General features: G+C 55.9%; 34 protein-coding genes, 2 tRNA genes and 3 rRNA genes (2 of these 39 cut by a window edge). 11 read left to right on the top strand and 28 right to left on the bottom strand.

Going from position 1 to position 57,671, the window contains the following annotated elements:
- The 4 genes from NQ842_RS02120 to NQ842_RS02105 all read right to left on the bottom strand — a co-directional run.
- Positions 1-477: the 5' portion of a type I secretion system permease/ATPase gene (locus NQ842_RS02120; protein ID WP_257256457.1), read on the bottom strand. The gene continues 1,782 nt to the left of window position 1, outside the view; 477 of the gene's 2,259 nt are visible here — the first part of the coding sequence; its start codon is at positions 475-477; the stop codon falls past the left edge of the window.
- A 215-nt stretch (positions 478-692) separates the two neighbouring features.
- On the bottom strand, positions 693-1,598 hold the full coding sequence (locus NQ842_RS02115; protein WP_257256456.1) for an OmpA family protein: 906 nt from the start codon (positions 1,596-1,598) through the stop codon (positions 693-695).
- 44 nt (positions 1,599-1,642) lie between these two features.
- Complete coding sequence (locus tag NQ842_RS02110) at positions 1,643-7,366, bottom strand: Ig-like domain-containing protein (RefSeq protein ID WP_257256455.1); 5,724 nt, start codon at positions 7,364-7,366, stop codon at positions 1,643-1,645.
- Positions 7,367-7,452: 86 nt separating this feature from the next.
- Positions 7,453-12,360: an Ig-like domain-containing protein gene (locus NQ842_RS02105; protein ID WP_257256454.1), complete on the bottom strand. Its 4,908-nt coding sequence runs from the start codon at positions 12,358-12,360 to the stop codon at positions 7,453-7,455.
- 210 nt (positions 12,361-12,570) lie between these two features.
- Between NQ842_RS02105 and NQ842_RS02100 the strand changes: the two genes are divergently transcribed.
- Both NQ842_RS02100 and NQ842_RS02095 read left to right on the top strand, forming a co-directional pair.
- On the top strand, positions 12,571-13,281 hold the full coding sequence (locus NQ842_RS02100) for a response regulator transcription factor (RefSeq protein ID WP_239003327.1): 711 nt from the start codon (positions 12,571-12,573) through the stop codon (positions 13,279-13,281).
- A gap of 185 nt (positions 13,282-13,466) precedes the next feature.
- Entirely contained in the window at positions 13,467-15,116 is a 1,650-nt protein-coding gene (locus NQ842_RS02095) for an alpha,alpha-trehalase (protein ID WP_014833658.1), read from the top strand.
- A gap of 493 nt (positions 15,117-15,609) precedes the next feature.
- Here the strand turns inward: NQ842_RS02095 and NQ842_RS02090 are convergent, their stop codons facing one another.
- Positions 15,610-17,199: an STY4199 family HEPN domain-containing protein gene (locus NQ842_RS02090; protein ID WP_014833659.1), complete on the bottom strand. Its 1,590-nt coding sequence runs from the start codon at positions 17,197-17,199 to the stop codon at positions 15,610-15,612.
- Between the two features lie 148 nt (positions 17,200-17,347).
- Between NQ842_RS02090 and NQ842_RS02085 the strand changes: the two genes are divergently transcribed.
- Together NQ842_RS02085 and NQ842_RS02080 are read left to right on the top strand one after the other, a co-directional pair.
- The gene (locus NQ842_RS02085) at positions 17,348-17,887 is read left to right on the top strand and encodes a GNAT family N-acetyltransferase (protein ID WP_046889672.1); all 540 of its coding nucleotides are present in this window, start codon (positions 17,348-17,350) and stop codon (positions 17,885-17,887) included.
- Positions 17,888-17,958: 71 nt separating this feature from the next.
- A complete protein-coding gene (locus tag NQ842_RS02080) occupies positions 17,959-18,285 on the top strand; it encodes a lysozyme (protein ID WP_125366478.1) in 327 nt (108 codons plus the stop codon).
- Here the strand turns inward: NQ842_RS02080 and NQ842_RS02075 are convergent.
- A complete protein-coding gene (locus NQ842_RS02075) occupies positions 18,264-18,866 on the bottom strand; it encodes a response regulator transcription factor (protein WP_046889674.1) in 603 nt (200 codons plus the stop codon). The two genes, NQ842_RS02080 and NQ842_RS02075, sit on opposite strands and share 22 nt — an antisense overlap.
- 173 nt (positions 18,867-19,039) lie before the next feature.
- Positions 19,040-19,798 carry an SDR family NAD(P)-dependent oxidoreductase gene (locus tag NQ842_RS02070; protein WP_257256453.1) on the bottom strand — a complete coding sequence of 253 codons (759 nt, stop codon included), beginning with the start codon at positions 19,796-19,798 and terminating at the stop codon, positions 19,040-19,042.
- 119 nt (positions 19,799-19,917) lie between these two features.
- Here NQ842_RS02070 and NQ842_RS02065 point away from each other — a divergent pair, with 119 nt between their 5' ends.
- The 3 genes from NQ842_RS02065 (at position 19,918) to NQ842_RS02055 (ending at position 23,479) form a co-directional block, all read left to right on the top strand.
- A complete protein-coding gene (locus NQ842_RS02065) occupies positions 19,918-20,817 on the top strand; it encodes a LysR family transcriptional regulator (protein WP_014833664.1) in 900 nt (299 codons plus the stop codon).
- Between the two features lie 50 nt (positions 20,818-20,867).
- Complete coding sequence (gene yhjD, locus NQ842_RS02060; RefSeq protein ID WP_014833665.1) at positions 20,868-21,893, top strand: inner membrane protein YhjD; 1,026 nt, start codon at positions 20,868-20,870, stop codon at positions 21,891-21,893.
- A 263-nt stretch (positions 21,894-22,156) separates the two neighbouring features.
- Entirely contained in the window at positions 22,157-23,479 is a 1,323-nt protein-coding gene (locus NQ842_RS02055; protein WP_014833666.1) for an MFS transporter, read from the top strand.
- Positions 23,480-23,539: 60 nt separating this feature from the next.
- Here the strand turns inward: NQ842_RS02055 and NQ842_RS02050 are convergent, their stop codons facing one another.
- Both NQ842_RS02050 and pdeH read right to left on the bottom strand, forming a co-directional pair.
- On the bottom strand, positions 23,540-25,582 hold the full coding sequence (locus NQ842_RS02050) for an AsmA family protein (protein ID WP_257256452.1): 2,043 nt from the start codon (positions 25,580-25,582) through the stop codon (positions 23,540-23,542).
- Between the two features lie 66 nt (positions 25,583-25,648).
- Positions 25,649-26,422: a cyclic-guanylate-specific phosphodiesterase gene (pdeH, locus tag NQ842_RS02045; RefSeq protein WP_014833668.1), complete on the bottom strand. Its 774-nt coding sequence runs from the start codon at positions 26,420-26,422 to the stop codon at positions 25,649-25,651.
- A gap of 229 nt (positions 26,423-26,651) precedes the next feature.
- Between pdeH and NQ842_RS02040 the strand changes: the two genes are divergently transcribed.
- Entirely contained in the window at positions 26,652-27,581 is a 930-nt protein-coding gene (locus tag NQ842_RS02040; protein ID WP_014833669.1) for a sugar kinase, read from the top strand.
- Between the two features lie 63 nt (positions 27,582-27,644).
- Here the strand turns inward: NQ842_RS02040 and NQ842_RS02035 are convergent, their stop codons facing one another.
- The 9 genes from NQ842_RS02035 to bcsR all read right to left on the bottom strand — a co-directional run bounded on the left by NQ842_RS02035 (position 27,645) and on the right by bcsR (position 43,509).
- A complete protein-coding gene (locus NQ842_RS02035) occupies positions 27,645-29,138 on the bottom strand; it encodes a pitrilysin family protein (protein WP_014833670.1) in 1,494 nt (497 codons plus the stop codon).
- A 226-nt stretch (positions 29,139-29,364) separates the two neighbouring features.
- A complete protein-coding gene (locus tag NQ842_RS02030) occupies positions 29,365-30,651 on the bottom strand; it encodes a dicarboxylate/amino acid:cation symporter (protein WP_013099213.1) in 1,287 nt (428 codons plus the stop codon).
- A 159-nt stretch (positions 30,652-30,810) separates the two neighbouring features.
- Positions 30,811-32,817 carry a biofilm formation regulator HmsP gene (hmsP, locus tag NQ842_RS02025; protein WP_014833671.1) on the bottom strand — a complete coding sequence of 669 codons (2,007 nt, stop codon included), beginning with the start codon at positions 32,815-32,817 and terminating at the stop codon, positions 30,811-30,813.
- Between the two features lie 119 nt (positions 32,818-32,936).
- On the bottom strand, positions 32,937-36,419 hold the full coding sequence (bcsC, locus tag NQ842_RS02020; RefSeq protein WP_257256451.1) for a cellulose synthase complex outer membrane protein BcsC: 3,483 nt from the start codon (positions 36,417-36,419) through the stop codon (positions 32,937-32,939).
- Positions 36,401-37,504 carry a cellulose synthase complex periplasmic endoglucanase BcsZ gene (bcsZ, locus tag NQ842_RS02015; RefSeq protein WP_257256898.1) on the bottom strand — a complete coding sequence of 368 codons (1,104 nt, stop codon included), beginning with the start codon at positions 37,502-37,504 and terminating at the stop codon, positions 36,401-36,403. The genes bcsC and bcsZ overlap by 19 nt, the downstream gene beginning before the upstream one ends.
- A 6-nt stretch (positions 37,505-37,510) precedes the next feature.
- On the bottom strand, positions 37,511-39,934 hold the full coding sequence (gene bcsB / locus NQ842_RS02010; RefSeq protein WP_257256450.1) for a cellulose biosynthesis cyclic di-GMP-binding regulatory protein BcsB: 2,424 nt from the start codon (positions 39,932-39,934) through the stop codon (positions 37,511-37,513).
- Between the two features lie 10 nt (positions 39,935-39,944).
- Positions 39,945-42,560, bottom strand: a complete 2,616-nt coding sequence (gene bcsA / locus NQ842_RS02005) for a UDP-forming cellulose synthase catalytic subunit (RefSeq protein WP_257256449.1) — start codon at positions 42,558-42,560, stop codon at positions 39,945-39,947.
- Positions 42,557-43,309 carry a cellulose biosynthesis protein BcsQ gene (gene bcsQ, locus NQ842_RS02000; RefSeq protein WP_014833676.1) on the bottom strand — a complete coding sequence of 251 codons (753 nt, stop codon included), beginning with the start codon at positions 43,307-43,309 and terminating at the stop codon, positions 42,557-42,559. The genes bcsA and bcsQ overlap by 4 nt, the downstream gene beginning before the upstream one ends.
- A gap of 11 nt (positions 43,310-43,320) precedes the next feature.
- Entirely contained in the window at positions 43,321-43,509 is a 189-nt protein-coding gene (gene bcsR / locus NQ842_RS01995; protein ID WP_013099220.1) for a cellulose biosynthesis protein BcsR, read from the bottom strand.
- A gap of 173 nt (positions 43,510-43,682) precedes the next feature.
- Between bcsR and bcsE the strand changes: the two genes are divergently transcribed.
- Genes bcsE through bcsG form a run of 3 tightly spaced genes read left to right on the top strand, consistent with a single transcriptional unit; the run spans position 43,683 to position 47,108 of the window.
- On the top strand, positions 43,683-45,245 hold the full coding sequence (bcsE, locus tag NQ842_RS01990; protein ID WP_014833677.1) for a cellulose biosynthesis c-di-GMP-binding protein BcsE: 1,563 nt from the start codon (positions 43,683-43,685) through the stop codon (positions 45,243-45,245).
- Positions 45,239-45,436, top strand: a complete 198-nt coding sequence (gene bcsF / locus NQ842_RS01985; protein ID WP_046889679.1) for a cellulose biosynthesis protein BcsF — start codon at positions 45,239-45,241, stop codon at positions 45,434-45,436. Before bcsE ends, bcsF begins: the two co-directional genes overlap by 7 nt.
- Positions 45,429-47,108, top strand: a complete 1,680-nt coding sequence (gene bcsG / locus NQ842_RS01980) for a cellulose biosynthesis protein BcsG (RefSeq protein ID WP_257256448.1) — start codon at positions 45,429-45,431, stop codon at positions 47,106-47,108. The genes bcsF and bcsG overlap by 8 nt, the downstream gene beginning before the upstream one ends.
- 35 nt (positions 47,109-47,143) lie before the next feature.
- On the opposite strand, the gene NQ842_RS01975 is transcribed toward bcsG, so the two are convergent.
- From NQ842_RS01975 to trkH, 10 genes are all read right to left on the bottom strand, one after another.
- Positions 47,144-48,133, bottom strand: a complete 990-nt coding sequence (locus tag NQ842_RS01975; RefSeq protein WP_373371745.1) for a glycosyl hydrolase family 8 — start codon at positions 48,131-48,133, stop codon at positions 47,144-47,146.
- A 16-nt stretch (positions 48,134-48,149) separates the two neighbouring features.
- Positions 48,150-49,112, bottom strand: coding sequence for a bifunctional biotin--[acetyl-CoA-carboxylase] ligase/biotin operon repressor BirA (gene birA, locus NQ842_RS01970; protein ID WP_014833681.1), 963 nt, complete (start codon positions 49,110-49,112; stop codon positions 48,150-48,152).
- Complete coding sequence (murB, locus tag NQ842_RS01965) at positions 49,109-50,137, bottom strand: UDP-N-acetylmuramate dehydrogenase (protein ID WP_050860722.1); 1,029 nt, start codon at positions 50,135-50,137, stop codon at positions 49,109-49,111. Before murB ends, birA begins: the two co-directional genes overlap by 4 nt.
- Before the next feature lie 126 nt (positions 50,138-50,263).
- Positions 50,264-50,379, bottom strand: a 5S ribosomal RNA gene (gene rrf, locus NQ842_RS01960).
- A gap of 70 nt (positions 50,380-50,449) precedes the next feature.
- Positions 50,450-53,353, bottom strand: a 23S ribosomal RNA gene (locus tag NQ842_RS01955).
- A gap of 171 nt (positions 53,354-53,524) precedes the next feature.
- Positions 53,525-53,600: transfer RNA gene (locus NQ842_RS01950), tRNA-Ala, on the bottom strand.
- Between the two features lie 36 nt (positions 53,601-53,636).
- Positions 53,637-53,713: transfer RNA gene (locus NQ842_RS01945), tRNA-Ile, on the bottom strand.
- A gap of 69 nt (positions 53,714-53,782) precedes the next feature.
- A 16S ribosomal RNA gene (locus tag NQ842_RS01940) occupies positions 53,783-55,322 on the bottom strand.
- Together the 16S, 23S and 5S rRNA genes with 2 tRNA genes alongside form the textbook arrangement of a ribosomal RNA operon.
- A 355-nt stretch (positions 55,323-55,677) precedes the next feature.
- Entirely contained in the window at positions 55,678-56,223 is a 546-nt protein-coding gene (gene hemG / locus NQ842_RS01935) for a menaquinone-dependent protoporphyrinogen IX dehydrogenase (RefSeq protein ID WP_014833683.1), read from the bottom strand.
- A gap of 10 nt (positions 56,224-56,233) precedes the next feature.
- A protein-coding gene (trkH, locus tag NQ842_RS01930; protein WP_013099227.1) for a Trk system potassium transporter TrkH crosses the window boundary here: on the bottom strand, positions 56,234-57,671 show its 3' portion. 14 nt of this gene lie beyond the right edge of the window; 1,438 of the gene's 1,452 nt are visible here — the last part of the coding sequence; its start codon lies off the right edge, out of view — the gene reads right to left on this strand; the stop codon is at positions 56,234-56,236.

The following is a 57,671-nucleotide window of genomic DNA, read 5'->3' as shown; positions in this document are numbered from 1 at the left end:
GACCCGGCTGTCAATGCGCGCTGTTGGTTTCGCCGCAATGGCATAACCGACATACAGTTCGCTCAGCGCCTCATGGTTCAGCTCAACCGGCTCGTCGCCCACTTCCGGCATGATCAGGGAGTAAAACAGATCCCATTTATCGTCGGCATTTTTACGACGCTCGCGCGCAAGCAGCACCATGCCGCCCGCACCTTTGCGCAGCAGAATCATGGGGAAAACCTGCTCGGGAAGTTCAGCGCTGTTACGCTTGATGAGCCCCCCGGTGATACCGGCGTTTTTGAGCGCATCAAGCGCTAAAGAGGGTGTGAGCGTTTGTTCAACAGGCAGACCAGCCAGCAAGACATCGTCGCTCTTACCCAGACCATAATGATCGGACAGCCAGGCAATGCTTCTGAGCAGAGTGTCGTCATTAAGTCGGGTATCACGGGCGATAGTGTGCAGCTGTTCCTCCTGGGTTTTGGCCATTGAGGATTCCATATTTCGCGTGTTCCTGGTTGTTAAAAGACAGTTAAATCAAAAAGATAAAATGACTTTTTGAGATGAATTAGGAATATTCTGTCACGCGGAATGGTCTTGCCTTAATGAGACCTGTCTCAATGGAACTGGTTATTTTTTGTCACGAAACAGGTTTTAGAGAGGAAACAGGGGGAAAAGATGGTGCCCTCCCGTTACGGGAAGGCAGGGTTTAGCGATTATTTCTGCGCAGGAGCAGTCACGTTCTGATCGCCGCTTACGCGTACCACAACACGGCGGTTAGGCGACAGACAGGAGATCAACGCGCTCTTGTTCGAGGCGTCACAGTCATTGACTACAGGCTCATTGCTGCCCACGCTGGTCGCCGTCATCAGGCGTGCCGGAAGGCCGTTCTCAGCCAGCATGGTGCGGACAGTCTGCGCACGCTTCAGGCCAAGCGCATAGTTGCTACGATCGCTGCCGATGGCGTCCGTGTGGCCGATAACCTGAATCTGCTTCAGTTCAACGTTTTCACGTTTGATCGTCGCCACCAGATCTTTTACGGCCTGGCGACCCTGAGCGGAAACGCCCTTCTCATTTCCCTTACCAAAGCGGAACATCACATCGCCCGACAGGGTGTAGTCTTTGTACTGTGGCGCAAGGTTCTTACAGGCCTCTACGCTTGAGGCACGGGACAGCACGTGTGTCTGCTCACGCAGACCAGCGAGATCCTTTTCCGCCTGCTCGCGCGTACGGGCTTCCGGCACCGCATTCATGGTTGAGCTGACGCGCACGAAATAGGTCTGGCCGCCGCTCATCTCGACGTTGTAGCCCTGCTCTTTGCCGCGATACTGCGGTGCATCATTCTGGTACGCGCCCAGATTATGCTTGCCCGGCGCCAGACAGAAAACGGTATAGCCGCCCGGCAGCAGTGCGTCGTGGAATTCGTTATCGACATAAATATGCGCCGCACCACCTGCGGTGTTGCTGGCATCACGGTAGTAAACCACCTGCGTCTGCGTCTGGCTGACGGGGGCAACAGGCTGATACGTCTTACCAAAATTCTCCGCCGCCAGCGCCGGGTGGATAACAAATGCGGAGGTAGTAAACAGCGCCGCGAATAAAGAAGTCTTGAAAAAAGTCATAAATCCTCCACAGGCCCCCTCCCGGGGGCCTGGAAAAGTTTAAGTTAGTGATTATTCACGTTGACGGTGACGCCGTTCTGCACCAGCAGTTCCACGTCCAGATTTTCCACCTGGTAAACCTGATATTCCACGCCGGAAACTTTAACGTTGCCTGCATTGGTCCAGTTACCCGGATCGCTGTTGTCTGGCAGCAGATCGCTCAGGTTCACAACATCACCTTTGTTACCCTGAACCATCATCTGTTTATTGCCATCGGCGATAAACAGATCTTTCTCAGCGTGAGTCAGCACGTCGTTCACGTTGATATTCAGCACATCTGCTTTGCCGTTGTTCATATCAATCGTTGAAACCTGCTGATCTTTGCCAACCAGCTCGCTCAGATCGATGCTGTCTTTCGCGTCGCCCGCTAACGTCAGCGTATGATTGACGGCATCGTGCTCAACGCCTTTTTGCTCTGTCGATGCCTCCTGCTTAGACGCGTTATCGTCTTCGTTCTGAGCCACAACAGGCGCTTTTGCCGGTTTGTTTTCCTCGCTGTTCACACGCTGTTCCTCATGAACAGGCGGGGTGTTTTCCTCAACGCTGAAGGAACGCATACTGCGGGTGCCCAGCAGCCTGCCATCAACCGTAATTGGCACCGCGTTGTACGTGTGAATACTGGTATTGGAGGTATCCACTACGTTAAACACGGCGGCAAATCCAGGCCCGTTACCAGGGGCTGACAATCCGGTAGCACGCCACTGTGCCAGCGTTAAGGTCACGGTCCAGGTACCATCATCCAGAACGCGACCGGTTGTACCTGCCAGCGTCGAATTCGGCCCGCCTCTCAGACTGACAGTGTGACCCGGAATACCCCCTACACCTTTAACGGTAATGACCTCTCCGACGACATCGAAGTAACCCCCACCGCTGACACTGGTGATCAGGAAGTTCTCTGGCGACCAGGTTTCCACGGTCACATAACGCTGGGCTCCTAACGCACTGCTGTTGCCTGCGGTGTCAATCTGCTTGGCACGGAAATACCAGGTGCCATCAGGCAGTGCCGTCGGGATTTCAAGACTCCAGGTACCGTCTGCTTTGGCCGTGGTGGTGTAGATAATGTTCTTACCACCTGTCCAGCCTGCGCTGGTAGTTGGACCTGCCAGCCAGATTTCGATCTTCGCCCCTGCTTCCGCACCGTTACCGGTGATGGTCGGACGGTTGTCGTTGGTCTTCTCTGCGTCAGCCAGGTTACCTACCTTGCCGCCCGCGACGTTATCGACGACTGCCGTAATAACAGGTGCAGCCGCGACCGTATCAACCACAACATAGTGCTGGTTACCCAGGCCACTCTTGTTACCCGCCTGGTCGGTCTGATTGGCACGGAAGTACCAGGTGCCATCCTGCAGAGCCTTCGGAATTTCCAGGCTCCAGGTACCATCAGCTTTGGCCGTGGTGGTGTAAACGAGGTTTGTACCGCTCGTCCATCCCTGGCTACCCAGGGCCAGCACGATTTCGATCTTCGCGCCCGGTTCTGCACCATTACCGGCAATAGTCGGACGGTTGTCGTTGGTACGCTCTCCGTCAACCAGGTTACCGACTTTTCCGCCCGTCACGTTATCAGAGATAACCGTTACGTTCGGTGCGGCCACCACGGTATCCACGGTAATCGCGAAGTTGGTCGAGTTCACCGAACGGTTCCCGGCTTTATCAACAGAGTAAGCCTGGAAGTCATACGTCTTGTTGTAGTTGGTCGTGATCGGGAAAGACCATTGTCCATTCGCGCCAGCCGTGACCGAACCATACACCCCACCACTTGCCGGGTTGATGATATACACCACGCTGCCCGCTTCTGCCGTGCCGCGTAAATCCAGTGTTCTGTCGTTAGTTACGCCACCGTTACCCACCAGACCGTTATACGTCCCCCCCTGAACGTCATCCCAGGAACCCGTGATCACCGGCGCGGCATTGACCGTATCCACCGTAATCGCAAAGTTCGAGGAATTCACGGAGCGGTTTCCGGCTTTGTCTATAGAGTAAGCCTGGAAGTCATATGTCTTGTTGTAATTGGTAGTCAGCGGGAAAGACCACTGTCCATTCACACCAGCCGTGACCGAACCATACACCCCACCACTTGCCGGGTTGATGATATACACCACACTGCCCGCTTCTGCCGTGCCGCGTAAATCCAGCGTTCTGTCGTTGGTTACGCCACCGTTACCCACCAGACCGTTATACGCACCACCCTGAACATCATCCCAGGAACCCGTGATCACCGGCGCGTTATTGACCGTATCCACATTCAGTGAGTAGGTCGCCGATTTGCCGGAAACGTTGCCTAAATCATCTTTGGCAATGGTGTAGAACATATGCGGACGACCCGCAGCCGTATTCCCGACCGAATGCGACCAGCTCCAGTTACCGTTTGCATCGGCTTTCACTGTATCCAGCACGCCGTCGTTATAGGCGTTGTAGATATAGATGATGCTGTTTGCTTCCGCGGTACCGCGCAGTTCCATACTGGCGTCATTGCTCAGCCCACCGTTCGGTACCAGTCCATTGTAGATACCGCCTTCCACGTTATCGTACGCGCCCAGAATAACCGGCGTGGCCGCTTGCGTGTCGACTTCCAGACCGTAATGGTTGGATTCACCCGACACGTTACCCGCCTTGTCCTGTGCCTTCACATAGAAGTCGTACTTCGCATCCGACAGCACCGGCGAGGTCCACGTCCAGTTACCGTTTGCATCGGCATACACGGAAGCAATCGGCTCTTTGCTGTCCGGGCCATAGATTTTCACCAGGCTGTTTTTCTCAGCGGTACCACGCAGTTCTGGCGTGGTGTCACGTGAACGACCGCCGTCAGCGATCAGGGTGCCTGCATCGTCATACATACCCGTAATAGCCGGCGCGTTTGGCGCTTCGGTATCAATGGTCAGGCTCCACGCAGCCGTTGGTGCGCTCTTCACGCCGGTCGGGCTCTGGAATACCGCTGTCAGAGACAGCTCAGTGCCGTTGTTCTGCTGTGGCAGCGTGTAGTTCCAGGTATTTGCTGGCCCTACGGTGACGGAGTCAAGCAGTCGGGTACCGTCGTAGATAAACACCACATCACCTGCCACACCTTTACCGTACAGGGTTGGGGTGGTGTCATCGGTCACGGCCGGGTTCGCCAGATCGCCCTGAATCAGACCCACGTCATCCGCGACGCGATCCAGAGAACCTGTCGGCACTCGCGTATCCAGCGTCAGTTCGAACGGCGCGGTTTGCGCACTCTCACCTGCGCCTGCGTCTTCGCTGGCGGTGATCTTATAGGTCGCATCCGCCGTCAGCGCCGGGCTGATGGTGTACTGCCATGCACCGGTTACGGCGTCAGCGCGCACGCTGTCGATGTATTTGCCATCAACGTACACTTTCACCAGGGCACCCGCCGTCGCACGGCCCACCACGGTTGGGGTCGTGTCGTCAGTGTGGCTACCGCTGCCCAGATTGCCAACGAAGTCGCCCTGATCGTCCACAACGTGGCTGATGGAAACACCGTTACGGCTGGTATCCACGATAAAGTGGATCGGCGCAGACTCAGGACCCACGTTACCGGCTTTGTCTTCGATAGAGACTTTCCAGGTATAGTCGCCATCCGCCAGCGCTGGTGCCGGGGTGTAGCTCCAGTTACCTTTCTCGTCTACCGGTACGCGCACGGTAGTACCGTTACCCAGATCGATAATCGCGGTACCGTTCGCCTCACCCTTACCACGGTAGGTTGGGGTGTTATCGTCGGTGGTGCCGTCATTGGCGATGAGACCCGGCGTGCCGAAGTCGTCCCACAGCTCAATGTCCGTAGGTGCCAGCGGATCAACGGAATCGACAATAATCACCCACTCGCCGGTTTCCGGACTGCGGTTACCGGTTCTGTCTTCGGCCACGGCACGGAAGCGGTGCTCGCCCTGCGGCAGATCAGAATCAAAGTCAATGGTCCAGCGGCCAGCTGTTACCACGGCACTGCCGATCGGATCCGGGTTAGTACCATCGTACAGATAGACCGTGGTGCCATCCTGTGCGGTACCGGTAATGGTCGGGCGTGCGTCGTTCGTGATGCCGCCGTTTTGTACCGTACCCACGTGCGCGTCAACGTCGTCGATCACGTCAGTAATGGCCGGAGCCGTCGGAATACCGCCCGCCAGCAGGTCAAACGAGAACGCGTCAGACGGCTCGGAACGCAGCCCCGCTTTGTCCTGCGCCACAACGGTGACATCGTAATGGCCGTTGGCCATGCCCAGTGCTGGCGTCCAGGTCCAGATCCCGGTTGAGGCGTCAGCGGTCACAGAGTCAACGGTTTTCCCGTTCACAATGATAAACACCAGGCTGCCCTTCTCGGCCGTACCGGTAAAGTCCGGGGTGCTGTCGTCCGTAATACCACCGTTAGCGATATTGCCGGTCTGCTGACCTGCGTCATCATAAACGGTATCGATCGTCGGTTTTGCCGGCGGCTGCGTGTCGACGATAAAGTCGATCGGATCGGACGGCTCGCTGGCGTTGCCCGCAGGATCGGTGATCACCACGACCGCTTCATGTTCGCCTTCCGGCAGCGGTTTCTCCGGGGTCACTTCCCATTTACCGTCGTCACCGACAATCGCGGTCCCCACGACTTCGTCGTCAACAATCAGTTCAACGGTATCGCCAGGCACGGCGCCTTCGCCGCTGAATACCGGCTGCGTGTCATCCGTGGTGTCACCGTTGTGAATAGGGCCGACATCCGGACCCTGGTCGTCCTCGACGTCGCCAATAATCGGTTTGTTTGGTGCTTCAGTATCGATCACCAGCTTCCACGGTGCGGTCGGTGCGCTTTCCACCCCGGTCGGGCCACGGAAGACCACGCTGACGTCCAGCGCAGTGCCGTTCGTCTGCTCAGGCAGGGTGTATTCCCAACTGTTGTCAGCACCTACGGTGGTGGAACCAATAATGTCGCTGCCGTTGCGGATGAACACGATATCCCCCGGACGGCCGGTACCGTGCAGGGTTGGGGTGGTGTCATCGGTCACGCCCGGGTTCGCCACGTCGCCCTGATAACGGCCTTCGTTGTCTTCAATACGGTCGAAGGAGCCGGTCGGTACAACGGTATCAACCGTCAACAGGAACGGACGCGTCGGCGCAGGGATTTCACCCGGGCCGCTATACTCGCCCGCGGTGATTTCGTAGGTTTTACCCGATTCCAGCGCAGGGTTGATCTCAATCGCCCACTCTCCGGTTACTGGATCAGCGGTCATCGAGCCAACAGGTTTGCCATCAACGTACAGGGTCACCAGGGAGCCCGGCGTCGCCGTCCCCACGATTACCGGGTTAACGTCATCCGTGCTGCTGCCGCTTGCCAGCGGGTTGGTCATCGTACCGGTGTTATCTTCAGCGTGGCTGATGGACACCGCATTACCCACCGTATCGATGGTGAAGCTGATTGGCGGGGTAGACGGACCGCGATTGCCCTGCGCGTCTTCCAGTGCCACAGACCAGGTATAAGACCCGTCCGCCAGCGCAGGCGCAGGCGTCCAGCTCCAGATACCTTCTGAACTGACCGGTACGCGAACGCTCTGACCGCCACCGAGGTCGATCACCGCCGTCATGCCCGCCTCACCCTTACCGCTAAAGGTTGGGGTGTTATCTTCGCTCGGATCGCCGTTGTGAATTTCACGCGGGAACTGGTAGTCGTTCCACAGTAAAACGTCACTCGGCAGCGGTGGTAAGGTCGCCATTGCGGCGATATTTTCGGTATTGTTGTTCGTAGTAATGGTCTTTTTCATACAATTTTCCAAATGAATTCTGTTTATGTTCTGGTCTAAAACTTTGCGGAGGCTCCGGTGCAGGAGCCTCACTTTCCTGGCATCAATTAATGGTTCTGTAGCGTGACCGTGACTCCCATCTGAACGAGGATCTCGGTATTCAGGCTATCCATCTGATAAGACTGATACTCCACTCCCCCAACATTCACCGTCCCGCCATCGGTCCAGTTACCCGGGTCCATACCGTTCGGCAGCAGGTCGCTCAGATTCACCGTGTCACCCGCGTCGCCCTTCACCATCATTTGGTTGAAGTCGTTGTCGTGGAACAGGTTCTGCGTGGCGTTTTCCAGCACATCCCCCGCACTCAGCGTCAGGGTGTTATTGCCTGTTCCCGTAATGTCGAACACTTCCACTGACTGGACAGGGTGGGTCAGCGCGCTCAGGTCGAGGTGCTGATCTGCCCCCAGCAGCTTCAGCGTGTCGGTGCCTTCTCCACCCTGAATCACCGCACCGGTCAGGCTGGCTACGTCCGCAACCTGATACAGGTTGTCCGCTGCGTCCCCGTACCAGATATCGCCCTGGTTATCCGCCAGGAATTCACCCGGGGTGACGGTTTTCGCTGTACCGCTCACCACCAGGTTATCGATGCTGAAACCAAACCCGGTGCTAGTTGGTTGCTCCTCATGATGGATCTCCATCCGGTAAACCGGTGTATCATCCGGGCTGGTAAACGACACCGGGACGTTACGGTTAGGGAGGAAAGCGCTCACCGGCTGCGAACCAATCTCATTGCCGTTGACGTCGTAGAACGTCACCACCGTCGAGGGGCCGGCAAAGCGCGGGTTGAAAACGAAATCAATCGTTTTTGCGCCATACTGGAAGTCAACAAACATGCTGGCTGCCATTCCGGTATCTGTGGACGTGCTGTACAGATACAGGCTGTTGGTGCTGCCCGTGCCAATGACCTGTTTGTCGAACTCATAATCCGCCGTGCCGGTATCTGGTGTGTGGGAGAAACGCATCCCGTGCACCCACGCCCCCGCGTTAATGTCCGCAAACTCCGTGTCGTCTTCGAAGCTATTGGTACTGGTGAACGCGCTGGTGCGGTAGCTGGAGCTGTTACCCGCCGCGTCAACAATCGCCGCGCCCACCGGAATATCGGTGTAGCCGCCCACAGGCATGGACAGGGTCACGTTACCGTTAGCAATGTCAGCGGCCGTCAGCGTATGGGTGACGGTAACGTCGCCGCTTTTCACCAGCACGGTGTCGCCCTCGACAATCCCGCTGCCCGGCAACGTCACCGTCACGTCGTTGCCACTGCGCACCACGTCGGTCGGTGCATCCGGTGCCACCTGATCCAGCACCACTTTCTGCGAGGATTCGGTGTAGTTCCCGGCGATATCGACCACGCGCGTCAGGACAGTCCAGTCAGCACTGTGTCCCTGTCCGTCGACAAACGCCCATTTGTCGCCGTCGACCATCGCTTCAAGCCAGGTGTTCCCGCCGTCAGTGGAGACCAGTACTTTCCCGCCCGCTTCCAGAGGAGCCGAGAGATGACCGCTGACCAGGCTACCTGCCTGACCACTGTTAGTGATGAAGTCGCTGCCGCTGACACCGGAGTCCTGGGTCATCGCATCCACCACCGCGCTGCTGGTTGGCGCGTCGGTATCAATGGTGATTTTCCATTCCGCGGACGGCGCGCTTCTCACGCCGGTCGGGCTCTGGAACACCGTCTTCAGGGCCAGTTCCGTGCCGTTGTTCTGTGCAGGCAGTGTAAAGTTCCAGGTGTTGCCCGGTCCTACGGTCACGGTGTCGATCAGCGTGTCACCGTCATAAATAAACACGACATCACCCGCGACGCCGGTCCCGTGCAGGGTTGGCGTGGTGTCGTCGGTCACCGCCGGGTTCGCCAGGTCGTCCTGTATCAGACCGACGTCATCCGATACGCTATCGAATGAGCCAACCGGTACGCGGGTATCCAGCGTCAGTTCAAATGGCGCCGTCTGCGCGCTATCACCGGTACCGGTATTTTCACTGGCGGTGATCTGGTACGTCTTGTCAGTGGTCAGCGCCGGGTTGAAGGTGTATTTCCACACACCGGTCGCCGGGTCAGCGATCACGCTGTCGACAAAGTTGCCGTCCAGATACACTTTCACTTCGGCACCAGGCGTCGCGCGGCCCACAACGGTGGGTGTCGTGTCATCGGTATGGCTGCCGCTGGCCAGATTGCTCTTCAGTTCGCCTTCATCGTCTTCCACGTGGCTGATAGACACACCGTTGTGGCTGGTGTCCACGGTGAAGTGGATCGGCGCAGACTCTGGTCCAACGTTACCCGCTTTATCTTCAATCGCGACTTTCCAGGTGTAGTCACCGTCCGCCAGAGCCGGTGCCGGGGTGTAGCTCCAGTTACCGCTGCCATCTACCGGCACGCGCACGGTAGTGCCATTACCCAGATCGATGATCGCGGTACCGTTCGCGTCACCCTTACCACGGTAGGTTGGGGTGTTATCGTCGGTGGTACCGTTATCCGCAATAATGCCCGGCGTGCCGAAGTCGTCCCACAGTTCAATGTCCGTAGGTGCCAGCGGTTTAACGGAGTCCACAATAATCACCCACTCCCCGGTTTCCGGGCTGCGGTTGCCCACGGCGTTTTCCGCCACCGCGCGGAAGCGGTGCTCGCCCTGCGCCAGCGCAGTATCAAACTCAATGGTCCAGGTGCCACCCGTAACCACAGCGCTACCGACAGGTGTCGGGTTAGTGCCGTCATACAGGTAAATGGTCGTCCCGTCCTGACCCGTACCGGTGATGGTCGGTTTGTCATCGTTGGTGATGCCACCCTGCTGTACGGTGCCAACATGGGCATCGACATCATCGATTACGTCCGTGATTGCCGGTGCCGGAGGAATGCCGCCTGCTACCAGATCAAACGCGAACGCGTCAGACGGTTCAGAACGCAGACCCGCTTTGTCTTCGGCAACCACTTTCACATCGTAGTGCCCGTTCGTCAGCGCCGGAGATGGCGTCCAGGTCCAGTTGCCTGTCGGGTCAGCGGTAACGGAATCCACTTCCTTACCGTTAACAATGATGTGCACTACGCTGTTTTTCTCAGCGGTACCGGTAAAGGTCGGGGTGCTGTCATCGGTGATATCACCGTTGGCCAGGTTGCCCGTTTTCAGACCCGCATCATCAAACACACTATCGATCGTCGGTTTTACCGGCGGCGTGGTGTCTACGATGAAACCGATCGGATCGGACGGATCGCTGTCGTTACCCACCGGATCGGTGATCACCACGACCGCTTCATGTTCGCCTTCCGGCAGCGGTTTCTCAGGGGTCACTTCCCACTTGCCGTCATCACCGACAATTGCGGTACCCACAACTTCGTCGTCAATAATCAGACGCACGGTGTCGCCAGGTGTACCCTTGTCGCCACTGAACACCGGCTGGGTGTCGTCGGTGGTGTCACCATTGTGAATTGGCCCTACGGACGGTCCCTGGTCGTCTTCAACGAGGCCAATGACCGGCTTGTCAGGGCCCTGCAGATCCACGATAAATTCGAAATCATCAGACGGTTCGCTGGCGTTGCCTTCCGGATCGGTAATGATCACTTTCCCGGTGTGGCTACCTTCCGGCAACGGTTTCTCAGGGGTCACTGCCCACTTGCCGTCGTCACCGACGATCGCCGTCCCCACCAGTTCATCGTCCACGATCAGTCTGACGGTATCGCCAGGCGTGCCGTTTTCACCGCGGAACGTCGGCTGCGTATCATCAGTCGCGCCGCCATTCTCGATAGGTCCCTTAACGGTACCGACATCATCTTCTACTTCGCCGATGATCGGTTTTTCTGGCGTAACGATAAATTTGAAGTCATCAGACGGTTCGCTGTCGTTTCCGGCCGGATCGGTGATGATCACCTTCCCGGTGTGGCTGCCTTCCGGCAGCGGTTTCTCAGGCGTGACTTCCCATTTACCGTCTTCACCGACGATCGCGGTACCGACCACTTCGTCGTCAACGATCAGGCGTACGGTATCGCCAGGCGTAGCACCTTCACCGCGGAAGACGGGCTGTTTATCGTCAGTCGCATCGCCGTTATGGATTGGGCCTGTTTTCGCGCCAACATCGTCTTCCACTTCGCCAATAACCGGCTTAACAGGAGCTTCCAGATCGACGGTGAAATCAAAAGAGTCGCTCGGCGCGCTGGTACGGCCATCCGGGCCTTTACCGATCAGCACAATGCTGTGGTCGCCGTGCGCCAGCGGGGTTTCCGGCGTCCAGGTCCATTTGCCATCAGCACCCACGCGAGCTTCACCCAGCTTTTTGTTATTTTCCCAGAGTTCAACAATGTCGCCCGGTCGGCCTGTACCGCTAAACGTTGGTGTCGCGTCATCGGTCACGCCGTTTTGCGGGATCGAGCCAGTTTTTGTGCCGTAGTCGTCGTGCACGTCGGTCAGCACAGGGGTAGTAACAGGCGCAACGGTGCCTTTTTTGTCGCCGCCATCGTCACGGTTATGACGAATAATGGCGCCCAGACCGACCAGCGCACCAATCCCGGCTAACGCACCCAGCGCCAGCAGAGCAGGAGAGAACGCGGTGCCCGCAACGGCCAGACCGTCGAGACCCGCAATGGCACCCGCACCCAGCGCCTGGGCGGAGGATTCGCCGTCCAGCAGGAACGCGGCTTTGTGGTCGTCGTCACCGTCGGTGGCGATATACTCGTGCCACTGACCGTCTTCGCCTTTACCCACCAGCTCACCCGGGTTATCGAAATAGTCTTCAATGATCAGCTGTGGCTGATCCTCATCAGTGCCTTCCAGCATGACGAACAGGTCTTTGCCTACGCGTTTCAGCGTAATGTTTTCTGGCGCGACGCCATTTTCCCCTTCAGCAAGGATGTATTTTGCATTCGGGATGGCCTTGATTTTGACAGCACTGCCAACCTTTTCACTGCGCAGAACGTCAGCTTTGACAATCGTATCTTTATCAACGACTGCAATATTTACTGGCTTGAGAGTCATGTTTAAATTCTCGTGTAAATAATCGATCTGTGTCTGCGCAACGCGCCAGACGCACTTCCATACGGGATACATTCCCTGGCTGACGCTATCTTCCCGGCTGGCAAGTTTTGGCTTAATAAGACCTGTCGCAAACCGGTCTTATATGTCCCGAGTGCGGATAAAAGGGGGCAGAGGCACCGTCATCTGGCGGTATTTAGACGACAGAAAATAATGGCGAAGATAAAGACAAGTCTTAGCCAACTTTTTTTAGCGCGGATGGAAAATGAGATTTTTGTCACCCAATCAGGACAATCAGGAATGTCAGATAAAAAAGTCATTCTCATGGATGCCAGTTCATTACTCCGGACAGGCATCCAGGGGTTATTAGCAGAACACGGTTATCAGACGGCGGCACAATTCCTCACGATTGAGGCAATGCACAGCGCGTTGCCGATGTTAAATGCTGACCTGATTATTATGGAACATTTGCAACAGAGCCCCGACGTTTTCGCTCAACTGGTGCAAATAAGAAAAGCCTACCCTGATATTCAGGTTCTCATTTTTTCTTCGTCCTCCAGCGACTTTCATATTCAGTTGAGCCGACGGGCCGGTGCGGCTGGTTATTTAAATAAAAACAGCTCACTGGATAAAATTATTACCACCGTCGACAAGATTCTCTCCGGGGGATATTGCTATGGCTCGGAGCTATGGCAACACCATGCCCGGTATCCCCGGGATGCATCGCTGTTATTATCGCTGTCGCATATTGATATCTGTATTTTGCGCTATATTTCCGCAGGCTACAGCAACCAGATTATCGCCTCGATGCTCAATATGAATAACAAGAAGGTCAGCGCATATAAGCAGCGCATCATGGCAAAATTTAATATGACCCGCCTGGCGGAACTGGTGGATCTGGCAAAACGGAATTATCTGTACTGAATGCCGCAAGACGCCCGGACGACGGCATGTCCGGGCCTGATGACATCATTCGTTGCAAAACGAATGCTCCGAAAAGAGTGATCTACCGCACATATTCCTCCCCATCTACCGAAGCGAGTGTCTACGCTTATAGGACGCCCGGAAAAACCTGTCTTTTGAACACACAACCGGAGGTCCTTATCACCATGTTCAACCAGAAGATACAGGCTACCGAGAACATCGCGTTCGGGATCGAAGAAGAGCTGCGCTACGAGACCGATCCCTGCGAGTTGAAACTGGATGAGATGATTGAGGCGGAGCCGGAGCCCGAAATGATCGAGGGGCTGCCCGCCTCCGACGCCCTGACGCCCGCTGACCGTTACCTTGAGCTGTTCGAACATGTGCAGTCAACAAGGCTGTTTGCGGACAGCAAAACCTTTCCCGACTGCGCACCGAAGATGGATCCGCTGGATATTCTGATCCGCTATCGCAAGGTAAGACGCCACCGGGATTTCGACCTGCGCCAGTTCGTGGAGAATCACTTCTGGCTGCCCGAGACTTATAGCACGGAGTATGTTTCCGACCCCGGCCTGACGCTCAAAGAGCACATTGACAGCCTGTGGCCGGTGCTGACGCGCGAGCCGCAGGACCATATTCCCTGGTCCTCCCTGCTGGCGCTGCCGCAGGCCTATATCGTCCCCGGCGGGCGATTCAGCGAGACCTACTACTGGGATTCCTACTTCTCGATGCTGGGGCTGGCCGAGAGTGGTCGTAACGACCTGCTGAAGTGTATGGCGGATAACTTCGCCTGGCTTATCGAGCGTTACGGCCATATCCCGAACGGCAACCGCACCTACTACCTCAGCCGCTCCCAGCCGCCGGTGTTTGCCCTGATGGTGGAGCTTTTTGAAGAGGACGGGGTGCGCGGTGCGAAGCGCTACCTTGAACACCTCAAAATGGAGCACGCCTTCTGGATGGACGGCGCGGAGTCGCTGCTGCTGAATCAGGCCTATCGCAGCGCGGTGCGTATGCCGGATGGCTCATTGCTGAACCGCTACTGGGACGACCGTGACACCCCGCGCGACGAATCGTGGATTGAGGACGTGGAGACCGCCCGCCATTCCGGTCGCCCCCCCAATGAGGTGTATCGCGATCTGCGCGCGGGGGCGGCCTCCGGCTGGGATTACTCCTCCCGCTGGCTGCGCGAACCGGGCCGACTGGCCAGCATTCGCACCACGCAGTTTATCCCCATCGACCTGAACGCCTTCCTGTTCAAGCTGGAAAGCGCTATCGCCAATATCTCGGCGTCGAAAGGGGATAAAGAGACGGCAGACCTGTTCCGCCAGAAAGCCAGCGATCGCCGGGCGGCGGTAAACCGCTACCTGTGGGATGAAGAGAATGGCTGCTACCGGGATTACGACTGGCGACGCGAAGTCATGGCGCTGTTCTCTGCGGCGAGCATCGTGCCCCTGTATGTCGGAATGGCGACCCATGAGCAGGCAGAACGCTTGTCTGATGCGGTTAAATCACGTCTGCTCACCCCAGGCGGTATCCTCGCGACCGAGTACGAAACCGGCGAGCAGTGGGATAAACCCAACGGCTGGGCGCCGCTGCAGTGGATGGCCATTCAGGGCTTCAAGCAGTACGGCAACGACTCGCTGGGCGATGAGATCGCCTGGAGCTGGCTGCACACGGTGAACCATTTTTATCAGACTCACCATAAGCTGATTGAGAAGTATCACATCGCCAGCAGTACCCCACGCGAAGGGGGCGGCGGTGAGTATCCATTGCAGGATGGCTTTGGCTGGACGAATGGCGTAGTGCGGCGGTTGATTGGGTTGTATGGGGAGCCTTGAGTGGGGTGTGGTCTGGTGCCCTCACCCCGGCCCTCTCCCAAACGGTTGAGGGATCCCCATAAAATAATTCCTGCACAGACGGCCCCCTCTCCCTTGAGGGAGAGGGCTGGGGTGAGGGGGAACATACGGCTGTGGAGGTCATTCCGTTCACTTTATGTTCCTTGCTACTCTGTAACAACATGACCCGTGAACGTGCCAGGGCGGCTCAATCGCCACCGCCCTGGCGACCCGGGCTCCCGGCGGTAAATCGCCGCTTCGCGGTGCCCTCGGCTTATTCCTTCCGGCTTATCGGGGACGGGCGGATGTAACGTCCCTGTAAGGCCGCCCTCTCGGCGCATCCATGCGCCTCGCCCCGGCCTGCAGGAAACGCCTCAGCGATTTACAGCCGGACCAGGGCATCGCTGAACGCCCTCAGTCATTCTGAGAGCAACGTTATTGCTTCTGTTTATGAATTACCGGGGAGCCCTCAACCCACATGAAGAGGGAGATACGATCAGCGGATCACCTCATAAATGGCAGACTGAATAGCCTGCCATTTTTTCGTGCTGGCATTCGGCTGTGACTCGGCGCGGCGCGTCGCCATATCCAAATCGTGCTGCTGGCGTTTTACCACGGCAGGGACGGTGCAAAAGGCTTTCAGGTACTGTTTACGTACGGCGGTCAGCGATTCGCCATTCGCCATGGCGTGGGTGAGCGTATTAATAAACCGCCGGCACGGCTTCTCTTCCACCATGTTTTGCCGGTAGCGCAACATCAGCTCCAGCACGTCGTCATGGTTGGATGACATCGCCTCTTCGGTCCATGAGAGCTTCCAGTCCATTCCGCCCTGTAAAAAGAGCTGCGCGATACGGGTGTCGTTGCGGTTGATGGCCGAGCGGAAATTATTCTCGTCCCAGGTGATGCCCATGCGCGTCAGCGTCTCCCGCGAGGAGGGCGTTTCCCGCATCTCCTGCGGCGCAGGCGTTTCGGTGGCGGCCACCGCTGTCTCTGCTGGCGAGCTGCTGGTCACCAGCCAGAATCCTCCCGCGACAATCGCGATGACCATCACGCCCACTGCGCCCCATAACACGCCGGAGATGAGCTGCTCGCGTTGTTCAGGCGTGCGCGGCGCGCGCTGGGTCGGTTTTTCAATCGTGTCACGCACTTCAAACAGATCCCCGCCGGTGACCCGATCCATTTTCTGCGCTTTCTCCCAGAAAGCATGCAGCTCGCTGGCATCCACCGCCATTAACCCGGCCGGGTTGACGCGAGTGCGCCCCTCTTCAAACGCACGCTGAACGGGACGAGTGATCTGGGTGTAGTAGTTATCCAGCAGCTGGATTTGCGCCGAGGTTAATGCTTTCTGGACGGTAAGGTTGTTGCGGATTTGGCGGATATCATCAAGGAAGGTTTGCAGCGTTTTGCGCGGTTCTACCAGCAGCGTCAGCATGGACGCATCGCTGAACAGCGACGCGTAATAGCGGCTGTACTCTTTTTTATCCACCAGCATCTGGGCCAGCTCGCTGAACATCATTCCGCTCAGCACGTCGTTGATGTCACCCAGCTTCAGCCAGCGCCGCACGCGGTCCGCGTTAAACAGGGTCTTAAGATGGTTATTCAGCCGCACCTGATCGGGCCATGCCTGCTGAATAAGCCCTTTAATCATCAGCTCAATCGCACGCACCTGCTTGTGTGCCTGCTGCTGTTGAAGCTCACTGCCGGGCGCCAGTTCGGTACTGTATGTCAGGAGAGGTTGTTGCAGACGAAGATGCTCCAGCGCGGTGACAAACCGCATCGCCGCAATGAGCTGATTTTCACTGACATCCTGCCCGCTTTCGTACTGAGGAACGCGCTGCTGCAGCAGGCGCAGTTGCAGGGTAAATTCCGACATCTCAGCATCGTTCAGGTTGAGCTTCTTCGCCACGGCGCCCCACCCGCCCAGGCCTAAACGCGCGCTGTCCAGCTGCTCCAGGAACCAGCGTGGATCTTTTCCCTCAGAAACATGTACATTCAGGAGAAGCAATATTTCCACTGAGGCCTGACGAATGACCGCCAGACAGTGTTCAAACTGTTCGCGGATATGGTGTGATGTGCTGAGCGTCATTGTTTTCCTTAAAAGACCACGAAGACATCCAAAAGGGGCCCGGAACGGCCGTTTTTCTTTTTATTTATACGAGGTTAACCATACCTGACTTTCTGTTGAAATAAAGTGACAGCACCAAAATCATTGACATTGTTTCAGGAGAATCTGAATGCCTCAGTTAACAACATCGCGTCTTACCTGCTCACCGTTACAGGAAGATGACTGGCCCTTTTTCCTGGCGCTACAGCAAGACCCGGATGTGATGCGCTTTGTCGCGCAGGATCGCACTGTGGCGGACATTCGTGACGCCTTTGATTCCCGGCTGACGCCGTGGACGCCCGGCAGCGCGCACTGGCTCTGCCTCGTGGTTCGCGATAACGCCAGCCAGACTCCGCTGGGGGTGACCGGCTACCAACACCACGAAGCGGATTGCGCCGAAGTCGGTTTCCTTTTCGCCCCCGCGGCTCAGGGGAAAGGTTACGGCTATGAATCCCTGCAGGCACTCTGTGATTATGCCTTCCACCAGGGGGGGATCCGTCGTCTCACCGCCACCGTCACGGCCGGGAATATCGCCTCCCGGCGTCTGCTGGAAAAAGCCCGCTTCCGGCTGGAGGGTGAGCTGCGTGAGAGCTATTACCTTGGCGGCCACTGGCATAATGACTGGCTGTTTGGTTTATTGCAGCGCGACTATCTGGAAAATAACGGTTGAGCAACGGCCATTTGGCGGATATGTCTCGTGGCGCATTTCCTCTACAGTGATGTCTGAAAGAGGAAAATACCATGTTAAAGCTATCTTCTGCTGCCGTTGAATTAATTAAAAAACAGCAAGGACTGTCCCTGGAAAAATATCGTGACGAGCGCGGTACAGGGGTCATTGGATATGGTCATGTCATTCAGCAATGGGAGAAATTCCAACGCCTTATTACCGTTGCTGAAGCAGAGCGCTTGTTAGATAACGATATTCAGATTTATGAGATGTTAATTCAGGAAAATATTACTCAGCCATTAACACAACACCAGCATGATGCGCTGGTGTTGTTGATGTTCAGTTTTAGTCACACACCTTGCCCGATAAATGCCATCGCTCAGGCGGTGAGCCGGGTATAGCACATCGCGGCCTGCGTGCGATTTTTTACATCCAGCCGCCGGAAGAGCAACTCCAGATGGGCCTTCACCGTTGCCGCACTGATATTGAGCGTGCGGCCAATTTCTTTATTCGACTCCCCGGCGGCGAGTAACTTCAGCACTTCACGCTGGCGCTCACTTAAGGATAACAACGCCTGGTGAGACGCCTGCTGCGTCAGCCACTCGCCGGGAAAACAGACCATCCCTCTGGAGACCGAATCCAGCACCGCGCAAAACCGCTCCGCAGACGCGTTGCGGGGAACAATTGCCATTACGTTGCACTGCAACAGCTGTTTCGCCCACCGGGGCTCTTTTTTCGCCAGTACCATCACCACACGTATCGCAGGGAAACGCGTGATAATGTCTTCCAGAAATGTGATGCCCTCGTGATGAATTAACTCTCCGTCAATCATGACGATAGCGGACGGTGATGCGGACAACTGCGCCCGTAATTCATCTGCCTGACGGGTCCCTGTCATATTTATTTCCGGCATTACCTTCCGCAGACTGTTTATCGCTCCATGAATAAATATCGACTGCCTGTCAAACATGATTACTCGCATCGTTTTTCTCCCTCTGAGAATCGCGAGGGGGGATTGTATAGAGGCGTTATTTGAGAAAAAACTCAATGAATGGAGACGTTACAAATTCACCGCCGATGTTTATATCTGCCCGTATCCGGACACACTCTGCTTAAGGATTTCCTCAAGGGGTTCCGTCCCCTCAGGAAGATGCATTACAGGAACATCCCACCAGATACTTCAATACGTTGCGCATTCATCCAGCCCAGTTTATCGCTGAGCAGCGCCGCGATGGCATCACCAATATCATCCGGCAGGCCAACCCGTCCCAGCGCCGTTTGCGACGCCAGCATCTGATTTAGCTGCGCGTCATCGCGTACATGTCCGCCGCCAAAATCGGTTTCAATTGCCCCCGGCGCGATGATATTGACGGAGATCCCGCGCGCGCCCAGCTCTTTGGCCTGATAGCGGGTCAGCACTTCCATCGCCCCCTTCATTGCCGCGTAGGTCGCGGAGCCTGGCTGGGTAAAACGGGCCAGTCCGCTGGAGACGTTGAGGATCCGTCCACCATCATTCAGCAAAGGCAGCAGGCGCTGGGTCAGGAAAAATGGCCCTTTGAAATGAACATTCATTACCTCATCGAACTGCGCTTCTGTCGTCCCGGTATAGGGGGCGTATAAACCCGTTCCGGCATTGTTCAATAAATAATCAAAGGTATCACGCTGCCAGACGGTTCTCAGGGTTTCCTGCAGCTGTTGGGCAAAACGCTCAAAACCTGTGATATCACCGACGTTGAGCTGTAATGCTGCCGCGTTAACGCCTTTTTCCTGAATTTCACGCACCACATCCAGCGCGTCCTGCTGATTGTGATGATAAGTTAGGATGATTCCTGTTCCCGCTGCTGCCAGCTTCAGAGCCGCGTTTTTACCCAGACCACGGCTGCCACCGGTCACTAATGCGATACGTTCAGTCATAAGAAACCTCATTTCGGTTATCAGGAAGATTGAGAAAGAGCTTATTAGCTGATAGAAAATCAATAAAGACAGGCTAGCGCGCTTCACTGTTTCATTATCAACAACAATGAGCGATACCGATGGATAAAATTCACGCAATGCAGCTGTTTGTTCGTGTCGCGGAACTGGAGAGTTTTTCCCGGGCAGCGGAGACGCTGACCCTGCCGAGAGGCAGCGTTTCGCGCCAGATTCAGGCGCTGGAAAACCGGCTGGGCACCCAGCTGTTGCACCGCACCACGCGCCGCGTCAGCCTCACCCAGGACGGCATGGTCTATTACGAACGGGCAAAAGATCTGCTGTCGAACCTCGATGAACTGGACGGTATGTTCCAGCACGATCCCTCCAGCATCAGCGGGCGGCTACGCGTCGATATGCCGGTGGGCGTTGCACGAAATTTAGTCATCCCAAAACTGCCTGCGTTTCTGCAGCAGTATCCGGGTATTGAGCTGGAGCTCAGCAGCAGCGATCGTCTGGTGGATGTGATCCGCGAAGGGTTTGACTGCGTGGTGCGCGTCGGCACGTTGAAGGATTCAGGGCTTATCGCCCGTCCGCTGGGCAAGCTTTCGGTGATTAACTGTGCCAGTCCGGATTATCTGACGCGGTTTGGTTATCCGGAAACGCTCGACGACCTGGCCTCACACGCGGTGATCCACTACGCCGCGATGCTGGGTTCGCGCCCGCAGGGCTTTGAGTTTTATAACGGCAGCGCGACCCAGTGGGTTAAAACGGGCGGGGTCTTGACGGTCAACAGTACAGAGACCTACCATGCCGCCTGTATCGCCGGGCTGGGTATTATTCAGGTCCCCCGCGTAGGCGTACGTGATTCTCTGCGCACGAAAAAGCTGATTGAAGTGCTGCCGCAGTACCGGGCTGAACCCATGCCGGTTTCCCTGATCTACCCCCACCGCCGTAACCTCTCCCGCCGGGTACACCTGTTTATGGAGTGGCTTACGGAAATCACAAAAGCTTACGTGGATTAGTCGCAAGCTATAATTCAATGACATCCAGCCAAACGAAAAGGAAAAAACGCGTGACGCCGGAAAATAACCCGCAACGACCCACTCAACAATTAGATTATGATCCCATCAAGAAGATGGAGACCGGGCCCGAAGAGCCCGGCACACCCGGCAAAGCCAGCAAAGCGCTGGGGACGGTCACCACGCTGGCGGAGAAAATTCAGCAGATCCCCGTGATTGCGCACCTGATACGCGCCGCGGAACGTTTCAACGACCGAATGGGGAATCAGTTTGGTGCAGCGATTACCTATTTTTCCTTTTTGTCGATGATCCCGATCCTGATGGTCTCGTTCGCGGCAGCCGGTTTTGTGCTCGCGTCTCACCCGACGCTGCTGCAGGATATTTTCAATAAGATACTGAATAACGTCAGTGACCCGACCCTCGCCACCACGCTAAAAAGCACCATCAATACTGCCGTGCAGCAGCGCACCACGGTGGGTATTGTCGGTTTGCTGATTGCGCTCTATTCCGGCGTAAACTGGATGGGTAACCTGCGCGAGGCCATTCGCGCCCAGTCGCGCGAGGTGTGGGAGCGTAAGCCTCAGGATCAGGAGAAAATCTGGGTTAAGTATTTCCGCGATTTTGTTTCGCTGATTGGTCTGCTGGTGGCGCTGGTCGTCACGCTCTCCATCACCTCGGTCGCCGGTTCCGCGCAGCAGATGATTATCTCCGCGCTCTATCTTGATTACATCGACTGGCTCAAGCCTGCGTGGCGCGGCATCGGGCTGGCGATCTCCATTTTCGCCAACTACCTGCTGTTCTTCTGGATCTTCTGGCGCTTGCCGCGTCATCGCCCGCGCAAAAAAGCGCTGATCCGCGGAACACTGCTCGCGGCGATAGGCTTTGAGGTGATTAAGATCGTGATGACTTATACCCTGCCGTCGCTGGTGAAATCCCCTTCTGGCGCCGCGTTTGGCTCGGTTCTGGGGCTGATGGCGTTCTTCTACTTCTTCGCCCGCCTGACCCTGTTCTGTGCGGCGTGGATCGCCACAGCCGAATACAAAGGCGACACGCGCATGCCGGGGAAAACACACCGTTAACCCCCCCTTTCGGGCTGAAAGTTTCAGCCCGATTCATCATTTCAGCATATATATCCAGTCCGTAACTTTTATTTAACTGAAAACCAGTTTTATCCACTAATATTTAAAATCTGTGAAGCATTTCATAGAAGTGTTTTGGCTGGGCTGAACATTATCCGCTTTTTGTTGCTTTTATCACCGGTTCGCCGTTTTGTTACAGATTGAAATGTCGCTTTTGCTGTGCGTAATATGGCCTTTCGTTCGACAAAAAATAAGAAAATATTATGCAAGCAACCGCCACAACACTCGATTCCGGGAGCGAAAACGTTCCGGTCAATTCACGCAATAAAGTCGTCGTCGCCTCGCTGATTGGCACCGCCATCGAGTTCTTCGACTTTTACATTTACGCCACCGCAGCGGTTATTGTCTTCCCGCATATCTTCTTCCCGCAGGGCGACCCGACGGCGGCCACACTGCAGTCTCTGGCAACCTTTGCTATCGCCTTCGTCGCGCGTCCGATTGGCTCGGCGCTGTTTGGTCATTTTGGCGATCGCATCGGGCGTAAAGTGACGCTGGTGGCTTCGTTGCTGACGATGGGCATTTCCACCGTCGCCATCGGCCTGCTGCCTACCTACGAGAGCATTGGCATTCTGGCACCGGTGCTGCTGGCGCTGGCACGTTTTGGCCAGGGTCTGGGTCTGGGCGGCGAATGGGGCGGCGCGGCGCTGCTGGCGACCGAGAACGCACCGGCGCGTAAGCGTGCGCTGTATGGTTCCTTCCCGCAGCTTGGCGCACCGATTGGCTTCTTCTTTGCGAACGGCACCTTCCTGCTGCTCTCCTGGCTGCTGACGGATGAACAGTTCATGAGCTGGGGCTGGCGTATTCCGTTCGTCTTCTCTGCCGTACTGGTGCTGATTGGCCTGTATGTTCGCGTTTCTCTGCACGAAACCCCGGTGTTCGCGAAAGTGGCGGCGGCGAAAAAACAGGTAAAAGTGCCGCTGGGCACGCTGCTGACCAAACATGTCCGCGTGACCGTGCTGGGCACGTTTATCATGCTGGCCACCTATACGCTGTTCTATATCATGACCGTCTACTCCATGACGTACAGCACCGCTGCCGCGCCGGTTGGGCTGGGCCTGCCGCGTAATGAAGTGCTGTGGATGCTGATGATGGCGGTGATTGGGTTTGGCGTCATGGTGCCGATTGCTGGCCTGCTGGCGGATAAATTTGGCCGTCGCTCCAGCATGATTACCATCACGACGCTTATCATTCTGTTCGCCCTGTTTGTCTTCCCGCCGCTGCTCGGTTCGGGTAGCCCGGCGCTGGTGATGGCGTATCTGCTGATTGGCCTGAGCCTGATGGGGTTAACCTTCGGTCCGATGGGCGCGCTGCTGCCAGAGCTGTTCCCGACGGAAGTGCGTTATACCGGCGCGTCGTTCTCCTATAACGTCTCGTCTATTCTGGGTGCCTCCGTTGCGCCATACATCGCCACCTGGCTGCAGGCAAATTATGGCCTGTTCTACGTGGGCGTGTATCTGGCAGCCATGGCGGCACTGACGCTGATTGCGCTGCTGCTGACGCACGAGACTAAGCATCAGGCTCTGTAATTTACTGCAGCCTGATGCCCTCACCCCGGCCCTCTCCCACAGGGAGAGGGAGAAAGGGAGCTACTTCTTCATCTGCGACAAAATGTTCCGGCACTGATTGGCTTCCCCTTCTGATGGCGAAATCAGCGCCAGCAGCGCCGCAGCTGGCGTGACCAGCGTCGCGAGCGCTGCCGCCACCGCACCGCGCGCAATCAGCGGCCCGGGTTTTACCCCCGCCTGAGGATTTTTGAAGGTGCCACGCACATAAAGTGGCGAACGCAGGGTGATGATACGGATCCCCTTGCTTTCCGGGTCGATGGTTAAATCAAGCTGCTCAGAGGCCATGCTGGCGGTCCCGGTCACGTTGATCACCGCATTTTCCGTGTCGAAGGCAAAAATCTGCGGCCGCGCCACGCCGTTGACCAGATCCAGATTCGCCGCCGCGCAGTTCACCCGCACCTCATCATCACCAAAGATCTGCCCGATGATGTAGTTCCCGACGTTCAGTCCCAGGATCTCCATCAGGTTACGGCTCACCAGCCCGTCGTTCATCAGCAGCTTGAGGTTGCCGTTACTGCTCCCGAGCAGCGCCGCCACGGAGTTCCCCACCCCGCGAATGTCCGCGTCGCCGTTCATTTCACCGAGGGTTTTCTGCATCAGCTCCACGTTGGGCATCAGCTCTTTCAGTTTGAGCCTGCGTGCCTGAATATCAGCCCGGCCCTGCATCGGCTTTTTATCGCCTTCCAGATGAATGTTCGAGGAGATGGTTCCGCCCGCCATACCAAATTTCAGCGGCTGCAGACGCAGGTCGGCATTTTTAAGCAGAATATGGGTTGAGAGATTGCTGATGGGTAGCGTGCTGCCATGCTCGATTTTACGCCCCTTGAAGCGCACATCCGCATCCATTACATCCCACTTGTCGGTTTCAAAGCGATCGTAGGGCAGCACTTTCCCTGCGGGCTGAAGGTCTTTTTTCACCTCTTTCGACTTCGTGCCTTTGCCGGAATCAACGCCGATCAGGGGGCCCAGATCGGCAAGCCTGAGCTGGCGGGACTCCACATCCCCTTCCAGTTTCGGGCGCGGTTTGCCGGTGGTGTAGGTCAGCGTACCGTGGATATCGCTGTCGCCGATACGGCCGTTGAAATCCCGATAGTCAAAGACAGACGATTTTTCCGTATCGATTTTGGCCACCAGATGCCCGTCCGTCTCAAACGGCGGCGTATCCGGCAGCAGCACGCCGGTGAGTTCATACAGTTCGCCCAGCGAATCTCCGGTAAACTTGAGCTGCAAATCAACCCCGCCCATATTCATGGGGTCGTTGACCGTACCGGTAAAGGCGACTCGCGTGTTGCCGGAGCGGAAGTCCGCCTGCACCGGGAACGGGGTGCCTGCGCTTCGCAGCGCCAGCATGCCGCCAATTTTACCGGTGCCGGTTAACGGTTGTCCGTTGTAGCGTCCGCTAGCCCGCAGGCCAAAAACGTAATCGCCCGCGCTGGCGTTATCCCCTTTCGCTTTAGTGCCGGTCACTTCGCTAAACGGCAGCGGTTTGCCCAGCGGATCGACCAGGATCTCCACATCAGCCTTGCTAACTTTATCGTCGATGGCGATCCGCCCGCGATCGAAAAGAATGTTATCGAGACGGAATGACCACGAAGAGGGCTGGGCGTTGGGATCTTTTTCGCCGCTGCTGGCGAGGTTAAACGTCCAGTTGTTGTTTTTTTCCGAGAGGCGGATCAGGCGAGCATCGGGCTGCTGAAGCTTGATCCACGGCAGATAGACCGTTTTCGTAAGCAGCGCTAACGGCGCCAGTGTGGCTTCAACCCGCGGGAGATGCACCATGGTGACGGCAGGAATATCCGGCGGGTTACCCAGAATGATGTCGTCGGCGTGAACGTGCGGCCACGGGATCCAGCTTCGCCAGCCGGTCTCCTCCTTCTGACGTTCCCACACCACGCCTAAATCACCGCGTATCGCGAAGGGGCGGTTCAGTTCGGTTGAGACTTTCTGGTTGATGGTCGGCTTAAGGCGGTTCCAGTCGAATGTCGCAATAACGATGATAGCGACCACGATCAACAACAAGAAAATCCCTGCTATCCAGGAGATTACCCTGGTTGTTTTAGTCATTTTGATCCCCTTTTCCTGATGACCTGTCCTGTAAAACTATAGTCCAGACAAAGGGAAACGGGCGGTTCAGAGGTGTGTTATCACGGTGTCGAGGGTATCCATGGGAACCGGACGCGAGAGGTAATAGCCTTGCGCGGCGGCAGCAGGTGAGTTTTGCACATCGCGCCACTCTTCCAGCGTTTCCACACCTTCCACAATGACCCCTTTGCAGTAGCGGTTCATCAGCTGCAATAACAGCGTAAACAGATTCCGCCCTTCCGGGGTCTGGCGCAGCATAATGAACAGATCGCGGGCCACTTTGATGTAGTCGTATCGCACCTCGCTGAGGGCGGAGAAGTTCGCCATGCCGGTGCCAAAGTCATCCAGCCACAGGGGGCCAAATTCACACATCGAGGCAAAAGAAGATTCCTGCGGCAGGCGGACATGCTCCACCAGTTCAAAGCGCATCCACGGCAGGGTGGCGATAAGCTCCTGCAGGTTCGCATTCTGGCGCAGCGCCAGCAGGGTTGGGCCATCCACGTTGACCGAGGCCAGAATATCGTGCTGTTCGAAAAAGGCCTGTTTCGTTGCCAGCATACGCAACTGCTCTTCCAGCACGTCCAGACGCTGGCGAACGGCAACTTCGGCGAAATAGCGGTCCGGCGCGATACGCTGTGAAGGGTTTGAGGGGTGCGTAACGACCGTCAAAATTTCAATCGCCATCAGTCGACCGTCGGTACGATAGATTGGCTGATAGGTGTACGCACGCTCACATTGCAGCCAGTAGCGATGCTCCTGCAAGTTCTCAATACTTGCCTCAGGCGTAGTGCTCAGCCGCTGGATAACCTGCTCTGACTTCATTTCAGATGTCCTGTTGTTGGGATGGCCTTTCTGGACTCGTCACTGGGTTATCGGCGCAACAATTGAGAACTTTATGTTCAATTCACCGGGAAAATGAAATTAAGATGACAGAAATTAACTGGAACCCGCGCTGGCTCAAAAAAAATAATGGAACGTCGTTTTAATATAGTTGACCGCATAATTCACACAGCGCACACTACCTTTAATTACTCTGTTCAGGTTCATGATTATGTCCAAAAAAATTGCCGTCATTGGCGAATGCATGATTGAGCTGTCACAAAAAGGCGCGGACGTTAGCCGCGGTTTTGGTGGCGATACCCTAAACACCTCCGTTTATATTGCCCGCCAGGTGCCGCCTGGGGCGCTCACCGTGAACTACGTGACCGCGCTGGGTACGGACAGTTTCAGCCAGCAAATGCTGGATGCCTGGCAGAGCGAACACATTGATACCTCGCTGATTCAGCGCATGGAAAACCGCCTGCCGGGTTTGTATTACATCGAGACCGATGACACCGGCGAGCGCACCTTCTACTACTGGCGTAACGAAGCCGCGGCCAAATACTGGCTGGAGAGCGACGGCGCAGACGCCATTTGCGAAACGCTGGCGACGTTTGATTATCTCTATCTGAGCGGGATTAGCCTGGCCATTTTAAGCCCGACCAGCCGTGAAAAGCTGCTGTCGCTGCTGCGCGAATGCCGCGCCAATGGCGGGAAGGTCATTTTTGATAACAACTACCGTCCGCGCCTGTGGGCCAGCCGGGAAGAGACGCAGCAGGTTTATCAGCAGATGCTGCAGTGCACCGATATCGCGTTCCTGACGCTCGACGACGAAGATGCCCTGTGGGGCGAGAAGCCCGTTGATGAGGTCATTGCGCGCACCCAGGCCGCTGGCGTGAGCGAAGTGGTGATTAAGCGTGGTGCGGCGTCGTGCCTGGTGGCGGTGGCAGGTGACGCGGTGATTGACGTCCCGGCGGTGAAACTGGCGAAGGACAAAGTGGTAGATACTACAGCAGCGGGGGATTCCTTCAGCGCGGGGTATCTGGCAGTGCGTCTGACGGGCGGAACGCCTGAAGCGGCAGCACAGCGCGGACACCTGACAGCCAGTACGGTGATCCAGTATCGCGGGGCGATTATTCCGCGTGAGGCGATGCCTGCTTAAACAGGGTGCGGGCTGATGCCCTCACCCTGACCCTCTCCCACCGGGAGAGGGAATTTTTTAGGATTACTGCCCCTGCGGAATATCCGTCGCGTCCTGATGCAGATCATCAGACGTTGCCGCCTGGGTTGGTTGCGGCGCGGCGGTCATGATTGAATCCCATGTCGCCTGCAGCTCCTTCATGTTGTATTCCGGCTCGCCTTTCGGCTGCAGAAGGACTAATCCCATATCCTGCGACAGCTGCTGACGTAAATCCTGATTTAACATATCGACGGTCAGCCCATTCAGGAAGTCCTGACGGAGCTTCTGGTACTGCTCCGGCGCGATGTCCACCACCTGATTCTGCAACGAGCGAATACGCTGGCTGATCAGGATGTCAGTATCGGCGCGGGCATACGTGGCAAACAGCTTCTGCAGTTCGAGTTTTTTCTGCGCCACCAGCGCGTTGAACTCATCTTCTGACAGCCCCTCTTTGCGCACTTTTGCCAGCTCTTTTGCCACCACGCCCAGATTGGCATTCAGCTTATCGCCGGGCGATTCGATATTAATGGCGCACTGCGCGCGCTGGAACAGCACACGGCAGTCAAAGCCCAGAGCAATATTCTTCACACCGTTCTTACTGAGGGTCTGCTGAACGTGCCAGAACAGCGCTTCACGCGTCAGATCGGCACGCCAGTAGCGCAACAGCGCGGCGGATTCACGGATAGGCTGCCAGGCGGTGTCCCACATCATGGAGAGTCGATCCTGACGCACGGCGTCAGTGGTGATGCTGACAGGCTCGGTACGCAGCGGAGAGAGCGTCGGGACGGGGGCTGGCGTTTCACGCTTGCCTTTCAGCTCGCCAAAGGCTTTGTTAATCTGCTCTACCACCGCGCGGCTGTCCACATTCCCGACCACGATCAACGTCATCGCGTCCGGGGTGTACCATTTCTGATAGAACGATTTTACCTGCTCAGCATCCACCGGCTGTTTCAGTGGCTCTGCCGGATCGTGTCCAAGCAGCGCTGAGCCTTTCAGGCGATAGCGCCACCAGCCCTCTTTGGTGTCTGTCGGCCAGGTCGCGACCATATCGCTGTTGCGCAACGCATAATTGACGGTTTCCGGCGTAATCGCCAGATTGCCGGTGGCATCGGAGAGATACGTAAGCGCTTCTTTAAGCAGATCGTTGCGGTTATTCGGCAGGCTCAGGTTAAACATGGTGTAGTCATACGACACAACGGCCGGCGGCAATGGACGCTTCGGGTCGATGCCCTGCTGCCAGAGCGAACGCACCTGAACAGCCTGTAAACTGCCGCTCTGGGTGAGCGCCAGTCGGGGAATAAAATGGCTAAAGCCGGTCTGCTGGGTGCTTTCAGTGAGGGAGCCGGTATTCACAGACAGACGGATTTCAATACGATCGCTGGGACGCTGCGGTGTGGCTAACACCTGCCACTGAAAACCATTCGCCAGGGTCCCTTGTTGCCAGGCCGGGTCTGGCTGGAGCGCATCTGCCTGCACATAACTGGCTGCTGCCATCATCAGCAAACCGCCGGTTAAGAGTCGAATTTTTGTGCCCTGCATGTGAACCCCTGATCAACATTCCTGGTTAAAAAGAGTGTCTCGCGACGCGCTTCACTCTAAAAGATGACGATGAAAACACGTCGATTAGACCGCGCGTTCGGCAAAACGTCACGGTGAGAAGTGCAATATACCCAAAAAAAATCTTGTCGAATTATGACAGGTACGAACAGTTATTATGCGCAGGAGCCCGCATTCCGACAAGGGAATGCGGGTATTTAGCGGAAAATCAGGAGGATAAACCCGGGTTTTTACTATCAGAAGAGCGATTATTCAGCGTATCGTCGAGCTTTTTGTGATCCAGCTCTTTAACCCATTTTGCCACCACAACCGTCGCCACGCCGTTACCCACCAGGTTGGTTAACGCACGCGCCTCAGACATAAAGCGGTCAATACCGAGAATCAACGCCAGACCCGCCACCGGCAGATGCCCTACCGCGGAAATGGTTGCCGCCAGCACGATAAAGCCACTGCCCGTTACGCCCGCCGCCCCTTTCGATGAGAGCAACAGCACCACCAGCAGGGTGATCTGATGGAAGATATCCATATGGCTGTTGGTCGCCTGCGCGATAAACACCGCCGCCATGGTCAGGTATATCGAGGTGCCGTCGAGGTTAAAGGAGTAACCCGTCGGGATCACCAGCCCCACCACTGATTTACGACAGCCCAGCTTCTCCATCTTATCGAGCATACGCGGCAGCGCCGACTCAGAGGAGGAGGTGCCCAGCACAATCAGCAGCTCTTCGCGGATATAGCGGATAAATTTGAAGATGCTGAAACCGGCCGCGCGGGCAATAGAACCCAGCACCACCACCACAAACAGAATACAGGTGATATAGAAGCAGATGATCAGCTGGCCGAGCTGTACCAGCGTGCCGACGCCGTATTTCCCGATGGTGAACGCCATTGCCCCGAAGGCACCAATCGGCGCCAGACGCATGATCATGTTGATGATGCCGAAGATGACCTGCGAGAAGCTTTCAATGACGTTAAAGATCAGCTGGCCTTTGCTGCCCAGACGATGCAGGGCAAAACCAAACATGACGGCGAACAGCAGCACCTGCAGGATGTTGCCGCTGGCAAACGCCCCGATCACGCTGCCGGGAATGACATCCAGCAGGAAGGCGACCACGCCCTGATCTTTCGCCTGCTCGGCGTAGACCGCCACCGCTTTGGCATCCAGCGTCGACGGGTCGACGTTCATACCTGCGCCAGGCTGCACCACGTTAACAATGATCAGACCGATAATCAGAGCCAGGGTACTGACCACTTCGAAATAGAGAAGCGCCACAGCACCGGTACGCCCAACCGCCTTCATGCTTTCCATGCCAGCGATACCGGTCACTACCGTACAGAAGATCACCGGGGCGATAACCATTTTAATGAGCTTAACGAACGCGTCGCCAAGCGGTTTCATCTGCGCGCCCAGTTCAGGGTAGTAGTGCCCCAGTAAAATACCGATTGCGATGGCTGTCAGGACCTGAAAGTAAAGACTTTTGAAGAGTGAGGTTTTCATAGAATGTCCTTGGGAAGAAAAACCACAGGCTTTGTAAGGTTATGGTTAACCTGCGGCTCTAAAATAACACCCGCATAACAGGACAGAAATAAACTCAGTTCAAATTTGAAACACAAATGTTAAGAACTTTGAGCTGGCTCGCACAAGCCAGCAACAAAATTACACTTTTGCGTTATTGCCAGCGCCTGAAAGGTATCGCTGTTCAAAGACATCCGACGGGACGGCGCGGGCAAACAGGAAGCCCTGGCCCTTCTCGACACCCGCGTCAGCCAGCCAGCGGCGCTGTGCTTCCGTCTCGATGCCCTCGGCAATCAGATTCAGGTTGAGGCTGCGCGCCATCTGGATAATGGCCTGCACCATGCTGCTGTCTTCCGGCAACCCTTCCACAAACGCTTTGTCGATTTTCAGAACATCCACCGGCAGCGTTTTCATGTGCTGGAGCTGACGCAGTCCGGCATAGCCCATCCCAAAATCATCCAGCGCAATGCGAATACCGGCGTTACGCAGCGGTTTCAGTATCGCGACCGCCTCATTCGGGTCGTCGATACGGCGGCTTTCCGTTACTTCCAGAATCAGCGTATCCGGCTGGATCCGGTAGCGATTGATGAGCTCCAGCATCTCCGAGACCATGGTCGGATGCATCAGCTGCAGGGCAGAGAGATTGACCGACAGCGGCAGGTTCACGCCACGCTCCTGCCAGGCGGCGAGCTGGCGGCAGGACTCCTCAAGCACCCAGTAGCCGACGGTGACCATCAGGCCGCAGGATTCGATGCGGTCGATCAACCCTTCCGGTAGCTCCCAGGAGCCATCCGGCTGTTGCACACGCAGCAACGCTTCCGCGCTTTTCACTTCACCCGTCAGCAAGTTGACCTGCGGCTGCAGCCAGAGGGCAAACTGGTGGTTATCCAGCGCGGTGAGGATGTCGCTCTCTTCCGTCAGACGCTGCTGCGCCTTTTCCATCTGTTCCGGGTCGAAGAACTGGATCTGGTTTTTCCCTTTGCGGCGGGCGGTAAAGGCCGCCGAGAAGGCGCGGCGATAAAGCTGTTCTGCGGTCAGATCGCCGTAGAACATCGCAATGCCAATACTGGCGCTGGGGCGAAGCTGGATACCCTGAATGGGCAGCCGCTCATTAATGACAGTGAGTACTTGCTGACCTAGTGTGATGGCATGCCACGGCTCTTTCACGCCGTTTGCAATCACCACCAGGTCATAACCGCTGACCTGGGTCAGCACCATGCGCGGCGCAAGAACAGATTTGACCTTTTCCACCAGCGTCAGCAGCAGCATTTCACGCTGGCTCTCCTTGAGAACGCCAGCGGTATCCTGCAGGGTCTCACAGGCGATGACCATCAACGCGGTGGTCTGCTGGCGGGCCACGGTCTGCTCCAGCATCGCCATCAGAAACGCTTTATTGGGGAGCTCCGACACCGGGAAACGGGTGGCGCTACTGTTCAGTTCATCCTGCTGACGCTGAATGCGCTGCTGGTTGAGGTTGTAGCTGCGCACCAGCATGCCGATCTCATCGTCATGATGAAGGCGCGGTAGCTCAAGCTGATGTCCCATCTGATCCTGGGGAGAAAGGGAGTTTAGCTCCCGGGCGATACGGCGCAGTGGATGAACAATCAGCCGGTTAATGCACCAGGTCAGCGCCACGCTGAGGATCAGCGTCATAAGTAAGCAAGTGGTCACTAACGTGATAAACCAGCTCATGACGAACTTATACATGCGATACGAGTCCGCCTGCAGGACAAGATAAGCCAGCGGCTGCGGATTCGCAGGGCGTTCAAGCGAGTAGATGGGGAGCGAAATTTGTACCGGCAGCTCAAACAGACGCATCACCATCATCGGGACGGGACGTTCAGGGATAAAACTCATCCGCAGCGCCTGGAACTGGTTAGGCAGCACCACGTCTGCGCGGCTGACGACGCCCGCAGGCTGAATGCGTTTTAAAATGGTTTCCGCTTCGGGAATATCGCCTTTCAGAATCGAAGCAGAGAGCGGGCCACGCACCGAGCGGGCAATACTTTCTAATTGTGTAGCCGTGTTATAGCGATTCTGCTGCACGGAATGAAACAGCAAAATTACGCAAAATAGCAGTACAAACAGCATTGTGACGGCAGAAACCATCGCCATCTGTTTGATCGTTAAGGAACGGCTGACACGCAAAATGACTCTCCACAGAACTCGAAGCGCAGGGCGCACCAGGGTGTAAACCTGGCGCGCCTGAGTATACCCGATCGCTGCACTTTTAAGAGAGACTTACAAATGGATTAAGTTAAATCCGATTACCAGTCCGCATACGGAATAAGCGGCTGCGGCGGTAAGTCCATATCGCCCTGCCAGCCTGCGGCGGAGTAGCGAACATAAAGCAGCGCATGGCTTGGGGTATAGTCTTTCGCTTCCTGAATGTCCACACCCAGCCCAACAAACCAGTTGGACGTCACCCGGCGCTCGATAATGGCCCGCGCGGTATAACCGGTGCCGGAAGAACTGCTGCCGGTTTCCATATCGCCTCTGTCGGTATAGCGGCCTGGCTCATCGACAGGGATAAGTCCCTGAATCGGATAGCGCAGCACATCGTTGGTTTTAGAGTGAGACCAGGATACAGACCCGCCCAGCTCCCAGGACCAGTTCTCCGTGCGTTTACGCCAGGTCACCGGCAGCGCGAAGGAGACATACTCCTGCGGACTGTAATATCCCCCCTGACCCAGGGTATAGCCGCTCAGATCTTTGTCGTAGTGCCAGAGCATATTGGAGACGCCGACCGTCAGGCGCTCGTTGTTTTTATTAATGAGCTTGTAGTAGTAACCGGTCATCCAGCGGACGCGCCAGTTATCTTCCACATTTTTGCCCGTCAGCGATTCCGCGTTCAGGCTTGACCAGATGCCGTTCGCCTCACCTTTGTCATAGCTTATGCTCACGCCACCACCGGTGGCGCGCACGCCGCCCCAGGTGGTGCCGGTGTTGGTATCTTTTTGCCCGGCGAAGGCCAGCAGCGAGCTGGAGATCGGACGACGATGAGCGTTAACGGTATAGCCGATAGGACCGAGATCGCTGCTGTAACTGACGCCGCCCACCACGTCGACGACGTCAAAGCCCATCGGCGTGGTGCCGATATCCCATGCCCAGGTTTTATTCTGCCAGCCTACGGCCACGCTTGCGCCATTTGACGTCTGGTTGGTGTTGCCGCGGCACGGCGTTTCGGCACAGGTACCCCATTTGGGATCGTAGGTGCCGTTGTTGGTGGCAAACGAACCGGCATCCATATTGACCAGATCGCTGCGGAAGAACATCCGTCCATCAGAGAGCGGCGCATCCACCTGCAGCATGGTGGTGTGCGCTTTCAGATCGGAGTAGCCGCCCGTGCCGCTGGAGCCCCAGTAATCGTGCTGCAGCGTGACGTTAACATCCTGCTGGCGGTATAAATCACCGGCATCGCTACGCACGCCGCGTTTCAGCCAGTCATCTTTTTCATCGTTACGCGTCAGGCGCGTAAAGCTGTCATTATCGGCTGGACGGGTGGTGGTGATACCCGAGGAGACCATCGCATCTTTATAGGTCTCCAGCGCCTGCTGAGGCTGGCCGTTTTGCGCCTGAAAACGGGCCGCATCACGCAGCACCAGCGCGTTTTCCATCGATGCAGGCTGCGATTTAGCCTGCGGTATGATGCTGTTGAACGTCTGTTCTGCGGCAGTGGAATCGCCCAACCCCGCCTGCGCCATCGCGATGCGGCGCTGCATATTGAGCGACAACGGCTGGCCGTTTTGCGCCGCAGGCAGTTTCGCCAGCTCGGCGCGTGCAGCGGCCTTGTCGCCCTGCGCGCTGTAGATTTCAGTCAGACCGAGGATCGCATCTTCGTTTTGCGGCTCACGCTGCAGCACGCCGCTGTAAGCCGTTTTCGCCGCGTTGAGATCGCCACGCTGCTGCGCCCAGTCCGCCAGGGTTAAGTCGATACGGGTGGAGGCAGGTTGCTGACGCAGAAGATTTTCCGCCTCCTGCTCTTTGCCGCTGTCGCGCAGGCGGTTGGCGGTTTCAAGCACCTGATTGCTTTGCAGACGATCGGCGAGCTCCTGAATATTGCCGTTCCACTGGCTACGCGGCAGCGTCTCCAGATGGGCCAGCGCGGCGCGATCCTGATCGTTTCCGGAAAGATAGAGCCCGTTAGCATACACCTGGTCCGGGTCGGTCGGTTTCTGGCTGGCAAGCTGACGCATCAGGGTATCCGCCTGGCTGCGCTGGCCTGCTCTGTAGAGATCGCGCGACAGGCGATAGGTGATCCACACGTCGCCTGGAGAGAGCGCCAGACGACGGCGCTGAATCCCGGCGGCCTGAGCGTATTTGCCCTGGTTCTCCAGCTGCTCAGCCTGCGCGGAGAGCTGTTCGTTGGTCAGGCTACGTTCAATATCATCGATGCTGCGACGCTGGCTGGCGGAGAGCGACTGGATAAACTGCGAGGCTTTCTCTGGCGACTGGGCACGATAAATATTGGCCAGCCCGCGAACCGCGTTGCTGTTACCGCTGTCCATACGCAACGCCTGGCGATAATAGCGCTCGGCCGCTTCGTTATCTTTACGCGCCGCTGCGGCATCACCCAGCCCCAGCACCGCATAACTGTCGCTATTGTCGATATTGCGCGCCTGCTGATAGTAGCGTTCCGCCTGCGCCGGATTATTCGCTTTCAGCGCCGCATCCCCCTGCTGGATCAGCAGCCAGTAGCGGTTCACCTTCAGCAAACTGTCCCATTTACCGCGATTATCGCTCTGCGGATCGAGGGCGATCGCCTTTTCAAACTGTGCCACCGCGCGAGCGCGGTCACCTTTCTGGGAATAAGCCTGACCCAGCGCGCCAACGGCTTCGCTGTCAGCGTGGTTTGCGCTGACCGCCTTTTGCAGCTCCGCCACCGCCTTATCACCCTGCCCGGCATTAACCGCCGCCAGGCCTTGCGCTTTGGCACGGAAGGTGGGGTCGGCGAGCTGTTTCTGCTGCGCTTCAAGCTGTGAACGCGCTGCCGCTACGTTCTCGCCGTCACTGAACACGCTCAGGTATTTTTGCAGCGCAGAGACGCTGGCGCTGCTGACCGGCTGGTCTTTGATCTGCTCATACCACATATCCGACGCCTGGCTGCGGCCATTGCTGGATTTGGCCATCTCCTGCAGCACCGCAAACCCTTCATCACGGCGTCCGGTCTGGAACAGCAGCTGGGCCAGCGTCGACTGCAGTTGCGTATTGCCAGGACTGCTGCTGTTAATCTTCTTCAGCTGATTAATGGCCGCATTGCGGCGGGCAGGATCTTTCGCCACCACATTCCAGTATTCCGTCGCCACATCGCCGCCCGGCGGGTTGCCGTCGAACAGCTTGTCATAGGCGGCAATCGCCTCCTGGGTGTGACCCGTCGTGGCGAGTAAGCGGGCCTGCTGTAACTGCTGGCGGCCATCCGGCGTGGAAAGCAGCATGGTATTGCGTGAGGACTGATACGCACTGGAACCGGGTGCGATCCCTTTCAGTCGATCCAGCTCTTTTTGCGCACCGGCATTATCGCCCTGACGAAGCAGGTAGCGGAAACGCGCGGCAATAACGTCAGGGTTGTTGGGGTCAATCAGCTCAAGACGATAGAGCGACTGACGCACCAAATCCTCACGCTGCGTCGATTCCCCCAGGCGCACCTGTTCCAGCAGCTGTTGCTGCTGCGGGGAGTTGACGGCCTGAGCCAGCGGCATCAGCGCCAGGCCAAGCGATAAACTGAGTAGATTTACTGTGAACTTGCGCATTCCTGGCCCCAATCCGGTATTAATTCACCTTTTGTGGTGAAGCGAAAACGATGCTGATCCCATCCTTGTCCAAAGAGAGTCAGTACATAACTGTAATAGGCATTGTTACCGGGAAAATGGTCAGCCACACGCTGACGCTGAACGGCCTGCGCGTCACGCTGCTGTAAAAAAGGCAGCATGGCAGCAGAGAAGCCGACCGGGCCATTGCCCGTGCGTTTCCCGCTCGCCACATCCACTTTCTCCGGCGGAACACCCTGTTTTATTGTCGTGGCGGCCATCGGCTGGAAACGTGCCAGTAGCCGGGCTTTCTGGGGATCGTTATCGCTCATCATCCCCACCCAAAGATAGACGCGGATAGCATCGTATCCTCCCACCAGCGGCGGATCCTGCTTTAACCGCCAGCCTTTGTTTTTCTGGTATTGCACCCAGTCCGGCGAAAAGCCTTTTGGCGCACTCTCCAGCAGCAAGCGCAGATTGGTTTCACGCAGGGTAGTCCACGGGGCACCAAAACGCGTGAAATAGCTCGCCAGCTGAGGCGGAAGATAGCTGGGGTTAAAACGCCAGACGTTTTCATCGGCAAAACCCACTTTACCCGGGAGCAACATCAGGCCGAGACCGGGTACTTTCACCACTTCCTCGCGGGCAATGCGTTTGAGTAGCGCCTTACCCGTGCGGGTGTAGTCGGCGTCTTTCCATAACCGGCCCGCTTCAAGCAGTGACCAGGCAATCCAGACATCGGCATCCGAGGCGGAATTGGTGTCGATGACCGCCCAGTTCTCTTTGTCTTTCTGTCCCCATAGCCAGGCGGGTAGCGTGTCGTCGAGATGCCCACCGGCAAGATTATCCCGCGTCCATGCCAGCACCTGGTCGAACGCTTTACGGTCATTCGCGGCCAGGGCAAAGAACAGCGCGTAACTTTGCCCTTCCGAGGTGGTGATTTTACGCGTGTCACTGGGGTCAATGACCCGCCCGCCCTCGCTGATGTAATCCTGTTTAAACTGCTCCCAGGCAGGCCAGGTGCAGGCGGCACGAAGAGGCGTCACCGCCAGCATCAATCCGACTACACACCAGCGAAAGGCTTTCATCACATCTTACTCATGATCCGGATTCAGGCGACGACGGCTGATGATTCGCAGCAGACGCCACAGCACCCAGGCCAGCAACACCACGCTGACGGCGGCCAGGATAGCCAGCAGAACCGGATGGTTAGAGAGCGCATACCACAGACGTTCGAACCATGGCAGATGGCCTACATAGTACACATCGCCCACGCGCAGGCTGTTGACGCCCGACTCACGGATCACCGAGACAGAACCGAACATGGAGGCACGTTTACCGCTGTCGTTCATCGCGCTGTTGAGCAGTTCATAGCCGCGCGGGCTGTCTGCCAGCAGGGCAATGACGCTACGCTGATCGTTGTACGGTGACTGGAAACCGACCACGGCCGCCATCGCGCCCTGAGACGTTACCGCCGTTTGCGCGCTGGCTTTACGATCGTTGATATCCGGCATGATGCTCGGGAACTGGGTCTGACGCAGCGGCGTGTTAACCCAGGACTGAGCAGCCTGAACCAGCAGATCGACACGCTTCTCATCTTTGAGCTTATCCGGGATGGTCCCGATCACCATGATGTCTGCATCTTTGTTCTGGATTTGCGCACCATCGTCAGTCAACGTGACGTTAATCGCCGGCAGGCCCGTTTGCGCGCCCACGGTCGCCATGGTGTCCAGCAGGGTGGTCACCTGCTCTTCGTTTGGCGCTTTTGGCATCACAACAATGGATTCAGACAGGTCCGCCATGCGGCTGAACGGGAAGCCCGCGTTGGCAAATGCCCGCAGATCCGGCATCGCGAGGAAGTGATAGTACTTCGAGAAGTCGATGGTCGACTCATCGCCAATCACGACGTGGTTCTGCACCTGCTGGAAGGTGATGCAGTTGTCCACCGAGCCGCCAGGCAGTGGGTTCATGTACTGGAAATTAAAGCGCAACTGGTTTATCGCCCCGAGCTTCAGCGCCGGGATAGAGACATCGGTCTTACCATCCAGCAGCCCCTGCAATACCGGCAGACGGAGCATCAGCCGGTTAGTGTCCTGGGTGCTGGTCAGGCTAAAGGATTGCAGGAACTGGTTGTTCAGGCTGATATCCATGCGCGAGCTGTCTTTGGTTGACGGCGCGGTGTAACGGTAGTTCAGGTTGATATCAATGCCGTTGGTCCGCAGCAGATACAGGTCCGGCGGCAGGTTCAGCGACAGGCTGATAGGCGATGGCTCAAGCCCCGTCGCCTGCAGCTGCTCTTCGTAGGTTTTCAGCTCACCGAAGGTCACTGCCCGGTCGGTACGCACCCAGTTTGGTGCGTCATACGGTTTACGTGCCAGCAGCGGCTTGACCTCATCGACCACCACGCTGCTGCCGCGGAACAGGATATTCCCCTGCGCAATCGCTTTTGCCGCCTGCACCAGGTCTTTTTCGTCACGGCCAAAGACCACCAGCAGCTTCACATACGGGTTGTCCGGGTGGCTAATCATCTCAATGGTCGGGGCTTTGACGTCCGGGTGCTCGCGCAGGAATGCAGGACGCTTCGCATTGGTGGCGAAGATGATGGCATTTCTGTCAGGGATTTTGTCGTACATGACCGGGAAGTTCTGCCCGCGCCAGCCGGAACGGGAGCCGAACCAGGAGGCCACAATGGTCGCCGCGCGTTGTTCCGTCACATCCGGAGAGGAGGCAAAGACCATCGGCAGGGTGAGCGGACGGTTATCGCGCGGATCGAAGAACGGCACCGGGAACGCTGAGAGATCGTTTTTCAGCGCCAGAGACTGGTAGGTCATCTGCAGCGATGAGTTACGCCCGATATCCATCCACAGCGTGTTGCTGGCCGGGTTTTCGCAGACGTCACGGTAGTGGCCCACAAATTCCAGACGGATACGGTTAAAGTCGGTGATAAACAGAGGGTTGATCGGCACCTGCGCCAGGGTTTTCTTGCCCAACTGCTCTTTGGTGACCGGCAGAACGTCCATCAGCTCATCATTGAGGTAGACCTTCAGCTGAGACTGCGTCGGCAACAGCGATGGCGACGGGGTATACTCGAGATTCAGCACTGCGTTAGAGACAACCTCATCGCTGCGCATGCCAAACTCGATACCGCCGTCAGGGTTAACGCCGCGCAGCACCATGCTGCCCGGAGGCGGCGCAATCTGCGCAAAGGTGAGCTTCACGTCTCGTGACGGCGCATTCTCCGCGACAACCGGCGCGTTAGCGCCCCGCACGCCCGGCATCACCTGCCCCACAACCTGCGTATCTGCCGGCAAGGTGTTGCCCGCTGTCGGCTGGTTGGGCACCAGGTTTTCTGTCTGCCCGGGCGCCGCCGTGACAACCGGTTCGGTCGCTTGCGCAACCACAGGCACCGTAGGAGCTGGCGTGGCCGCGACGTTATCAGGCGCTGCGTTAGCCATTGTTGCGGGGAGCGTACTCATCCCCATTGCCACTGCACATAACCAGGAAAGTTTTGTTTTCATCGCGTTATCATCATTGTTGAGCCATAACCGGGTCCGCCTGCTTCGCCTCATCCCGCTCAGGACGACGAGGAATGAACGACACGACCCAGGAAACCAGCGAAGTAAGTGACCGGAAAATTATTTTCACCGACGACGGGGCAAATTCTGCAAGGTGACGATAGCCACGGAACCCCAGCTTCAGAATATCCAGCAGGCTTTCCAGAGGTTTATCTTCCGGGAAGCTGTCCTGCCAGAGAGCCCACGTATCCGCGCGGGCAAACGTACACTGCACAAAATCAATATGTTGCTTCCTGGTCAGCGGCATCAGCTGCAGACCCACTTCATTGCCTGCCACACGCACAACCTGTGTCGGGAAGACATACTCCTGCTGGCCGCGCTTAAGCAGCAGGTTGACCTTCTGCCCTTCCAGCACCTTCGCCTGACCGTTGATTTTGATACCCAGACCACCGTCGGAGAAGTCGTGTACGGTACAGGAGAAGAGATGGCCATCTTCACGGGCTATCGCCGCAGGCATGCTGATTTCAACACGATGCGCACGACGTACCTGCTTGCTCTCCACCGATACTGCCACCGCACCGCCGAGAATAATCAAGTTGTAGAATACCCATGCCATACTGACGAACACCGTCAGGATCTCGTTTTCCGGACCGTAGAAGTAGCGCCAGATACCGGCAATCACGCCCACAATGTTCAGCAGCACCAGGAAGATGTACGGACGGGAGATCACCCAGTCGACATACTCTTCTTCCACCAGGCCACCCTTCGCAGTGACGTTGAATTTGCCTTTATGCGGGTTAATCAGCGCCACCATTGTCGGCGGCGCGATATACCAGGCCAGCACCGTTTCGTAGATTTCACTCCAGAACGAATGGCGATACTTCCCCTGAATCTTCGAGTTCGTCAGGCTCGCGTGGATCATGTGCGGCAGAACAAACAGCGCAATCATCAGGGCCGGTGCGTAGATGATATAGGCGTGAAGGAGCAGGAACGCCAGCGGCGCGGTCAGGAAGATCAGCCGCGGGATACCGGATAAGAAGTGGAACATGGCGTTGACGTAGCACAGACGTTGCGCCAGCTTGAGGCCTTTACCCAGCAGCGGGTTATCAAGACGGAAAATCTGTACCATCCCGCGCGCCCAGCGAATACGCTGGCCGATATGCGCCGACAGGGATTCCGTCGCCAGTCCGGCCGCCTGAGGGATACGCATATAGGCCGAGGTATAGCCGCGGCGATGCAAGCGCAGCGAGGTGTGCGCATCTTCAGTGACCGTTTCAACCGCGATGCCGCCAATTTCATTCAGCGGTTTACGGCGGATAACCGCACAGGAACCGCAGAAGAAGGTCGCATCCCACATGTCGTTGCCATCCTGCACCAGACCATAGAACAGGGTGCCTTCGTTCGGGGTTTTACGGAAACGACCAAGGTTACGTTCAAACGGATCCGGTGAGAAGAAATGGTGCGGCGTCTGCATCATCGCCAGCTCTTTCTCTTTCAGGAACCAGCCCATCGTCATCTGCAGGAACGAGCGCGTCGGCACGTGGTCGCAGTCAAAGATAGAGACAAACTCCCCTGTTGCATACTTCAGCGCGTTGTTGATGTTCCCGGCTTTGGCATGCTCGTGCGAGGTACGGGCGATATACTCAACGCCCACCTCTTCTGCGAACTGACGGAACGCGGCGCGACCGCCGTCATCCAGGATCCAGATTTTGAGCTTATCTTTGGGCCAGTCGATGCCCAGCGCGGCATAAATGGTATTTTTCACCACGCTCAGGTCTTCGTTATAGGTCGGCACAAAGAGATCGACAGTCGGCCACGTCGACGTATCTTTTGGCAGCGGAACTGGCTGGCGGTTGAGCGGCCAGATCACCTGAAAATAGCCCAGCACCAGCACGATCCAGGCGTAGGTTTCTGCAAACAGCAGCACCAGACCGCATATCAGACTAACCGGGTCGTCCCAGTTCAGCGTTGAGGTATAACGCCACCAGATATAGCGGCAGGAGACGGTCAGCGACAACACAATCAGCATCAGAGCGGAGAAACGCCCCGGTATACGCCGCACCAGCAGCGCCACGCCCCACAGCAGGATCAGGAAGGTGAACTGCGCCAGCGGGTTAAAGGGTTGCGTGATACAGACCAGCGCCAGAATGAGCGAGAAGACAACGATCACGCCCAGAATAAAACGCCGCAAGCCCGGGTGCAGATGCCCGAGCTCCTTATGGTTATCCAGATGGCTGGTCTTATCGCCCACGCGGTCAGGCAGTCTGTCCAGCCACTGATGATAGCGTTCACGTAAAAGCTGGACCCGGCTGAAACTACGCCAGTGCGGGGTCTTTTTTTCATGGCGCGCAGAGGTGACCACCAGCCAGATCGCCTGAATAATGTAACGTGCCGGATCTAAAGGCCGGGGCCGGTCAGGATTAATGTGCGGATACAATTCACTGTGTCGCGCACGAATGCGCTGCCAGCGAGGGTGCTCCAGGGGAATGAACATCCAGGCCAGAATCATCCAGAAACAGCCGAACGCGGCGCTAAACGCCGACGCGCCATGTCGGCGAAAATGCCGGTAATGGTCGCTTAAGCGCGAACTGACCGGTGGGATGAGTAACCAGCTGGAGAGTCGGCTCATACCGTACTCCTGGCAGGTTCCGCCCCATTGGCGAAGTGCAGCAGACACCAGTTTGCCAGCGTCAGGATCTCTTCTGCCGCCAGTGAATCGCTGCGGTACTCGCCGAGTGGCTGTTTGGAGGCGAGACATTCCGCCATCCCTTCATCACGATGGATCACAATCGGCAACAGGCGGCGCTGGCTTTGCAGCCAAACCTGATACAGATCGTCCTGGATCTGGCTGCCAATACGTAAATCGTTGATCAGGATATGGCTATTCTGCGGCAACCCTTGCTGATGCAAACGGATATGGCAATTTGCATCGACATTCACAATGGAGAGTACATGGTCACATTGTGCAATCAACTGTCGGGTCAGCGTGCCGGCGCCGTGTGGCAGATCCAGCAGGATCCACTGATAATGGCCTTTTTCTTTCAGACTCTGCAGCGCGAGCGTGAATTGTGAAAATAAGCGTTGATACGCTGCTTCGTTTTCACGTTCCGTCGTGGTCAGTTGACCAAACGGCAGTAAATCAAGCTGGGAAGTGTAACGCAGACCCGCATCACGCCAGTCTTTATCATCAAGCAACGCGCGGGCCCAACCCTCGGTACGGGTAAAGTCGACGTTAAATGACATACGTAGCAAATTGTCGGAGCAGGCATCAATTACCAGCACCGATTCACCTAAAAGCTGTAATGACCACGCCAGCGCCGCGGTAACGGATGTTGTACCCACTCCACCACGGACGCCCTGTAATCCGAGTATGGCCATCAATGGCTCCCTTATTGTTGTTGGGTAAATTCAGCTAATAACGGCCAACGTTTAATAGCCGCGGCCAACTGTTCCCGCTGGGAAATATCGGTGTAATCTATTTCAGGTAAAGAAAAGGCCTGCGTCAGCGCCAGAAAATCGTTTTGGAATGTGTAACCCAGGGTCGAATCGACTGGGGTTCCGGGTTCATTATTATCCATTTTTTTCCATCCCTTTGAGTATCTTCGCACGTTCAGAAGTAGCGAGGCTTCCTGCCCGGTGAAATTTCATTTACATGCTAAATCTGATGCTCTTTAATTTCAATGTTAGGTTTATTTCTACGCTTTCGCTAGTAAACTGATATACAGATAAATTAGACGAAAAGAGGGACACCGTGGACTCCATATTTTCTATTGGCATCCAGTCATTATGGGACGAATTGCGCCACATGCCAGTCGGAGGGGTCTGGTGGATTAATTCGGATCGCAATGAAGATGCTATCAGTCTGGTAAACCAGACAATTTCCGCCCAGAACAAGGATGCCCGGGTGGCGGTCATTAGCATGGGCGACGATCCCAACAAAATTATCACCCTGGAACGTGACCGCGGTCCACAGACGGTGCGATTATTTTCCATGCCCTCAGAAGCAGATAGTCTATACTTTTTGTCCCGCGACATTCAGTGCTCCATCGATCCGGATCACTATTTATTGATTCTTAAATGTTCACATAACGCCCTGCAAAATATCCCTGCTGAAAAACTGCTGCAGTGGCTGGAAAAAATCAATAAATGGGCAAGATTTCAAAATTGCACGCTATTGATAATCAATCCCGGCAGTAATAACGATAAGCTGTTCTCACTTTTAATGGGTGAATATCGATCTCTTTTCGGCCTGGCAAGTCTTCGCGACCAGGCGGGGAGCTATCTCTACGATATTGCATTCTGGTGTAATGAAAAAGGGGTGAGCGCCCGACAACAGCTTACGCTTAACCATATTGACGGTGAGTGGCACCTTGCCCAGCAAGAAGAAACCGTGGTGCAACCGCGCAGCGATGAAAAACGGATCCTGAGCCATATCGCGGTGCTGGAAGGCGCGCCCGCGCTGTCTGAAAACTGGTCGCTGTTTGACTCCAATGAAGCGCTTTTTCATGAAGCCCGCACGACGCAGGCGGCCACCCTGGTTTTCTCGCTGATGCAGAATAACCAGATTGAAACGCTGGCAAGACAAATTCATACCTTACGTCGTCAGCGCGGCAGTGCGTTAAAAATAGTGGTACGCGAAAACAATACCAGCCTGCGTGCCACCGATGAGCGTCTGCTTTTGGGCTGTGGCGCAAACATGGTGATCCCGTGGAATGCCCCACTCTCACGCTGCCTGACGCTCATCGAAAGTGTGCAGGGTCAGCAGTTCAACCGCCACGTACCGGAAGATATTTCCACGCTGCTTTCCATGACCCAGCCAATGAAACTGCGCGGTTACCAGAAATGGGATACCTTCTGTGATGCCGTTGGTAACATGATGAACAACACGCTGCTTCCTGCAGACGGGAAAGGGGTAATGGTTGCCCTGCGTCCTGTGCCGGGGATCCGCGTTGAACAGGCGCTCACTTTATGTCGTCCTAACCGTACCGGGGACATCATGACGATTGGCGACAACCGTTTGGTGCTGTTTTTGTCCTTTTGTCGGGTGAACGATCTCGATACCGCGCTGAACCATATCTTCCCCCTGCCTACCGGGGATATTTTCTCGAACCGTATGATTTGGTTCGAAGACAATCTGATCAGCGCTGAGCTGGTGCAGATGCGCACCCTTGCGCCTGAAAACTGGGTTAAACCGCTCCCTGCGGCGAGCGATTTAAAACCGATCCTCAATGCAAGGCATGACGGCCATGTCTGGCGTCGGGTTCCGGAACCCCTTCGCTTATTAACTGAGAATGGGGAGAACGCACCATCATGAATATCAGCGATATCATTCAACTGGTCGTATTCTGTGCGCTGATCTTTTTCCCGCTTGGTTACTATGCACGCCATTCACTGCGCCGTATTCGCGATACGTCCAGAGTGGTGTTTGGCAAACCTCGCTATGTCAAACCAGCCGGAACACTGACACGGGCATCACACGTCAAGGCAGACCGAAAACATGACTAATTCTACTTATACCGCTTCGTCACCTTCGCCGCTCTGGCAATACTGGCGCGGCCTTTCTGGCTGGAACTTCTACTTTCTGGTGAAGTTTGGTCTGCTGTGGGCTGGCTATCTCAACTTCCATCCCCTGTTCAACCTGGTGTTTATGGCCTTCCTGTTGATGCCGCTGCCGAACATCAGGCTGCATCGCTTACGTCACTGGATTGCCATCCCCGTGGGCTTTGCGCTGTTCTGGCATGATACCTGGCTACCGGGGCCGGACAGCATCATGAGCCAGGGTTCTCAGGTGGCGGGATTTAGCGCCAGCTATATGCTCGACCTGACCGAACGCTTTATTAACTGGCAAATGATTGGCGCGATCTTCGTGCTGCTGGTTGCCTGGCTGTTTCTGTCACAGTGGATCCGCGTCACGGTGTTTGTCGTCGCCATTATGATCTGGCTGAACGTTCTGACGCTGGCAGGACCAAGTTTCTCCCTGTGGCCAGCCGGTCAACCGACCAGCACGGTGACCACTACCGGCGGGAGTGCGGCAGCAACCGTCACCACGGCAGGCGATACGCCGGTGGTGGGTGATATTCCAGCGCAGACCGCGCCGCCAACCTCAACCAACCTGAACGCCTGGCTTTCCAGCTTCTACACGGCGGAAGATAAGCGTCAGACTAAATTCCCGGATGCGCTCCCGGCGGATGCCCAGCCGTTTGAACTGCTGGTGATCAACATCTGTTCCCTCTCCTGGGCTGATGTTGACGCGGCTGGTTTAATGTCGCACCCGCTCTGGTCGCATTTCGATATCCAGTTTAAAGACTTTAACTCTGCCACCTCGTACAGCGGCCCGGCGGCAATTCGTCTGCTGCGTGCAAGCTGCGGTCAGCCATCGCATAAGAATCTGTATCAGCCCGCTGGCAACCAGTGTTATCTGTTCGATAACCTGGCAAAACTGGGCTTTACGCAGCACCTGATGCTGGGGCATAACGGCCAGTTCGGTAACTTCCTGAAAGAGGTACGTGAACAAGGGGGTATGCAGGCACCGCTGATGGATCAAACCGGTCTGCCGGTTACGCTGTTGGGCTTCGACGGTTCACCCGTCTATGACGATACCGCCGTGCTACAGCGCTGGCTGCAAACCATCGAAAAAGACAGCAATCCGCGTAGCGCGACGTTCTATAACACCCTGCCGCTTCACGACGGTAACCACTTCCCTGGCGTGAGCAAAACCGCAGATTACAAAGTGCGTGCGCAAAAGTTCTTTGATGAGCTGGATGCGTTCTTCACTGAACTGGAAAAATCAGGCCGTAAAGTGATGGTGGTTGTCGTTCCAGAACACGGTGGGGCGCTAAAAGGCGACAGAATGCAGGTATCCGGTCTGCGCGATATCCCCAGCCCGTCCATTACCAACGTGCCTGCCGGGATTAAATTCTTTGGCATGAAGGCACCGCATCAGGGCGCGCCAATTGAGATCACTCAGCCAACCAGCTATCTGGCGATCTCAGAACTTGTGGCCCGCGCGGTCGATGGTAAGCTGTTTGTGGAAGATAGCGTGAACTGGGATCAGCTCACCAGCAATCTGCCGCAAACCGCTGAAGTCTCTGAGAACGCTAACGCGGTCGTGATTCAGTACCAGAACAAACCGTACGTTCGCCTGAACGGCGGAGACTGGGTCCCTTATCCGCAGTAAGTTCTACCGACCCTCTTCCCATTGGGGAGGGGGAATTATTGTTCCGCGAGCCAGACGAGCATCTTCAGGCTCGCGGAATAATAGTCATCTTCGGGGGTAATTTCGGGTTCGCCGGTTGACTGCCCCATCGTTAAATCCCTTACAGCCAGCAGACCGCCTGCCATCATATAGGGGGCATATTCATTCGTGGTGACGTTAACCCACGCGGGAGTGTGTTCCCGTGGGAACTGGCCGAACCAGGTCCGCCACGGTGTCAGCAGCGGGCTTTTTTTATCAGCCCAGGCGACGTACAGCGGAATGCGGATGGCGTCATAGCTCATACGTGGCGGCCAGGCACTGGCGGGTACCAGCTTCCCTTTCGCGTCCAGCGAGACCCAGTCCGTGGGCAACCCGGCTTTACCCGACCCCATTTGGGCCAGTAGCTGTTGCCCGTCCTTCATCAATTCACGCCAGACCGGCAAATGACTGCGTTCGGCAAACGCCTGCCAGGCCGGGAAAATGAAATAAGAGGGGTTGAGCACCACCTCGTTGTCCAGCTTAAATCCCTGAACGCCCGGCAACATGACGCGATAACCCGCATACCGGATGACGTTGTGGGAAACCAGCGCCTTCGTGATGGCATCCGACGCACGGATGTAGCGTTGGTCATGCCAGCGCGCGTTCGCTTTTAACAGTGCCCAGGCAATCAGTACATCGCCATCGGAAGCGTTATTTTTGTCAGCGACCGGGTCAGTTTCAGCGGGGTTATAGCGCCAGTAATAAAGACCGTTGTCTTTATTCTTAAGGGTGCTGTCGGTCCACTTCCAGAGCGTGTCAAACGCGGTTTTATCGTCGTTGGCCACCGCCATCAGCATGGCGAATCCCTGACCTTCGGTATGCGAAACGCTGCCATTGCCGGTATCGACAATGCGTCCTTCCGGTTTGAAGAAGCGTGCTTTATAACTCTCCCAGGCCTGACCGGCATGAGAGAGTGGAGAGACCAGCAAACTCATCACGACCAGTGTGGCGCAGACAGATTTTCGCATCATTCACTCAGTCCGGTTATTCCGCGCTGCGCAGGGAGATCTCACCGCCTACCCAGGGCTTGATGACGCCATCCTGCTCCAGAAGCAGGGCGCCCTGCGCATCAATGCCGCGGGAGATACCGTAGATCTCTTTATCGCCAATCAGCAGTTTCACCGGTCGGTTGATAAAGTTATCGAGTTTTTCCCAACGAGACAGAAACGATGCCAGCCCTTCTTGTTCAAAGAGAGACAGGGAGGTACGCAGCTCTTTAATCATACGCACGGCAAGCGTGTTGCGGTCGATGGTGATCCCCGCTTCCTGAAGATTGGTCCACGCCTGATTCACCACATCGCTTTGCACATTTCGCATCACCATGTTGAGACCGGCACCAATGACAATTTGCGCAGCATCGCCTGTTTTTCCCGTCAGTTCGACCAGGATACCGGCAAGCTTACGATCGTTCAGGTAGAGGTCGTTCGGCCATTTAACCCGTACTTTATCCGCGCCAAGTTCGTGCAGAACTTCCGCCATCACAATCCCGATCACCAGACTGAGGCCTACGGCGGCAGCAGGGCCCTGATCAAGGCGCCAGTACATGGAAAGATAGAGATTAGCGCCAAACGGTGAAAACCACTTGCGCCCACGGCGACCACGCCCGGCCTGCTGGTACTCTGCAACGCAGGCATCCCCTGATGCCAGTTCGCTTATCCGTTCCAGAAGGTACTGGTTTGTCGAATCGATTACCGGCAATACGGCCACGTTGCCATGCCCTATCTGGCTGCGGATGAGCTCTTCATTCAGAAGCTGAATGGGCTCCGGCAGACTGTAGCCTTTTCCGGGCACGGTGAAGACATCAACCCCCCAGTCGCGGAGGGTCTGAATATGTTTATTAATGGCAGCACGGCTCATACCCAGTTGCTCGCCTAATTGTTCCCCTGAATGAAACTCACCATCGGCAAGGATGCCAATCAGGGTTAACGGGATGGTATTGTCCTTCACTCGATGACCTCCACGGCATTCACTTCACCCGTACGACCTATGAAGCGGACTTCCGGCTCCAGCCAGACGTTAAATTTTTCTCCCACTTTCTGACGCACCTGATGCGCCAGTTGCACGACGTCGTCACTGGTCGCATCGTGTTGATTAATCAGCACCAGTGCCTGTTGGCGGTGAACTGCCGCGCCACCTACAGCTGTGCCTTTTAGCTGGCATTGATCGATAAGCCACCCTGCGGCCAGCTTGACGCTGCCATCCGCCTGCGGGTAATGGGGGGCTGAGGGCCATCCCGCCAGCAATGCTTTTGCATTTTCGCTGCTTATCACGGGGTTTTTGAAGAAACTGCCAGCATTTCCGTTTACTTTGGGATCGGGCAGTTTGGTCATTCGCATGTGGCAAACCGAGTCAAACACATCGCGCGGGGTCACGGTTGCCGGATCGAGACGCGTTAAATCACCATAGGTCAGCACCGGCTGCCAGGTTTTAGACAAACGCAGGCCTACGGCGACAATAACGTAGCGATCCTGATATTCGTGTTTGAAAATGCTGTCACGATAGCCAAAACGGCACTGCTCTGCCGTTAAACGCTGGGCCGTACCCGTCGCCAGCTCAATGCAGTCGACATAGTCACACACGTGTTTGAGTTCAATGCCGTACGCACCGATATTTTGAATAGGTGATGATCCCGCGCAGCCCGGGATGAGAGCCAGGTTTTCCAGCCCCGGCATCCCGTTTTCGAGGGTATATTGCACCAGTTGATGCCAGTTTTCGCCAGCACCTACGTGCAAACGCCAGCTGTCGGCACACTCTTCGACATCAATTCCCATGATGCGGTTAATAATGACCGTCCCGGCAAAATCATCGAGAAACAGGACATTACTGCCTTCGCCCAGAATCAGTACGGGTTCGTTGTTTTCTGTTGCGCTTTGCCATGCATCCAGCAGTTGCTGGGCCGTATCGGCGCGTACAATTTGATTAGCATTCCGTTGAATACCAAAGGTATTCCAGGGCTTAAGGGAGTGGTTCATAGGCGCTATCCTGATGCAAAAACGCAGGTAGTTTACCGTATAAGCAGCGGGTTGTGGGGGAATAGTTTGTGCGGTCTGGAAACGCAAAAAGGCCATCCTTTCGGATGGCCTCTTCACTTAATTAATGCCTGGCAGTTCCCTACTCTCACATGGGGAGACCCCACACTACCATCGGCGCTACGGCGTTTCACTTCTGAGTTCGGCATGGGGTCAGGTGGGACCACCGCGCTAAAGCCGCCAGGCAAATTCTGTTAATCTGTATCAGGCTGAAAATCTTCTGTCTCTCGTCCGCCGAAACAGCTTCGGCGTTGTAAGGTTAAGCCTCACGGTTCATTAGTATCGGTTAGCTCAACGCATCGCTGCGCTTACACACCCGACCTATCAACGTCGTCGTCTTCAACGTTCCTTCAGGAGACTTTAAGTCTCAGGGAGAACTCATCTCGGGGCAAGTTTCGTGCTTAGATGCTTTCAGCACTTATCTCTTCCGCATTTAGCTACCGGGCAGTGCCATTGGCATGACAACCCGAACACCAGTGATGCGTCCACTCCGGTCCTCTCGTACTAGGAGCAGCCCCCCTCAATTCTCCAGCGCCCACGGCAGATAGGGACCGAACTGTCTCACGACGTTCTAAACCCAGCTCGCGTACCACTTTAAATGGCGAACAGCCATACCCTTGGGACCTACTTCAGCCCCAGGATGTGATGAGCCGACATCGAGGTGCCAAACACCGCCGTCGATATGAACTCTTGGGCGGTATCAGCCTGTTATCCCCGGAGTACCTTTTATCCGTTGAGCGATGGCCCTTCCATTCAGAACCACCGGATCACTATGACCTGCTTTCGCACCTGCTCGAGCCGTCACTCTCGCAGTCAAGCTAGCTTATGCCATTGCACTAACCTCCTGATGTCCGACCAGGATTAGCTAACCTTCGTGCTCCTCCGTTACTCTTTGGGAGGAGACCGCCCCAGTCAAACTACCCACCAGACACTGTCCGCAACCCGGATCACGGGTCTACGTTAGAACACCAGCCATTAAAGGGTGGTATTTCAAGGTTGGCTCCACGCAGACTGGCGTCCACGCTTCAAAGCCTCCCACCTATCCTACACATCAAGGACCAGTGTTCAGTGTCAAGCTATAGTAAAGGTTCACGGGGTCTTTCCGTCTTGCCGCGGGTACACTGCATCTTCACAGCGAGTTCAATTTCACTGAGTCTCGGGTGGAGACAGCCTGGCCATCATTACGCCATTCGTGCAGGTCGGAACTTACCCGACAAGGAATTTCGCTACCTTAGGACCGTTATAGTTACGGCCGCCGTTTACCGGGGCTTCGATCAAGAGCTTCGCGTTACCGCTAACCCCATCAATTAACCTTCCGGCACCGGGCAGGCGTCACACCGTATACGTCCACTTTCGTGTTTGCACAGTGCTGTGTTTTTAATAAACAGTTGCAGCCAGCTGGTATCTTCGACTGATTTCAGCTCCACCCGCAGGGGCTTCACCTACATATCAGCGTGCCTTCTCCCGAAGTTACGGCACCATTTTGCCTAGTTCCTTCACCCGAGTTCTCTCAAGCGCCTTGGTATTCTCTACCTGACCACCTGTGTCGGTTTGGGGTACGATTTCGTGTTACCTGATGCTTAGAGGCTTTTCCTGGAAGCAGGGCATTTGTTACTTCAGCACCGTAGTGCCTCGTCATCACACCTCAGCGTTAAAAAGGTACCGGATTTACCTGGAACCTCCGCCTACATGCTTAAACCGGGACAACCGTCGCCCGGCTAACATAGCCTTCTCCGTCCCCCCTTCGCAGTAACACCAAGTACAGGAATATTAACCTGTTTCCCATCGACTACGCCTTTCGGCCTCGCCTTAGGGGTCGACTCACCCTGCCCCGATTAACGTTGGACAGGAACCCTTGGTCTTCCGGCGAGCGGGCTTTTCACCCGCTTTATCGTTACTTATGTCAGCATTCGCACTTCTGATACCTCCAGCAACCCTCACAGGCCACCTTCAACGGCTTACAGAACGCTCCCCTACCCAACAACACATAGTGTCGCTGCCGCAGCTTCGGTGCATGGTTTAGCCCCGTTACATCTTCCGCGCAGGCCGACTCGACCAGTGAGCTATTACGCTTTCTTTAAATGATGGCTGCTTCTAAGCCAACATCCTGGCTGTCTGGGCCTTCCCACATCGTTTCCCACTTAACCATGACTTTGGGACCTTAGCTGGCGGTCTGGGTTGTTTCCCTCTTCACGACGGACGTTAGCACCCGCCGTGTGTCTCCCGTGATAACATTCTTCGGTATTCGTAGTTTGCATCGGGTTGGTAAGCCGGGATGGCCCCCTAGCCGAAACAGTGCTCTACCCCCGAAGATGAGTTCACGAGGCGCTACCTAAATAGCTTTCGGGGAGAACCAGCTATCTCCCGGTTTGATTGGCCTTTCACCCCCAGCCACAAGTCATCCGCTAATTTTTCAACATTAGTCGGTTCGGTCCTCCAGTTAGTGTTACCCAACCTTCAACCTGCCCATGGCTAGATCACCGGGTTTCGGGTCTATACCCTGCAACTTAACGCCCAGTTAAGACTCGGTTTCCCTTCGGCTCCCCTATACGGTTAACCTTGCTACAGAATATAAGTCGCTGACCCATTATACAAAAGGTACGCAGTCACACCCGAAGGTGCTCCCACTGCTTGTACGTACACGGTTTCAGGTTCTTTTTCACTCCCCTCGCCGGGGTTCTTTTCGCCTTTCCCTCACGGTACTGGTTCACTATCGGTCAGTCAGGAGTATTTAGCCTTGGAGGATGGTCCCCCCATATTCAGACAGGATACCACGTGTCCCGCCCTACTCTTCGAGTTCACAGCCTGTGCATTTTCGTGTACGGGACTGTCACCCTGTACCGTGCGACTTTCCAGACGCTTCCACTAACACACAAGCTGATTCAGACTCTGGGCTGCTCCCCGTTCGCTCGCCGCTACTGGGGGAATCTCGGTTGATTTCTTTTCCTCGGGGTACTTAGATGTTTCAGTTCCCCCGGTTCGCCTCGTTAACCTATGTATTCAGTTAACGATAGTGTGACGAATCACACTGGGTTTCCCCATTCGGACATCGCCGGGTCAAGGGTTCATATCACCTCGCCGGCGCTTTTCGCAGATTAGCACGTCCTTCATCGCCTCTGACTGCCAGGGCATCCACCGTGTACGCTTAGTCGCTTAACCTCACAACCCGAAGATGTTTCACTTCATGGTTGCGAAAATTTGAGAGACTCGAACACACATAACATGTGTGTCGTTTCAATTTTCAGCTTGATCCAGATTTTTAAAGAGCAAAACTTCGCAGTGCACCTTTTCAGGTTCACTCTGAAGTTTTCTTGTGTTCGCAGTAAAAGATGGTGGAGCTATGCGGGATCGAACCGCAGACCTCCTGCGTGCAAAGCAGGCGCTCTCCCAGCTGAGCTATAGCCCCATCGTTTGCAACCTCTTCAAATTTGCTTTGCAAATTTGGTAGGCCTGAGTGGACTTGAACCACCGACCTCACCCTTATCAGGGGTGCGCTCTAACCACCTGAGCTACAAGCCTGTAGAGGTTTTTACTGCTGTTTTTCATCAGACAATCTGTGTGAGCACTACAAAGGCAGGTTCTTTAAGGTAAGGAGGTGATCCAACCGCAGGTTCCCCTACGGTTACCTTGTTACGACTTCACCCCAGTCATGAATCACAAAGTGGTAAGCGCCCTCCCGAAGGTTAAGCTACCTACTTCTTTTGCAACCCACTCCCATGGTGTGACGGGCGGTGTGTACAAGGCCCGGGAACGTATTCACCGTAGCATTCTGATCTACGATTACTAGCGATTCCGACTTCATGGAGTCGAGTTGCAGACTCCAATCCGGACTACGACGCACTTTATGAGGTCCGCTTGCTCTCGCGAGGTCGCTTCTCTTTGTATGCGCCATTGTAGCACGTGTGTAGCCCTGGTCGTAAGGGCCATGATGACTTGACGTCATCCCCACCTTCCTCCAGTTTATCACTGGCAGTCTCCTTTGAGTTCCCGGCCTAACCGCTGGCAACAAAGGATAAGGGTTGCGCTCGTTGCGGGACTTAACCCAACATTTCACAACACGAGCTGACGACAGCCATGCAGCACCTGTCTCACAGTTCCCGAAGGCACCAATCCATCTCTGGAAAGTTCTGTGGATGTCAAGACCAGGTAAGGTTCTTCGCGTTGCATCGAATTAAACCACATGCTCCACCGCTTGTGCGGGCCCCCGTCAATTCATTTGAGTTTTAACCTTGCGGCCGTACTCCCCAGGCGGTCGATTTAACGCGTTAGCTCCGGAAGCCACACCTCAAGGGCACAACCTCCAAATCGACATCGTTTACGGCGTGGACTACCAGGGTATCTAATCCTGTTTGCTCCCCACGCTTTCGCACCTGAGCGTCAGTCTTTGTCCAGGGGGCCGCCTTCGCCACCGGTATTCCTCCAGATCTCTACGCATTTCACCGCTACACCTGGAATTCTACCCCCCTCTACAAGACTCTAGCCTGCCAGTTTCGAATGCAGTTCCCAGGTTGAGCCCGGGGATTTCACATCCGACTTGACAGACCGCCTGCGTGCGCTTTACGCCCAGTAATTCCGATTAACGCTTGCACCCTCCGTATTACCGCGGCTGCTGGCACGGAGTTAGCCGGTGCTTCTTCTGCGGGTAACGTCAATTGCTGTGGTTATTAACCACAACACCTTCCTCCCCGCTGAAAGTACTTTACAACCCGAAGGCCTTCTTCATACACGCGGCATGGCTGCATCAGGCTTGCGCCCATTGTGCAATATTCCCCACTGCTGCCTCCCGTAGGAGTCTGGACCGTGTCTCAGTTCCAGTGTGGCTGGTCATCCTCTCAGACCAGCTAGGGATCGTCGCCTAGGTGAGCCGTTACCCCACCTACTAGCTAATCCCATCTGGGCACATCTGATGGCAAGAGGCCCGAAGGTCCCCCTCTTTGGTCTTGCGACGTTATGCGGTATTAGCTACCGTTTCCAGTAGTTATCCCCCTCCATCAGGCAGTTTCCCAGACATTACTCACCCGTCCGCCACTCGTCACCCGAGAGCAAGCTCTCTGTGCTACCGTTCGACTTGCATGTGTTAGGCCTGCCGCCAGCGTTCAATCTGAGCCATGATCAAACTCTTCAATTTAAAAGTTTGATGCTCAATGAATTAAACTTCGTAATGAATTACGTGTTCACTCGTTGAGACTTGGTATTCATTTAGTGTCCGAGGACATTAAGAATCCATGTCACTTTGAGTGCCCACACAGATTGTCTGATAAATTGTTAAAGAGCAGTGCCGCTTCGTTTTCGCTGCGGCGCGGGGTGTGCATATTACGCTTTCCCGCTTCAGAGTCAAGCGTTTAATTTGCTTTTCTCTGCTGACCCGGCGGCGTGTGTGCCGTTGTTCCGTGTCAGTGGAGGCGCATTATAGGGAGTTATTCTAAAGTGACAAGCACAAAATACAAAAAACTTTTCGTTCGCTCACTTTTCAAACTCCGTGCTTATTTACGCTGCGAATCGCGTGATAAATGCGCGATTTCCCGCGCAAAACTGGCCACCTGAGACCAGTCGGTATAAACCACTTCTTTACGCGTATCGGTTTCACCGCCGGTCATTTTCATAATCAGGCGAATCATAAAGCGGTCATACCAGCGATAGCGAGGATAACGCAGCGCCCCTGCAAAGACCGCGCAGAGATCTGGCCGCCACGGAGAGTTCAGTAAAAACTTGCGCGTGTAGCTGTTGGTCTGCGGTGTACGCTTTTCTGCTTTGCGCGCCACCAGGTTGACCGAGTAGAACGCCCCTGGGAGCTTATTGAGTACCGCCGTATGCTTTTTCACAAAGCGATCCAGCGCAGGATGGAAATGACCGTAACGAATAGACGCCCCGATGACTACACGATCGTAATCCTGCCAGGTGATTTGCTCCGTACGGTTCAGGTTCACCACATCAGAGTAAATGCCCAGCTCTTTTAATTCAGAAGCCAGATAAGAGGCAATCTCACGCGTTTGCCCGTCTCGCGTAGAGAAAAGAATAAGTGTTTTCACCGACGACTCCTTATTCGCGCCAGAATGTTGGGGTGAACAGCACCAGCAGCGTAAAGACCTCGAGACGCCCAAACAGCATATTGGCGATTAAGATCCATTTCGCGACCGGGTTCATACTGGCAAAGTTATCCGCCACGACCCCCAGGCCAGGCCCGAGGTTATTAAGTGTTGCCACAACGGACGCAAAGGCAGAGAAATCATCCACCCCCGTCGCGATGATCGCCAGCATACTGACGATAAAGACCAGGGCATACGCCGAGAAGAACCCCCACACCGCTTCAAGGATACGTTCCGGCAGTGCCCGGTTACCCAGCTTGATGCTATAGACCGCATTCGGGTGCACCAGGCGTTTTAACTCACGGTTCCCCTGCTTAAAGAGCAACAGAATACGAATCACCTTCAGGCCACCGCCCGTCGATCCGGCGCAGCCGCCAATAAACGCAGAGCACAACAGCAGCACGGGCAGGAACAGCGGCCAACGGGCAATGCTGTCCGTGGTAAAGCCTGCGGTTGTCGCCATCGACACCACCTGGAAGAACGCCTGGTTTAGCGTGGTCAACGCCGAGTTATAGACATCGTGGAACCAGAGCACCAGCGTACAGATGACCACCAGCGTGAGCTGGACGCCAATAAACATGCGGAACTCCGGATCGCGCCAGTACACCTTAAGGCTACGTCCGCTGAGTAATGAGAAGTGTAGACCGTAGTTACAGCCGGAGATCAGCAGGAAAATAGCGATAATCGTATTAATAGTTGGGCTATCAAAGTAGCCCACGCTGGCATCGTGGGTAGAGAATCCGCCGATGGCGATTGTCGCGAAGCTGTGCCCAATGGCATCGAACGCAGGCATGCCGGCAAACCACAGCGCCAGCGCACAGGCGACAGTCAGTAAAACATAAATCAGCCACAGGGTTTTCGCCGTCTCGGCAATACGCGGGCGCATCTTGTTATCTTTCAGTGGCCCCGGCATTTCTGCCCGGTACAGCTGCATGCCCCCGACGCCCAGAATCGGCAGGATAGCCACAGCCAGGACGATGATCCCCATACCACCGAACCATTGCAGCATCTGGCGATAAAAGAGAATGGCGTGGGGTAACGAATCCAGCCCCACCAGCGTTGTCGCCCCGGTGGTCGTTAAGCCGGAGAAGGATTCAAAAAAGGCATCTGTGATGCTCAGGTTGGGTTGTTCGGAGAAGATAAAGGGCAGCGAACCGACGCTCCCCAGCACCGTCCAGAACAGCACCACAATCAGAAACCCTTCACGTGATTTCAACTCACCTTTCTGACGACGGTTTGGCCACCACAGCAGTGAGCCAATCGCCAGTGCGACAAAGAAGGTCTGGGTAAATGCCCGCCCCGCACCGTCCCGGTAGATAAGCGCCACCAGTCCTGGGAGAATCATCGTCCCGGAAAAAAGTATGACCAGCAGTCCAACGATTCGGGTTATG

Origin of the sequence: Enterobacter cloacae complex sp. R_G8, from assembly GCF_024599795.1 — a bacterium.
In the GTDB taxonomy this organism is placed as follows: Bacteria; Pseudomonadota; Gammaproteobacteria; order Enterobacterales; family Enterobacteriaceae; genus Enterobacter; species Enterobacter dissolvens.
The sequence above is the reverse complement of the archived record's forward strand: the minus strand, read 5'-3'. Positions and strand labels throughout refer to the sequence as shown.

What these genes read in the sequence shown, in the direction of transcription:
- NQ842_RS02115 (WP_257256456.1), bottom strand. Translation starts at nt 1,598, where the DNA reads ATGACTTTTTTCAAGACTTCTTTATTCGCGGCGCTGTTTACTACCTCC.
- NQ842_RS02110 (WP_257256455.1), bottom strand. Translation starts at nt 7,366, where the DNA reads ATGAAAAAGACCATTACTACGAACAACAATACCGAAAATATCGCCGCA.
- NQ842_RS02090 (WP_014833659.1), bottom strand. Translation starts at nt 17,199, where the DNA reads ATGACGCTCAGCACATCACACCATATCCGCGAACAGTTTGAACACTGT.
- NQ842_RS02100 (WP_239003327.1), top strand. Translation starts at nt 12,571, where the DNA reads ATGGCGAAGATAAAGACAAGTCTTAGCCAACTTTTTTTAGCGCGGATG.
- NQ842_RS02050 (WP_257256452.1), bottom strand. Translation starts at nt 25,582, where the DNA reads ATGACTAAAACAACCAGGGTAATCTCCTGGATAGCAGGGATTTTCTTG.
- pdeH (WP_014833668.1), bottom strand. Translation starts at nt 26,422, where the DNA reads ATGAAGTCAGAGCAGGTTATCCAGCGGCTGAGCACTACGCCTGAGGCA.
- NQ842_RS02085 (WP_046889672.1), top strand. Translation starts at nt 17,348, where the DNA reads ATGCCTCAGTTAACAACATCGCGTCTTACCTGCTCACCGTTACAGGAA.
- NQ842_RS01975 (WP_373371745.1), bottom strand. Translation starts at nt 48,133, where the DNA reads ATGCGAAAATCTGTCTGCGCCACACTGGTCGTGATGAGTTTGCTGGTC.
- bcsC (WP_257256451.1), bottom strand. Translation starts at nt 36,419, where the DNA reads ATGCGCAAGTTCACAGTAAATCTACTCAGTTTATCGCTTGGCCTGGCG.
- bcsZ (WP_257256898.1), bottom strand. Translation starts at nt 37,504, where the DNA reads ATGAAAGCCTTTCGCTGGTGTGTAGTCGGATTGATGCTGGCGGTGACG.
- NQ842_RS02040 (WP_014833669.1), top strand. Translation starts at nt 26,652, where the DNA reads ATGTCCAAAAAAATTGCCGTCATTGGCGAATGCATGATTGAGCTGTCA.
- NQ842_RS02070 (WP_257256453.1), bottom strand. Translation starts at nt 19,798, where the DNA reads ATGACTGAACGTATCGCATTAGTGACCGGTGGCAGCCGTGGTCTGGGT.
- bcsR (WP_013099220.1), bottom strand. Translation starts at nt 43,509, where the DNA reads ATGGATAATAATGAACCCGGAACCCCAGTCGATTCGACCCTGGGTTAC.
- bcsG (WP_257256448.1), top strand. Translation starts at nt 45,429, where the DNA reads ATGACTAATTCTACTTATACCGCTTCGTCACCTTCGCCGCTCTGGCAA.
- murB (WP_050860722.1), bottom strand. Translation starts at nt 50,137, where the DNA reads ATGAACCACTCCCTTAAGCCCTGGAATACCTTTGGTATTCAACGGAAT.
- NQ842_RS02105 (WP_257256454.1), bottom strand. Translation starts at nt 12,360, where the DNA reads ATGACTCTCAAGCCAGTAAATATTGCAGTCGTTGATAAAGATACGATT.
- bcsB (WP_257256450.1), bottom strand. Translation starts at nt 39,934, where the DNA reads ATGAAAACAAAACTTTCCTGGTTATGTGCAGTGGCAATGGGGATGAGT.
- NQ842_RS02035 (WP_014833670.1), bottom strand. Translation starts at nt 29,138, where the DNA reads ATGCAGGGCACAAAAATTCGACTCTTAACCGGCGGTTTGCTGATGATG.
- NQ842_RS02055 (WP_014833666.1), top strand. Translation starts at nt 22,157, where the DNA reads ATGCAAGCAACCGCCACAACACTCGATTCCGGGAGCGAAAACGTTCCG.
- NQ842_RS02065 (WP_014833664.1), top strand. Translation starts at nt 19,918, where the DNA reads ATGGATAAAATTCACGCAATGCAGCTGTTTGTTCGTGTCGCGGAACTG.
- NQ842_RS02030 (WP_013099213.1), bottom strand. Translation starts at nt 30,651, where the DNA reads ATGAAAACCTCACTCTTCAAAAGTCTTTACTTTCAGGTCCTGACAGCC.
- NQ842_RS02095 (WP_014833658.1), top strand. Translation starts at nt 13,467, where the DNA reads ATGTTCAACCAGAAGATACAGGCTACCGAGAACATCGCGTTCGGGATC.
- NQ842_RS02080 (WP_125366478.1), top strand. Translation starts at nt 17,959, where the DNA reads ATGTTAAAGCTATCTTCTGCTGCCGTTGAATTAATTAAAAAACAGCAA.
- NQ842_RS02075 (WP_046889674.1), bottom strand. Translation starts at nt 18,866, where the DNA reads ATGCGAGTAATCATGTTTGACAGGCAGTCGATATTTATTCATGGAGCG.
- bcsQ (WP_014833676.1), bottom strand. Translation starts at nt 43,309, where the DNA reads ATGGCCATACTCGGATTACAGGGCGTCCGTGGTGGAGTGGGTACAACA.
- bcsA (WP_257256449.1), bottom strand. Translation starts at nt 42,560, where the DNA reads ATGAGCCGACTCTCCAGCTGGTTACTCATCCCACCGGTCAGTTCGCGC.